The sequence below is a fragment of the Stenotrophomonas sp. T8 genome, from assembly GCF_051853085.1.
In the GTDB taxonomy this organism is placed as follows: Bacteria; Pseudomonadota; Gammaproteobacteria; order Xanthomonadales; family Xanthomonadaceae; genus Stenotrophomonas; species Stenotrophomonas sepilia.
Window position 1 is genome coordinate 794,712 of sequence record NZ_CP195329.1, and the last position, 54,927, is coordinate 849,638.

The following is a 54,927-nucleotide window of genomic DNA, read 5'->3' on the forward strand; positions in this document are numbered from 1 at the left end:
GCCTGCTGCTGGCGGCCGCGCGCGTGTTGCCGGCCACGCATATGCTGGCCGCCATCGTCGGCGACCTGCGCGCGATGCCGGTGACCATGCGCCGCCTGGCGTGGGTGCAGTTCTTCTCATGGTTCGCGCTTTTCGCCATGTGGATCTACACCACTGCTGCGGTGGCCGGTACCCACTTCGGTTCGACCGATCCACAGTCGGCGGCCTACAACGAAGGTGCCAACTGGGTTGGCGTGCTGTTTGGCGCCTACAACGGCTTCGCTGCGTTGGCGGCGGTGCTGATTCCACCGATGGTGCGTGCGATCGGCCTGCGCTGGAGCCACCTGGTCAACCTGTGGCTGGGCGCTGCCGGCCTGGTCTCGCTGATGTTCATCCGCGACCCGCACTGGCTGCTGCTGTCGATGGTGGGTGTGGGTTTTGCCTGGGCATCGATCCTGTCGTTGCCGTATGCACTGCTGTCCGACAGCGTGCCTGCGTCGAAGATGGGTGTGTACATGGGCATCTTCAATTTCTTCATCGTGATCCCGCAGCTGGTGGCGGCCAGTGCGCTTGGCTTTGCCCTGCGCGCATGGCTGGGTGGCCAGCCGATGCATGTGCTGGTGCTGGGCGGCTGCAGCCTGTTCGTCGCCGGCCTGTGCGTGCTGCGGGTTCCGTCCCGTCCGGAGGTGGTGTGATGCGTGGTGTCCTGGCTGTTGCCGTTTCCCTTGCCCTGTTCGCCGGCCAGGCCGTGGCCACGCCGCGCCCGGACTACGTCGGCACCACCGAACCGTTCGCCAGCGATGCGGTGTACTTCGTGGTCACCGACCGCTTCGTCAACGGTGATCCATCCAATGACCATCGCGACCAGGGTGGCGCGCACCGCACCTTCGACATCCCGGTGCCATGCCCGGACAAGGTGGACGGCAACATTGGCTACCTCGGCGGCGACTTCCGTGGCGTGCTCGACAATGCGCAGTACATCCGCAACCTGGGTTTCGGCGCGGTGTGGATCACGCCGATCATCGACAACCCCGACCAAGCTTTCACCGGCAGCAAGCCGATCAGCTGCACCAGCACGCTGACCGACCGCGGCAAGACCGGCTACCACGGCTACTGGGGCATCAACTTCTACAGACTCGATGAGCACCTGCCCAGCAGGGACCTGGACTTCGCCGGACTGACCAAGGGCCTGCACGGTGCCGGCCTGAAGGTGGTGCTGGACATCGTAGGCAACCACGGTTCGCCGGCCTGGACCATGCCGACACGGCAACCGCAGTTCGGTCAGATCTTCGACAAGGATGGAAAGTTGATCGCCGACCACCAGAACCTGCCGCCGCAGAAGCTGGACCCGGAGCACAACCCGCTGCACGCGTTCTACAACAACATCGGTCCGGTCGACAGCAAGGACGGCTCGATCTTCGACGGCAACCTGGCCGAGCTGTCCGACTTCAACCAGGACAATCCGGCGGTGATGGATTACCTGGTCGGCGCTTACCTGCAGTGGACCGCGCAGGGCGTGGACGCATTGCGCATCGACACCATCGGCTGGCTGCCGCACCCGTGGTGGCATGAATTCGTCAAGCGCATCCGCGCCGAGCATCCGGGCATGTTCATGTTCGGCGAAGCCTTCGACTACAACGCGGCGACCATTGCCGAGCACACCTGGCCGGCCAACGCCAATGTCAGCGTGCTCGACTTCCCGTTGCGCGGTGCTCTGGAGCAGACCTTCGGCACCGCCGGCAAGGGCTTCGAGACGCTGGCCGAGCCGCTGCACCTGAGCGGTGGCCCGTATGCCAATCCGTACGAGCTGATGAGCTTCTACGACAACCACGACATGCCGCGCCTGCAGGCCAGTGACAACGGCTTCATCGACGCGCACAACTGGCTGTTCACCGCGCGCGGCATTCCGGTGGTCTATTACGGCTCGGAGACCGGCTTCATGCGTGGCCGCGCCGAGCACGCAGGCAACCGTGCCTACTTCGGCCAGCCGAGTGTGGACGCTGCGCCGCAGAGCCCGATCTTCGCGCCGCTGCAGCGCATCGCCAAACTGCGTGAAGCGACCCCGGCACTGCAGCGTGGCTTGCAGGTGAACGAGCGCCTGCACGGCGACGAAGCGGTGTTCCTGCGCGTGCTGCAGCAGGAAGATCTGGCGCAGACGGCGCTGGTGCTGCTGAACAAGGGCGATGTGGCGCGCACCTTCGAGGTGGATCGCTACCTGCAGGCCGGCACGTGGCGTGACGCGCTGGATGGCGGCACGGTGAAGGTCGAGCGGCAGCTGAAGACTAACGTGCCGGCGCATGGGGTAAAGGTCTATGTGCTGGACGCCACCGTGCAGCAGCCGGCACTGCAGGCCGAACTGGACAAGGCGATGGCTGACCAGCGGGCACGGGACCAGCGCCTGGGGCGGTAGTGCCGGTCGCTGGCCGGCAACTCATGAATCCATGGTCCCTTCAGGTGCCGGCCAGCGGCCGGCACTACCGGGGGGACCACATCCGGCACAATAGGCACCCCTCACGCCGTGCCGCACCGCCATGACCGACCTCGCCCCGCAGACCCCGATCGAAACCCTGCTGAAGGCGGCGATGGACGGGGCGGTGCCGATCCGCGCCTTCATGGAGGCCTTCGTCGCCTCCGACGTGGTCCTGCTGACCGGCAGCCTAGTGACACCCGACGGCAGCGGTTTCGACCCGCTGCTGTTCGACAAGCAGGGCACGCTGCACGTGGCCGTGTTCACCGATCCATCGCGGGTGGGCATCTACAACCAGCAGGCCGAACACCAGATCCGCTGGCTGATGCTGGACGTGCTGCGCCGCGTGCCCGGCGGCTACGGCGTGGTGATCAACCCCGGCACCGCGCTGGGCTTCGAGATCTCGCCCAGCGGCGTCGGCGAGATCCTGAAGGACTTCGCCCAGGGTTGATTATCATGTAGAGCCGAGCCCATGCTCGGCTGCCGTTCGCGCCATGCCGGATCAGTCGAGCACGGCCCGACCCTACAGAACGCTTCCCTTCGGGTGCAGTACGTGGTTCCTTTTGGATAACACCAGGATCGAGGCTCTGCTGTGGAATTGAAGGAATTACCTGTCGGCTCACCGGCACGATCACGCCATTCCCGCTCCGCACTGATCTTCCTGATCGCAGCCATCGTTGCCGCGCTGGTGTCCGTGCCCCTGCTGCGCGCGGTGGGCATGGTGCAGTGGCCGGCCTTCGCCATTGCCTGGCTGATCAACCTGGGTTCGGCCTGGTATCTGGCCCAGTGGGCACGCGAGCAGGGCCGTTCGGCGTGGGCCTACGGATTGCCGGCGGTGCTCGGTACCGTCGCCTCGATCGTGGTCTATGTGCTGTTGGCGTTGCTGGGGCCGAAGGCCGGGGCACGCTGAACCTGCGCGCCTGTCGCGGGTAGTTTGCCGAGCACGGCTCGGCACTGGCACTAGGGTAAGACCAAGCCAAACAACAAGGGCGAGGCCAAGAGCGATCCCGCCCTGCGGCGCCTACCCGCGCAGCGACGATTCCCGCACCACCAGCTTCACCGGGATGCTCTGGCTCTCCACCGGCTGCCGGCCGATCAGCGTCAGCAGGCGCTCCACCAGCAGCTGGCCGGCCTGCTTGGTGTCCTGCTGCACCGTGGTCAGCGCCGGGGATACCGAAGCGGCCAGCGGGATATCGTCGAAGCCGGTCACCGCCACGTCCTGCGGTACCCGCAGCCCGGCCTCGCGCAGGGCGCGCATCGCACCGATGGCGATCAGGTCGCTGGCCGCGCAGATCGCATCGATCGGCTCGCCGCGCGCCAGCAGGGCCTGGCAGGCCTCCTGGCCGGAGGCCTCGGTGGTGATCGCATCGTGCTGCAGCGCCGGTTCGGCGGCCAGGCCGTGGTCCTGCAGGGCCGCGACATGGCCGCGGTAGCGCTCCTGGAATTCGGGGTAGTGGCTGGAGGCATGGCCAAGGAAGGCGATGCGGCGGCAGCCCTGCAGCAGCAGATGGGTGGTGATGTCATGCCCGCCCTGGAAGTTGTCGCTGCCGATCGAGACACCGGGCTGGCCGGGCAGGGCGGCGCCCCAGCGCACGAAGTGCGTGCCCTGTTCGACCAGCCGCTGCAGGCGGTCGCGCGATTCGTGGTAGTCACCGTAGCCGAGCAGGATGATGCCGTCGGCCTTGTTGCTGTCTTCGTAATCTGCCTGCCAGTCGGTGGACAGCTGCTGGAACGACACCAGCAGGTCCTGCCCGTGCAGGGCGCAGGCGCGGGTGATCGAGCCCAGCATCGAATGGAAGAACGGGTTGATCAGCGAATCGTCGTTGGTCGGGTCCTCGAAGAACAGCAGGGCCAGCGTGCCGGCATTGCGCAGGCGCAGGCTGGAGGCGTTCTTGTCGACCTTGTAGTTCAGCTCGCGGGCGATGCGCAGGATGCGCTCGCGGGTCTCGGCGTTGACCATCGGGCTACCACGCAGGGCCCGCGACACGGTCGGCTGGGAGACCCCGGCCAGGTGGGCGATGTCGAGGGAGGTGGCTTTGCCTTTGATCGTCATGGGCGGGCGGAGCGGGCAGGTGGAAGGTGCCCGGGCATGATGCCATGCGCAGACGCGAATGCCTCTCTGGACGTCGGTCGGGGCGAAGGTAAGTCATTGCCGGACAAGGAAATCAGCCTGATCCTTCGGTGCGGTCGGGGTCTCCTGACCGGGCGGACGGCGGCGGCAATGGTAAGATGCGTCGTTCTCGCATTCCCCAAAATTTCACCAGGGGCGGCCCAGCGTACTGCACCCCGCCCGGGGCTGTGCTATCACTGGCGGTCTGCCCCTGGACAACGGACGAAGGTACCTATGGCGCGCGGCATCAACAAAGTCATCCTGGTCGGCAATCTCGGCAACGACCCGGACGTGAAGTACACCCAGGGCGGCATGGCGATCACCCGCATCAGCCTGGCCACCACCAGCGTCCGCAAGGACAAGGATGGCAACCAGCAGGAGCGCACCGAATGGCACCGCGTGGTGTTCTTCGGCAAGCTCGGCGAGATCGCCGGCGAGTACCTGCGCAAGGGCAGCTCGGTCTACGTCGAAGGCAGCCTGCGTTACGACAAGTACACCGGCCAGGACGGCGTGGAGAAGTACTCCACCGATATCATCGCTGATGAAATGCAGATGCTGGGCGGCCGCGGTGAAGGCGGCGGCGGTGGTGGCGGCAACTACGGCGGCGATCGTCCGCAGCGCCAGCAGGCGCCGCGCCAGGAGTACGGCGGCGGTGGCGGCGGCCAGCGTGGTGGCCAGGGCGGTGGCTATGGCAACCAGGGCGGCAACCAGGGCGGCGGCTACGGCAACCAGGGTGGCAACCAGCGTCCGCAGCCGCAGCAGGCGCCGCCGATGGACGACTTCGCTGACGACGATATTCCGTTCTAAGCGCATCTTCGGTGCATCCCGACAAGGGCTCCTGGCATGCCTGCCTGGGGCCCATGTCGTTCTTGAGGCACTGCCGGGATCCTGTTGTCCGGCGGCGGCCGATGCGGACGTTCCTCGATGTTGTCACCGATTACCGAACACGCCCTGGTCCAGCAGGCAATCAATGAACGCACCCAGCAGGGCGGGGCGGTGCCGCCTGTTCGGGTAGTAGAGAAAAAGCCCGGGGCGCGAGACCGACCAATCCGCCAGTACCCGCACCAGCAATCCCTGGGCCAGCAGTTCCCCCACGCGATCCTGCTCGAAGTGATAGGCGATTCCGAGGCCGGCCAGTGCCGCCGCAATCCCGACGTCAGCGTGATTGGTGACGACAGGACCGTCCACGGCGACCTCCAGGTGGCGGCCTCGCTTCTTGAACTCCCATCGGTACTGCCTGCCGTCACTCTGCAGCCGCCAGTTGATGCAGGCGTGATCCTGCAGGTCCGCCGGAGTTCGCGGCGTTCCACGGCGTGCGAGGTAATCCGGTGACGCCACGGCCACCATGTTCAGGTCGGGAGTGAGGCGGATGGCCACCATATCCTTCTCGAGCTGCCCACCCACGCGGATGCCTGCATCAAACCGCCCACTGACGATGTCGCTGAGCGCGTCGTCGACCACGATGTCGACAACGACATCAGGGTAGGCCTGGTGGAAGCGGGCAAGCCGCGGGGCAATCAGTGTTCTTGCGGCGATGCCCAGCGTATTGATGCGCAGGGTCCCGTTGATCCGTCCGCTCGCTTCGCTGGTTTCAGCGACCGCTACCGCCAACTCCTGGAACAGCGGCGCGATGCGCGCGTACAGTCGTCCGCCACTTGCCGAGGGTGCCACGCTTCGTGTTGTGCGATTCAGAAGGCGGGTGCCGAGACGGCCTTCCAGTTGACGGATGGTCTGGCTCAGGGCCGAGGGCGATACCCCCAGATGTTCCGCCGCCCGCGCGAAGCTCTGACGTTCCACTACCGCCACGAAGGCCTTCAGTTCAGCGAACTCGGATCCGCGCATTATGTAAGATTCTTGACATAACCCATTCGGATTATAGGGCATTCACTTAACCGACCTGCGTGCACATCCTGAGCGCCTCACCACTGCAGGAGCCAGGAATGAATGCGTTGACTCTCCCAGAACCCATCGCCGCGTACTTCGCGGCCGAACATGACCCCGAAGTGCTGGCGCGTTGTTTTGCCGCCCAGGCTGTGCTGAAGGACGACGGGCACACCCTCGTCGGCGTCGACGCCATCAAAGCCTTCCTGGCCGAGGCATCCGCCAAATACAGCGCCACCAGCGTGCCGAGCGCCATCGAACGGCAGGGGAAACACCACGTTGTCCGTGCCATCGTGAGCGGCAACTTCCCCGGCAGTCCGATTCTGCTGAGCTACCGTTTCGAACTGGAACGGGGCCTGATCGCATCGCTGGAGATCACCGCATGAGCTTCGATCTTCAACTCGGTGGCCTGCGGGCCGTGGTGACCGGCGGCACGGCCGGTGTGGGGGCGGCCGTGGTCAGGACCCTTGCCGAGGCCGGGGCCAGGGTGATGACGTCGGCGCGCAGCCTGCCGGCACGCCCGGTGGAAGGAGTCGCCTACGTAGCCGCCGATCTGTCGACGGCCGAGGGCACCGGCATTTTCGCCCACGCCGTGCTGCAGGCATGGGGCGGCGCAGACATCCTGGTCAATGTGCTGGGGGGATCAAAGACACCTGGCGGCGGCTTCGCAGCGATCAGTGATGCGCACTGGCTTGCCGAGCTGAACCTGAATCTGATGCCGGCGGTCCGTCTGGATCGTGCCTTGCTGCCATCCATGCTCGCGCAGCGCGCTGGCGTGATCATCCACGTCAGTTCGATCCAGCGCATGCTGCCTCTGCCGGAGTCCACCACCGCGTATGCCGCCGCCAAAGCGGCACTCACGACCTACAGCAAGTCGCTTTCACGAGAGGTCACTCCCAAGGGTGTGCGGGTGTTGAGCGTAGCGCCGGGCTGGATCGAGACAGAAGCATCCCGGGAATTTGCAGAGCGGATCGCGGCAGAAGCGGGAACCGATTATGAAGGTGGCAAGAGGCTGGTCATGGACTGGCTCGGCGGGATCCCGGTGGGACGGCCCGCGGCACCGCAGGAGGTGGCCGATCTGATTGTGTTCCTGGCGTCTCCCCGGTCGGCGTCGATTGCCGGAACGGAGTATCGGATCGACGGCGGCACGATTTCGACGCTGTAGCCAACAGGCGTCGTCCTGCTTCCACCGCCAGAAGGAAAGCCTCGCTCACGCGGGGCTTTTGTTTTCCAGGTCGGCTGCGGAGTTGTGCCTCGCAGCATTGATTTTCGTGCACTGCGACTTGCAAACACACAAATTCCTCCCCTATGGTGCAATCGATTGCATTGCAGTGAATCCTCAGTGTTTGATGTCGGTTGGGAGGCCGGCAGGTGGATGTCCATCCATTCGATCAGACCGGCCCCGGCGATGGGCATCACGCGACGCGACGCGCTACGTCTTGCGGTTGCCGGCGGCATTGGCCTGGGGGCTGCAGGTGTGCTCCCTGCATTCGCCGCCGATGCCCCCCTCAAAGGAAACCTGAAGCAGGCCGTCGCCCGTTGGACCTTCCCGCAGCTGTCGGTTGCCCAGCTCTGCGCGACGGTGAAGGACATCGGTTTCGCCGCGATCGACCTGGTCGGTCCCGAAGACTGGCCCACGCTGAAGGCCCACGGCGTCTACAGCTCGATGTGCAACGGCGCGGAGCTGGGCCTGACCAAGGGTTTCGCCGGCCGCGAGTTCCACGACCAGCTGGTGGAGCGCTACACGCGGCACATCGACCTGGTCGCCGATGCCGGCTACCGCAACCTCATCTGCTTCTCCGGCAACCGCAATGGCATGGACCCCCACGACGGCATGGCCAATGCCGAGGCCGGCCTCAAGCGCGTCCTCGGGCATGCCGAGAAGCGCGGCGTCGTGCTGGTGATGGAACTGCTGAACTCCAGGGTCGATCATCGCGACTACCTGTGCGACCACTCCGCATGGGGCGTGGAGCTGTGCCAGCGGCTCGGCTCGGACAATTTCGGCCTGCTCTACGACATCTACCACATGCAGATCATGGAGGGCGACATCATCGCCACCATCGGAAAACACCATGCCTGTTTCAAGCACTACCACACCGCAGGCGTGCCCGGCCGGAACGAGATCGGAGACCAGCAGGAGCTCAACTATCCGGCCATCTGCCGCGCGATCCGCGACACCGGTTTCAAGGGGTATCTGGCGCAGGAGTTCATGCCTGCCGCGCCCGATCCCGTTGCTTCATTGCGCGAGGCGATCCGCCTCTGCGACGTCTGAAACGATATCCACCCAGGTGAGAGACCCATGGCAGATAATCACTACGACGCCATTGTTGTTGGCTCGGGAATCAGTGGCGGCTGGGCAGCGAAGGAGCTGACCGAGAAGGGCCTGAAGGTCCTGATGCTGGAACGCGGGCGCAACATCGAGCACGTCAAGGACTACGTCAATGCGATGAAGGAAGCGTGGGACTTCCCGCATCGCAACCGGCCGACGCAGGCGATGAAGGCCGCTTTTCCGGTGCTGATGCGCGACTACGGCCTCGCCGAGAACCTGGAAGGAATGTGGGCCAACGAGCAGGACTCACCCTACATCGAAACCAAGCGTTTCGACTGGTTCCGCGGCTACCACGTCGGTGGCCGTTCGCTGTTGTGGGGCCGTCAGAGCTACCGCTTCTCCGACCTGGATTTCGAGGCGAACCTCAAGGAGGGCATCGCCACCGATTGGCCGATCCGCTATGCCGACATCGCGCCGTGGTACGACCATGTGGAAAAGTTCGCCGGCATCGCCGGCACGCGCGAGGGACTGGACGTGCTGCCGGATGGTGAGTTCCTGCCGCCTATCCCGTTGAACATCGTCGAGAAGGACGTGGCCGCGCGGATCAAGAAGGCCTTTGGCGGCACGCGGCACATGATCCACTCGCGCACGGCCAACATCACCCAGCCGATGCCCGAGCAGGGGCGCGTGAACTGCCAGTATCGCAACAAGTGCATTCTGGGCTGTCCCTTCGGTGCCTACTTCTCGACCCAGGCGGCGACGCTGCCAGCGGCGATGAAAACCGGCAACCTGACCCTGCGCCCGTTCTCGATCGTCAAGGAAGTGCTCTACGACAAGGATCGCAAGCGCGCGCGTGGCGTGGAGGTGATCGACGCCGAGACCGGGCAGACCTACCAGTACACGGCCAAGGTCATCTTCCTCAACGCATCGTCCTTCAACTCGACCTGGCTGCTGATGAACTCGGCCACCGATGTCTGGGAGGGGGGGCTGGGTTCTTCGTCGGGCGAGCTGGGGCACAACGTGATGGACCATCATTTCGGTGCAGGCGCCTCGGGCCGGGTCGAGGGCTACGAAGACAAGTACTACTTCGGCCGCCGTCCCTGCGGCTTCTACATTCCGCGGTTCCGCAATGTCGCCGCCGACAAGCGTGGCTACCTGCGCGGATTCGGCTACCAAGGCGGTGCCAGCCGCACCGGCTGGTCGCGCGAGATCGCCGAGCTGAACATCGGTGCCGACCTGAAGGAAGCGCTGACCGTGCCCGGTGACTGGCGCATCGGCATGACCGGGTTCGGTGAGATGCTGCCGCACCACGACAACACGATCCGCCTGGACCGCGAGCGCAAGGACAAGTGGGGGCTGCCGGTGCTGGCGATGGACGTGTCCATGCGCGCCAACGAACTGGCGATGCGCAAGGACATGGCCGCCGATGCCGCCGAGATGCTGGAGGCGGCCGGGGTCAAGGACGTGAAGATGCACGACAACGACTACGCCCCGGGCAAGGGCATCCATGAGATGGGGACTGCGCGTATGGGACGGGACCGGAAGAGCTCGGTATTGAACGCGCACAACCAGGTCTGGGATGCCCCCAATGTGTACGTCACCGACGGTGCCTGCATGACCTCCAGCGCCTGCGTGAATCCGTCGCTGACCTACATGGCGCTGACCGCGCGCGCGGCCGACCACGCGGTACGCGAACTGAAAGCGGGGAACCTGTGATGGATCGCCGCGAACTGCTGAAGATGATCGTCGCCGCCACCGGTGCGGCCATGGTCGGCCTGCCTGCGCTGGTGCAGGGCAAAGCGCCAGCGGCCGGGGCGATGGCCGCGTTCTCCGATGCCGAAATCAGCACGCTGGACGAGATCGCCGAGACCATCCTACCGCGGACCCGGACACCCGGGGCGAAGGACGCGGGCGCCGGTGCGTTCATGGCGACGTTCGTCAGCGACTGCTACACCGCCAGGCAGCAGGCGGTGTTCCGCGCCGGGCTGGCGGACATCGACAAGCGCGCCGGTGGCCGCTTCGTGTCGCTCACGGCGGAGGCGCGCACCGGATTGCTGCGTACACTGGATGCCGAAGCCAAGGCGCGCAATGCAGACGTGACCGAAACTGGAACGCCCGAAGAGGGCGAAGCCATGCCGCATTACTTCACGATGATCAAGCAGCTGGCCATCTTCGGCTTCTTCACCTCCAAGGTCGGTGCGACCGGGGTGCTGCAGTACGTCGCCGTGCCGGGGCGCTACGACGGTGACCTCGCCTATGTCCCCGGCACACCTGCCTGGGGGACCAGCTGATGGACACCAACCTGATGATCCGCCCTGCGTTGATCACCGCCGGCCTGCTGGCCGCTGCATCTGCGTTCGCACAGGACAGTGCCGACGCTGTGCGTGACCCGAAGAAGACGGAAGTGTGGACCCCTGTGCCCGCGACCGTGGCAACGCCACCCGGCAAGGCACCGTCCGATGCGATCGTGCTGTTCGATGGCAAGGATCTCTCCGCGTGGGAATCGGAGCAGGGTGGCCGCGTGCCCTGGAAGGTTGCCGGAGGCGCCATGACGGTTGTTCCGGGCAGCAAGGGCATCCGTACCCGGCAACCCTTCTGCGATGTCCAACTGCATGTCGAATGGCGTACGCCCACCGAAACGAAGGGCTTCGACGGCCAGAACCGGGGCAACAGCGGGATCTTCCTGCAGGGACTGTATGAGTTGCAGGTACTCGACAGCTACCACAACCCGACCTACGCCAATGGCCAGGCGGGTTCGATCTACAAGCAGGCCATGCCACGGGTGAACGCCTCGCGCGCACCGGGCCAGTGGCAGGTCTACGACATCCTCTGGAAGGCCCCGCGCTTCTCGCCGGGCGGCGGCCTGACGTCGCCCGCACGGATCACCGTGCTGCACAACGGCGTGCTGGTACAGGACGACACCGTGCTGGCGGGCAGGACCGAATACATCGGTGCGCCTTCGTACGCACCGCATGGGTGCGCGCCGCTGTATCTGCAGGAACATGACTCCAAGGTCAGCTACCGCAACATCTGGGTGCGCGAGCTGTAGCGCCCACCCGCTACTTCGCCAGGTAGCTGGCGATGTCATCGATCTCCTGCTGTGACAGCTGCGGGAAGGGGGGCATCAGACCGCCGCCCTTCCTGATCCTGTCCTTGACCTGGGCGGGCTGCAGCCGCTTGCCGACATCGGTGAGCGCCGGGAACGTCGGCGGTACACCGGTGCGTTCAGCACCGTGGCAGGCGGTGCAGTGCTGGGCGTAGAGTTTCGCGCCGGCGGCCGGGTCGTCCTTGGCCCACGCTGCCGTCGCAACGTTCATGCCGCCCAGGGCCACGGCCACTGCCAGGATCATTTTCATGTGGGGCTCCTTGATGCGTCAGCGGTGGGCACGGGTGGGCAGGTTGGTGGTCAGGTGTTCACGCAGGTAGTCCGCGCCGGCCTGGATGACCTTGGCCGGGTCGCGTGGCTGGTCGTGTTCGACGATGTACCACTGCACGCCAGCGGTGGCGGCGGCCGGCAGGATCGCGTCCCAGTCCAGCACGCCCTGGCCGACCGCAGCGAATCCACCTTCGTCTTCGGCCTCGCCCTTGGGCGCATTGTCCTTGGCGTGTACCGCAAATATGTGGCCGCGGAACTTGCCAAGCATCACGGCCGGGTCCAGGCCCGCGCGCGCGACCCAGGCCAGGTCCAGTTCGGTCTGCAGCTCGGGGCCGGCGGCGTCGAACAGCAGCTCCAGTCCGGTCCTGCCATTGAAGTCGACCAGCTCGAAGTCGTGGTTGTGATAGGCCAGCTGCATCCCCTTGCCGCGCATCTGCTTGGCAATCCGGCCCAGCTCCCGGCCCAACGCGGTCCAGCCGGCGGCATCGCGCGGACGGTCCTTCTGGTCCAGATAGGGCACCACCAGCGTGCTGTTGCCAATCGAGCGGTTGAAGGCCACCACGGCATCCAGGTTGTCGCGCAGCTCGGCCAGCTGAACGTGCGACGAAACCGCTTTGATCGAGTAACGGTCCAGCAACTGTTTCAGCTCCGCAGCGCTTGCATTCTGCGTACCGACGGTCTCCACCGCACGCACGCCCGCGTCGTGGACGATCTTCAGCTGTTGGTCAAGCGGGCCGGCGTTGCGCAGCGTGTACATCTGCACGGCGATGGGCTTCTGCGCACCGGCTGTGTTTCCTGCGAAGGCGGGCAGGACTGCGAGCAGCAGCAGGACGAGGGTTGCAGTTCTACGGACAGGGATGTTCATGAACAGATCCTCCCGGGATTCAACCGATGGTGGTCCAGGTGCGTGACCTGGCCGATGCAATGACACGATCAACGATCCGCGCCGAGCGCAGGCCGTCTTCGAAGGTGGGCAGGCCCTGCGGCCGCTCGCCTTCAATGGCGCGATAGGTGTCGGCCACGAACGCTTCGAAGCACTGCCCGTAGCCCTGTGCGTGCCCCGCTGGCAGCGGCGACAACCGGCGTTGTTCGGCACTGCCGGCGCCCGGGCCGCGCACGAAGATTTCCTCGCGCTGCTCGGGCAGGCCGATCCACAGCCGCTCGGCATCCTCCTGGTTGAACGCCACGCTGGCGTTGGCGCCGTCGATCTCGAACCAGAGCCGGTTGTGGCGTCCGGCCGAGACCTGGCTGACCGTCAATGACGCCAGCGTGCCCGCGCCGGTCCTGAACATCGCTGCGGCCACGTCCTCGCTCTCGACCGCTTGCTTTGCGCCGTCTGTCGCCGGCGTGCTGAAACTCTGGGAGGTGGTTGCGCTGCGCTCGGCGATCACTGTGGCAAACGCCGCGTTCACTTCGGCGAAGCACTCGCCGCTGACCCATTCAACCAGGTCGCACCAATGCGACCCGATGTCAGCGAACACGCGCGATGTGCCACCCAGTGCAGGGTCAACCCGCCAGTTGTTGCTGGCCGGGTCCAGCAGCCAGTCCTGCAGGTAGCTGCCATGGATCAGGTGCAGTGGCCCCAGATCGCCCTGCGCGATGCGTGCGCGTGCCTCGCGGACCACCGGGTGGTAGCGGTAGACGAAGGGGACGGTGGCGACCAGTCCGGTCGAGGCGGCCAGCGCCGCCAGCGCCTGCGCATCGTCCAGCGTCGTCGCCAACGGCTTCTCGCAGATCACGTGCTTGCCGGCGTCCAGTGCGGCCTGCGCCATCGCGCGGTGCAGGTGGTTGGGCGTGCAGATGTGCACGACCTGTACCTGGGGATCAGCGACGACGTCCTCGATATCGCGATAGGCGCGCGGGACATTCCACGCATGCGCCACCTCGCGCGCGCGCTGCGGCGACGAGGCGGCCACGCCGCGCACCTCGGCGCCAGCCAGCAGTGCCGCGCGGCGATGCACCGCGCCGATCATGCCGGTACCAACGATGGCGATTCCAAGCAGGGGCATCGGCCGGTCTCCTCAGGGTGTGGACGACGCGGCCGCCGCTACCGGGCGGTCGCGGAACAGCAGCAGGAAGGCGATCAGCACCACCAGTGCAACGCCGGCCGGGAACAGCCAGATCTGCTGCCAATCGGGGCCGGCCTCGGTGGTGAAGTGCTCCACTACCGCGCCGGACAGGAAGGTGCCGATCAGCATGCCCACGCCATAGGTGGCCAGGGTGATGAAGCCCTGCGCGCTGCTGCGCGCGGCGGGGCCGGCGTGGGCATCGGTGTAGATCTGGCCGGTGACGAAGAAGAAGTCGTAGCAGATGCCATGCAGTACGATGCCGATCACAAGCAGGGAGAAGCCACTGCCCGCATCGCCGAAGGCGAACAGCGCGTAGCGCACGACCCAGGCTGCCATGCCGACCGCCAGCATGGTCTTCACCCCCAGCCGCACGAACAGGAACGGCATGGCCAGCATCAGCAGCACTTCGGACACCTGGCCCAGCGACTGCAGGCCGGCCGCGCCCTGCACGCCCAGGTCGTTGAGATACGGATTGGTGAAGTTGTAGTAGAACGACAACGGGATGCAGATGGCGATGGAAGCCAGGAAGAACACCAGGTAGGCGCGCGACTTCAGCAACCGCAGTGAATCCAGCCCCAGGATCTGTCCCAGCCCGGCATCGCGCTGCTGCGCCAGTGGCGGCGTGTGCGGCAGGGTGAACGCATACAGGCCCAGCACCAGCGATGCCAATGCGGCCATGCGGAAGGTCAGTTCAAGCCGATGCGCCTGTTCCCAGCCCAGCCAGCCGATCAGCACGCCTGCAACGATCCAGCCGACGCTGCCGGCCACGCGTACCAGCGGGAACTGCTTCTCCGGCGATTGCATGTGCCGCATGGCGACGCTGTTGGCCAGTGCCAGCGTCGGCATGAACAGGAGCATGTAGCCCATGACGCACGCGGAAAACACGCTGAAACTGGTGGCGGTGGACGCCAGCCACATCAGCACCGCGCCGGCCAGGTGCAGCACCGCCAGGATGCGCTGCGCCGCGAAATAGCGGTCTGCGATCAGGCCGACCAGGAACGGTGCCACGATGGCACCGATGGACTGGCTGAGAAACGCCGTTGCCACCTGGCTTGCGCTGGCCTGCAGCGGGCCCTGTACCAGGTAGGTGCCCAGGGTGACGAACCACGCCCCCCAGATGAAGAACTGCAGAAACATCATCGCGCCCAGGCGCGACATGGCGTGCGTCATGGCTTGCCCTCCCGGGGCGGTCGTGGCTCAGATTCCCAGCATGCGGCGCAGTGATCCAGCGTCCGTGGCGCTCCCGGCAAAGTCGTCGAAGGCGCGTTCGGTTACATGGATGATGTGATCGCGGATGAAGGCGGCACCCTCGCGCGCGCCGTCCTCCGGGTGTTTCAGGCAGCACTCCCACTCCAGCACCGCCCAGCCGGGGAAGTCGTACTGGGCGAACTTCGAGAAGATCGCCTTGAAGTCGATCTGGCCGTCACCGGGTGAGCGGAACCGGCCCGGACGATCGATCCAGTCCTGGTAGCCGCCATACACGCCGCTGCGCACGCTGGGGCGATACTCCGCGTCCTTGACGTGGAAGATGCCGATGCGGGCGTGGTAACGGTCGATGAAACCGAGGTAATCCATCTGCTGCAGCAGCAGGTGGCTGGGGTCGTACAGGATCTTCGCGCGGGGATGATGGTCGACCTCATCGAGGAAGCGCTCGAATGTCGCACCGTCATGCAGGTCCTCGCCCGGGTGGATCTCGAAGCACAGGTCCACGCCGCAGGCATCGAACACATCCAGGATCGGGCGCCAGCGGCGGCCGAGTTCGGCGAAGGCTTCTTCCACCAGGCCCGGCGGGCGCTGCGGCCACGGATAGAAGTAGGGCCAGGCCAGCGCACCGGAGAACGTGGCGTGCGCGGTCAGCCCCAGGCGCTGGCTGGCCTGCGCGGCGAGCCGCAGCTGCTCCACGGCCCAAGCCTGGCGCGCGGGCGGGTTGCCGCGCACGTCGGCGGGGGCGAATCCGTCGAACAGGCTGTCGTAGGCGGGATGGACCGCGACCAGCTGCCCCTGCAGATGCGTCGACAGTTCGGTGATCTGCAGGCCGTGCCCGGCCAGCATGCCGGCAACATCGTCGCAGTACGCCTGGCTGCGCGCCGCCTCGGCCAGATCGAACAGGTGGGGCGCGGAGGTGGGAACTTGTACGCCAGAATAGCCCAGACCCGCGGCCCACCCGGCCAGCGTGTCCAGCCGATCAAAAGGAGCTGTGTCGCCGATGAACTGCGCCAGGAACAGCGCTGGACCCTTGAGCGTCTTCAACGTGATTCGCCCTCGATGCAATCGATTGCATTATCCTAGCAGGGGCGCACGCAGGACCTGTTGTGCACTGCACAGCGGACAGGAGAACTAACGCCATGGCCACCATCTACGACATCGCTAGGCACGTCGGCGTCTCCGCAGGCACGGTGTCACGGGCGCTTTCCCGGCCGGACAAGGTGCTGCCGGCCACCCGTGCGCGCATCGAGCAGGCCGCCGCCGCATTGGGCTATGTGCCCAACACGGTGGCCCGCACGCTCAAGACCCAGCGCAGCGGCAAGATCCTGGTCACCGTCCCGGACATCGCCAATCCGTTCTTCGCACAGATCCTGCAGGGTGCGGAGGAGGCCGCGCAGGCGGTCGGCTACGCGGTTCTGCTGGGCGATACCCAGCATCAACCCGATCGTGAGGAGCGCTACGCACAGATGCTCCGGCGCAACGAGGCCGACGGCATGATCGTGCTGGGCCATCGCCTGCCACCGACCGCGCGCGAAATCGTCGAGCAGCGCGGCGCAGCTGCGCCGGTGGTCAATGGATGCGAGTTCGACCCCGCACTGGGCATCCCCAGCGTCCATATCGACAACGCGGCCGCCGCACGCGCGGTGATGGAGCACCTGTACGGCCTGGGGCACGAACGGATCGCCGTGGTCGGCGGGCCACCTGACAACCCCCTGCACCAGCAGCGGCTGGAAGGGGTCCGGGCCGCCGGCAAGGCGCGGGGTCGCCTGCGCCAGCTGAGCATCGTGCCCGGGGACTTTTCCGTTGAGTCCGGGTATGCGGCGGTGATGGCGCTGCTGGACGGCACGCCCGTGCCGACCGCGGTGTTCTGCTTCAGCGACCAGATGGCACTGGGGGCACTGGCGGCCTGTCGCGACCGGGGCATCCGCGTTCCGGAAGCGCTCTCCATCGTCGGCTTCGACGACCTGGCCTCTTCGCGTTATCTCACCCCGCCGCTGACGACCATCCGGCAGCCGATGCGTGAAATCGGCGAGCGCGCGGTCAACCTGCTGCTCGCCATCATCGAACAGATCGATGTACCGCTTCAGCAGACGCTGGAGTTCAGCTTCATGCTGCGCGGTTCGACAGCGGCGCCTGAGCGGTAGCGCAGGCAAGGCAGGGCAGTCGGAGCAGGGCGGCCGGCCCGCGCGTCGTGCCGCGACCTTGATCCCGAATTGACGCAAAGCTGTCAGACTCATCGCAGGCAGCCCGGCAAGGGCCGTGGCAGCAGGTGCGATCGCGCAAGGGGGGGGCAATGCCATTCTTCACCGATTCGGCGGAAGGCGCGGTCGAAGGCATTGGCGCGGCACGTCGCATCGGCTGGATGCGTTTCGTCGGCAATGGACTGGGGGCAATCCCCATCGCTTCGATCATCCTCGAGCGCCACGATGGGCCGCTGGCGTGGGTCCTGCTGCTGCTCAACGCGCTGGCGTGGCCTGCGCTGGCATTGATGCTGACCCAGCGCTCCGGCCAGCCCGCGCTCGTCCAGTTCCGCTGCATGGTGGCCGACTCCTTTTTCGGTGGTGGCTGGATCGCCTTCATGGCGTTGAGCGCGGTGCCCAGTGCACTGTTCGCCGCACTGCTGGTGGCCGACAAGATCGCTGCCGGTGGCGTTCGCCTGGCGATGCGCGCCACGCTGGCCCTGATGCTGGGCTTCGCGCTCACCTGGTGGGCGCTCGGCTTCCCTTACCAGCCGGTCACCTCGCAGCGCACGATCGTGCTGAGTGTCCCGTTCCTGTTCGTGTATGGCATCGGCCTGAGCATTCTCAGCTGGCAGCTGGCGCGCCGGGTCAAATCGCAGAACCGCCAGCTGCAACGTCTCAGCCGGATGGACCCGCTGGTCGAACTGGCCAATCGTGGCTTCCTGATCCTGCGTGCGCAGCAGGCGCTGGACCGGGCACAGGGCCAGGGCGGGTTTGCCTGCCTGCTGATGCTCGATGTGGACGACTTCAAGCGCATCAATGACTCGCATGGCCACCGCGCCGGTGACGAGGTGCTGCGGCATATCGCGGCGACATTGCGCACCGTTGCCCGGCCCGGTGATACGCCCGCGCGGCTCGGGGGCGATGAGTTCGTCGTGCTGCTGCGCGACTGCACGCCTGTTGACGCGATGCACGTGGCCGAGCGGGTGCGCCTGCACCTGCTCGAGGCCGCGCGGCAGGCCACGCCGGGTGTGGAATTCAGCGTCAGTATCGGCATTGCGGCCACGCCGCGTGGCGGCAGTGTCGAGGACTGGTTGGCACTGGCCGACCGCGCGCTGTACCACGCCAAGCGCCAGGGCAAGAACACCGCCAGCTATGGCGAGTGAGCGCGCGTGGGGACGGCACGGCTGCCGCCGAACGAGGATGAAATGCCCATTCATCCTGCACGCGGAATCAGCACGCCAATCCTCTACCATGGGCCACCCCGCCCGGACGCGCTCCCATGCAAGACGCTCTCGTTGCCCAGCCCAAGCCCCCCATCCCAAGGATCGCGGCGTGGCTGATGATGCTGCTGGGCATGTGGCTGGCGCTGAAACTGGGCCTGGTGGTCACCCTTCTGTCCGGCCTGCTGGTGTTCCAGCTGACCCACCTGCTGGCTTCCACCGTGGAAGGCAGGCTGCCGCCGGGACGCGCACGGGCGATCGCCGTGATCGTGCTGTCGGCGATCATCATCAGTGCGCTGGTGCTGGCCGGGATCGGCGTGGCCTCGTTCTTCCGCAACGAGACCGGCGGCCCGGACGCATTGCTGGCGCGCCTGATGGAGATCCTCAACACCTCGCGGCATCAGGTACCGGCGCTGCTGCAACCCTACATCCCCGAGGACATGCCGGCGCTGCGCGCGGCGCTGAACGACTGGGCCGCCGAGCATCAGCGCCAGCTGGGCGTGGCCGGTACCTCGGTGGTCCAGGTGGGTGTGCGCGTGCTGATCGGCATGGTGCTGGGTGCGATGATCGCACTGTATGACGAACTGCCGCTGCCGAAGATGGGTCCGCTGGCGCAGGAGCTGATCGGGCGCACCAGCCGCCTGGCCACCGCGTTCCGCCAGGTGGTGTTCGCGCAGGTGAAGATCTCGCTGCTGAACACCGTGTTCACCGCGATCTTCCTGCTGGGCGTGCTGCCGTTGTTCGGCGTGCACCTGCCGCTGTCCAAGACCCTGGTGCTGATCACCTTCCTGGCCGGCCTGCTGCCGGTGGTGGGCAACATCATCTCCAACACGATCATCACCATCGTCGCACTGTCGGTCTCGTTCTACGTGGCGGTGGCGGCGCTGCTGTACCTGATCGTGATCCACAAGCTGGAGTACTTCCTCAACGCGCGCATTGTCGGTGGCGAAATCCAGGCGCGTGCCTGGGAGCTGCTGCTGGCCATGCTGGTGATGGAGGCGGCCTTCGGCCTGCCGGGCCTGGTCGCCGCGCCGGTGTTCTATGCCTACGTGAAGCGCGAACTGGTCGACCAGCGCTGGATCTGACGCGGCGGGGCATGACGTATTTGTCCCGATTCGAGTGTCCGCGCGGCCTTGTCGGTGCGTTCGCGGCGGGCACGGTGTACCGACGGCCACGGTTGGCCCGCTAGCGGCTTGGCGCCTGTGCAGGCGGCCGCTACAGTGTTCCGCACGACAGGGGAAATGTGCATGGCCCGCAAGGCGTCGCCCATCGGATTGCGGACCTGGGTCTGGATCCTGGCCGGGCTGTTCGTAGTCTGTACGCTGCCGCTGATGGCCATCGCACTGGTGCAGGGCACGCTGCGCTTCACCGCTGCCGAGGACAACCTGGTCAGCCTGCGCCGACTGCAGCAGACCTTCGACCTGGCCAACCGGGTGTCGGCCGAGCGCGGCCCAGCCAACAGCCTGCTGGGAGTCAATACGGCCGATGCGGCCGAACAGGCGCGGCTGGCCGCGCAGCTGGCGGTTGCGCGCAAGCGGGTCGACACCGCCCTGCTGCAACTGGACACCGTGTTCAAGGCCGATCCGGGCGTGGTCGACGAACATGGGCTGCTGGCCGACGCGCAACGTCGCCTGCAGTCGGCGCGGGCCGCGGTGGACCAGGTGGCGGCACAGCCGCACGAAGTGCGCCGGGTGGAAGACGTGGAGCGCGCGATCAGCAGCATGTTCGCCGTGGTCGATCGCCTGCACGTGCTGACCTCGGCGCAGATCAGCGTGCTGGTCAGTGCCGACCGCGAAGCGGCGATCCCGGCGATGCAGGGCCAGGTGCTGATCGACCTGCGCGAGCATGGCGGCCGCCTGGCCTCGAACGTGATGGCGCCGGTGGCGGTACCGGGGGCCTGGCGTGACGAACAGGTGCGGGCGGCCTTGCAGACCGAAGGCCGCCTGCTGGAACTGTGGCGGCTGGCAGGCAGCCATGAAGCCGTGTTCCGCAGCGATCCGACGCTGTCCTGGCATTGGGACATGGCACGCCGCCAGTTCTTCGGCGAATCGCTGCCGATGATCGAACAGCTGATCGAAGATGGACGGCGTGGCGTGCCCCCGCCGTGGACCGCCGCCGAGTTCACCACGCGCTACGTACCGACCCTGCGGTCGCTGGAAGCGCTGCGTGACGGTTACCTGAGCGTGTCCATCGCCCGTTTCGAGCGCACCCGCAACCGCGAAGCGACGCGCCTGGTGGTGCTGGTGGCGACCGTGCTTGGCACGCTGGTGGTGCTCGGCGTGGCGCTGCGCATTGCCCATCTGCAGATCCTGCGGCCGCTGCTGCAGGCACAGAAGCAGGTGATCCAGATCGCCTCGGAAGCGCCCGGCCCGGAACAGCACGTGACCCACCCGCTGGCCGAGATGCAGCGCCTGTTCGATGCCATCGAAGTGCTGCGCGAGAAGTCGCGCGAGCGCTCGGCGTTGACCAGCGAGCTGCGCCAGCTGGCCGGCACCGATGAACTGACCGGGTTGTTGAACCGGCGCGCGCTGGACCAGAGGGTGCAGCAGCGCCATGCCGACGGTGGCACCAGCGCGGTGGTGATCCTGCTTGACATCGATCGCTTCAAGGCCATCAACGATGGCCATGGGCATGCTGCTGGCGACCAGGTGCTGGTGCAGGTGGCACAGCTGCTGCAGCGCCACCTGCGCCGCAGCGACAGCATCGCCCGCTACGGTGGCGAGGAATTCCTGGTGCTGCTCGCCGACGGCGATCTGGCCGGCGGCCGCCAGTTGGCCGAGTCGCTGCGCGTGGCCATGCGGCAGCTGGACATCGCACTGGCCGGAGGCAACGTACTGCGGGTCACTGCCAGCTTCGGCGTAGCCGAGGGGGGCACCGATGCGCTGGGCTGGCGCACCCTGCTGCGTGCCGCCGACGCGGCCATGTACCAGGCCAAGGCGCAGGGCCGCGACCGCGTGCGGGTGGCCGGCGGCGGCCGCAACGCACGTTGAGGATACGCATCAACCGATGCGCGCATGCACGCGCCGCAGCGTGCGCGCGATCATCCGCCTCGCGATGGGACGCGGCACCGAGAGACCGCGCCAGCGCAGCGCACCCACCCGGAAGGTGGCGCTGGCGGTGGCCAGTACCTTGCCGGCCGGGTCAGTCAGCCAGCCACGGGTGAAGGCGATGCTGCCCTTGCTGTGCTCGACTTCGCCCCAGCCGATGATCCGCCCCGGCCGTGCCGGGTTGACGAAACTGGTCTTGGATTCCACCGTGACCGCGATGCGGTTGGCTGGCAGGGTGGCGTAGATCGCCGGCCCCATGCAGTCGTCCAGCATCGCTGACAGGAATCCGCCCTGCACGTTGCCCATCGGATTGGTGAGCACCGTCCCGGCGTCGAACTCGACCTGGATGCGACGCAGTGCATCGTCATAGCCGACGAAGCGCCAGCCGAGCAGGGTGCCGGCCTGGGAACGTGGAAGATTACCGTTGACCACGCTGTAGAAGATCGATTCGGGGTTCATGGCGGAGCCTCGTGGGGAGGGGGCAAGGGAACTCACCGGGACAGTGACAGCACGGCCAGCGCGAGGCCGAGGAGCGACAGCAGCACCACGACCGCGCCGGTGGATACCGGGGTACGCGCACCGGTGCGTCGCCGCACGCCGAAGGCGACCAGCACCGGGGGCGCGGTGGCGACCAGGCAGAACAACTGGAACGCCAGCAGCTGTGGCAGCGCGAAGTGACCACCGAAGAAGATCAACCAGGCCAGCATCACGCCGGCACCGGCCAGTGCGATCCACCCGGCGCCGACCACGCGGATGAGTGCCATCAGCAGCACCTGCATGCGCGGTTCGATCTCCGCCCACGACATGCCCACGGCCTGCGCGTGGTAGGGCATGAAGTCGGAACGTTTCAGATAGGCCGCAGCAAACAGCGAGACAATGAAGAACGCCAACAGGTAGCAGCCGAACGCGAGCCAGGCGAACAGATCCATGTGGAGGCCGTGCGGTTGGGGGAGGAGTCGCCGCGTGCACGCCGGCTGCCATGCCGGTCGTGCCACGGGGTTGCGCGATTCTCGGGCACGCCCCTGTTAGCTGGGTGTAGTGCTCCGCAGGGGCGTTCCTCTATCTGCCTTTAACGTAAGCATGGTGGTGTGGAGTGCGTCACGCATGGACCATGCGCCGTATCTCGTTTCCCGTGAAGAGGCCGCAAGTGCTCATGCACTTTCCGGTCACCGCTCTGCGCAGACGCTGGGCGTCCCTCCGATCAAGGACCGCGCCGTGACCCAGCTCACCCTCCCAGAACTTGCCAAGAAAATGGCCGGCATCGATTTCACGATGCTGCAGACCCGCGCCGGTGGAGAAATTGCCGGTCGCCCCATGAGCAACAACGGTGACGTGGACTATGACGGTGACAGCTGGTTCTTCACCATGGAAGACACCGACATGGTGCGCGAGATCGAGGCTGACCCCACCGTCGCACTGGGTTTCTCCGGCAGCAAGTCGCTGCTGGGCAAGCCGCCGCTGTTCGTGCACGTGCAGGGAAGGGCGGCGCTGGTGCGCGATCGGGCCACGATGCGCGAGCACTGGGTGAAGGACCTGGAACGGTGGTTCGAACAGGGAGTGGATACACCGGGACTGGTACTGATCCATGTGCGCGCCAGCCGTATCCACTACTGGGATGGCGAGGACGAGGGCGAAATCACAACCTGATCCCGGCGCGGGGAGGCCGGCGGCAACGCGGCCGTTGCGCGCCGCGCCCGGGCTTTGCCATCCTCCCTGCTGTTTTCCGTACCGTGGAGTTCCAATGCGCCCTGCCTCCTGGCTGATCCTGGCCCTGCTGCCTGCCCTGGCGGCGGCGCAGCCTGCACGTGCACCGAAGGCCAGCGCACAGGCGCAGGACCCTTTCAGTGAGTTGTTCGATACCGCCTGCATGCAGCACATCGGCGCACCGGCGCGGTTGCAGTCGTTGATGGAATCCAACGGGCTGTCACCGCTGCAGCCTGCCGAGGCGGCAACGTTGCTGCAGGGGCAGTCGGGCGTGGCCTGGATGGTGCCGCTGGCCAGCGGCCGCTATGCGGTCAGCTGGGCTGACGATGGCACGTGTACGGTCTACGCCGAAAAGGCCGACGCGGCGGTCGTGCAGAAGGGCTTTGCCCGGTTGGTGCAGGCGGCGCCGACGCCGTTGCAGGCGCGCTCGCTGCCAGGCCGTGGGCCGTTGTCGGCGGACCAGGTGGCGATCCAGTACGGCTGGGCCACGCCCGGGCAGGCCAAGCTGCAGGTGCGTTTCCGGCTGGTCACGCGGCAGGCGGCCGAGGCCGGCGTGCAGGCGATGGCCTCGGTGACGCCGGGCGAAGCGATGCTGGAGCAGGCTGCACCCAGCCGGTAACGCTGGCCCCGCGCCGCGCAGGCTGCCCAGGCCCGCGATTCAGCCTTTCACGCAGGTTGTGATATATCGTTTATCGATAAATCCATCCCGGGGGCGGCGAGGCCGCCCCAATGCCGGAGGCCGCTTGACCGCTCGTCCCGCCCGCGCCAGACCCGCGCGAGGCTTGTTCACCCTGGCCCAGGCCGCCGTCCAGGCCGTCCGGGCGATGTGCTGGCTGGGCATCCTGGCCGCACTGCTGGCCGTGCCGCTGGTCGCGCACGACCGTCGCTGGCTGCTCGACAGCGTCCACGATGGCGCTGCCGCTGCTGCACACGGCAACGCGCTGTTCCTGCACTTCTGCCTGGGGCTGGCTGCGATCGTCGCGCTGCTGGTGCTGTGCCTGCTGTTCCTGCGCCATCTGCTGCGGCTGCTGAAATCGGCGGCGCGCGAAAGGCCGTTCACCCACGCCAATGCGCAGCGCCTGCAACGGATGGCGTGGCTGATGCTGGCGATGGAGCTGCTGTCGATCCTGATCGGCGCCTACGCGGCCTGGATGGGCCCGGACTTCAGCTGGATGGAGGTGGGCGGCGGCATGTCGATCACCGGGCTGGTGGCGGTGATGATGCTGTTCGTGCTCGCACGCGTCTTCGCCGTGGGCGCGGCGATGCGCGATGACCTCGACGGTGTCATCTGATGGCAATCGTCATCACCCTGGACCGCGTGCTGCAGGAACGGGGCATGACCCTGTCCGAGCTGGCCGGGCGCATCGACATCACCCTGGCGAACCTGTCGATCCTGAAGACCGGCAAGGCGCGCGCCATCCGCTTTTCCACGCTGGATGCGATCTGCCGGGAGCTGCAATGCACGCCTGGCGACCTGCTCGGGTACGACCCGTCGCACACGCAGGACGCAGACTGAGTGTTTGTTCTTCTCCCTTACCTACTGACGAAACGGACCTGAAATGGAATGGTTGGCTGACCCCTCGATATGGATGGGCCTTGCAACCCTGGTCGTGCTTGAGATCGTGCTCGGCATCGACAACCTGGTGTTCATCGCGATCCTTGCCGACAAGCTTCCGCCGCACCAGCGCGACCGCGCGCGGGTGATCGGCCTGGCACTGGCCCTGCTGATGCGGCTGGTGCTGCTGGCGGCGCTGGCCTGGATCATGAAACTGACCGAGCCGCTGCTTACGCTGTTCGAGCACAGCTTTTCCGGGCGTGACCTGATCCTGCTGGGCGGTGGCCTGTTCCTGCTGTTCAAGGGCACCATGGAGCTGCACGAACGGCTGGAAGGCCGCGCGCACCACGAAGATGGCAAGAAGGTCTATGCCAGCTTCGCCATGGTGGTGGCGCAGATCGTGGTGCTCGATGCGGTGTTCTCGCTGGATTCGGTGATCACTGCGGTCGGCATGGTCGACAACCTGGGCGTGATGTATGCCGCCGTGACCATCGCAATGGCGCTGATGTTGCTGGCGAGCAAGCCATTGACCCGCTTCGTCAACAAGCATCCCACCGTGGTGGTGCTGTGCCTGGGCTTCCTGCTGATGATCGGCTTCAGCCTGGTGGCCGAAGGCCTGGGCTACAAGATCCCGAAGGGCTATCTGTACGCGGCGATCGCCTTCTCGATCCTGGTGGAAGCCTTCAACCAGTGGGTGCGTTTCAACCGTGAGCGCAACGAGCGTCGCCAGCCGTTCCGGCAGCGCACCGCTGATGCGGTGCTGCGCATGCTCGGCGCGCGCCCGGCCAATGGCCACGACGATGAAGGCCTGGACGCGCAGGTGGACGCCGAAGAGCGCCTGCAGCCTGCCGAACACGAAATGATCCGCAGCGTGCTGGGCCTGGCCGACCGGCCGGTGTCGAGCGTAATGACCGTGCGCGCCGATGTGCAGTGGATCGACCTGGCGCGTGGGCAGGAGGACGTCGTGGCGCGCCTGGTGGCGTCGCCGCACACCCGCCTGCTGGTGGGTGAGGGTGACCTGGACAGCCTGCTTGGCGTGGTGCAGAGCCGCGATCTGCTGGCCGACCTGCTGCAGGGCAGGCCGCTGCAGCTGGAAGGCAACCTGCGCGAGCCGCAGTACGTGCTGTCCAGCGCCAGTGCGCTGCAGGCGCTGGAACTGATCCGCCAGCATCCGGTACCGCTGGCGGTGGCGGTGGATGAGTACGGCAGCGTGGAGGGCCTGGTGACCGCCAACGATCTGCTGGCGGCGATTGCCGGCGATCTGGTCGATACCCAGGACGAGCGCTATGGCGTGGTCGCGCAGGGCGAGGAGCAGTGGGAGGCCGACGGTGCACTGACTCTGGACGACCTGCAGCGGCTGACCGGCGTATCGCTGCCACGCAGTGCCGACTACATGACCATCTCCGGGCTGGTGCTGGAGCAGCTGGGCCGGCTGCCGGACATCGGCGATGCGGTGGAGGTGGCGGGCGTGCGCATCACCGTGCTGGCGATGGAGAAGCGCCGTATCGCCCGCCTGCGGGTGCAGCGCCTCGACGGAATGGCTTGACGCCCCTGTTGTTGTAGCGCCGAGCCCATGCTCGGCTGCAGATTGAAATACCGGGCATGGGCTCGGTGCTACACAACACCGCCTGCAGCCGTCACCATGGCGGCCCACTTTCTTTCCAGGATGGTTGCAGTGCTGAGTACGATCGGTTTGTTGATGGGCCTGTATGTGGCCTGGCGCCTGTTCTGGCCACAGCGCATGCCCACTTGGCTGAAGGTCGTGCTGTCGCTGCTGCTGGTGGGCGTAGCCGTGCAGCTGCGTATCGTCGCCACCTTCTGGGGCACCATGGCGTCGCCGGAAATTCCGAAACTGGCCATCGCCACGCTGGTCACCGGCTCCACGGCGGTGCTGCTGTTGGCGTTGCTGATGCTGGCGATGGATGTGGGCCTGCTCGCGTCCCGCCTGCTGCGCTGGCCACGTGCGGTAGCCGCATTGCACACGCGGCGCTTGCGGCCGGCGGCCGGCGTGCTGGCCCTGCTGGTCAGTGGTTATGGTGTCAGTCAGGGCATGGCAGTGCCCCAGCCCCGGCAGATCGAGGTGAGCGTTGCCGGGCTGCCAGCGGCGTTCGACGGCTATCGCGTGCTGCAGCTGACCGACATCCATGCCAGCCGCCTGTTGACCGGCGACTGGGTGCGCAGGGTGGTGGATGAGAGCAACGCATTGGCGCCGGATCTGATCGTGATCACCGGCGATCTGATCGACGGCAGTGTCGAGGCCCGTCGTGACGACGCGCGTCCTCTGGCCGATCTGCGGGCGCCGGACGGTGTCGTCGCCATTACCGGCAACCACGAGTATTACGCGCAGTACCAGGCATGGATGCAGGCGTTCCGCGCGCTGCACATGCAGGTGCTGGAGAACAGCCACCTGCAGGTACGACGCGGTGATGCAGCGCTGACCATTGCCGGGGTCACCGATCCGGTGGCCGCACGCTACGGCCTGCCGCTGCCGGATCTGGACGCCGCCTTGGCCGGCGCCGATCCCTCTGCGCCGGTGATCCTGCTTGACCACCGCCCGCGCAACGCGCGAGAGGCGGCGGCGCGCGGCGTGAAGCTGCAATTGTCCGGGCACACTCACGGTGGGCAGATCATCGGCATGGACCAACTGGTGAAGCGGGCCAATGGTGGCTTCGTCTCCGGTCGCTACGACGTGGACGGGATGACCCTTTACGTGAGCAATGGTGCGGGTCTCTGGGCCGGTTTCCCGGCACGCATCGGCGTGCCGTCGGAGATCACCCTGGTGACATTGCGCCGCGCGCCGTGACCTGAAGTGGGGCAGATCCCTTTCCGCAGGGGATTCGATGCCGATCGTGCTGGGATCCCTCTGTAGAGCCGAGCCCATGCTCGGCTGAACCAGAGGCAGCCGAGCATGGGCTCGGCTCTACAAGTAACCGCCTCCTTGAGAACTCCGCAGCGGTGGCCGCGCACGCGCGCTTCGGCGCAGTGACTGCGCCCGCTTGGTGATCCAGCGCACCACGAAGGCGGTGAACAGCAGTGCCGACGGCACCGCATACCAGAAGTTGCCTGGCACGCGCTTGAAGTACGAGTAGGTGAACACCGCCGCGATGATCCACATGCCGGACAGGTGCAGGCGACGCCAAGCAGTGGGGCCCATGCGGCGGGCGATCCCCCGATGCGAGGTGATGGCCAGCGCCAGGATGGCGATGTAGCCCACCGTGCCCGGAAGATTGGCCAGCGCGGATCGTGCTGGCCAGAACGCCGGGTTGAGGATGCCGAAACTGGTGATGGCGATGGCATGCAGCAGGTGCGAGAACGCGAAGGACAAACCGACGGTGCGCCGTTCGCGCAGCAGGAACCGGGTGAACGGGCCGGGCAGAAGACTGGCGAACGACGATGCGGTGAACGCCGCCAGGAACAGCAGGAACGATGTGCGTGCAGTGATCCGGATCGCCGCACGGCTGCCTTCGGCTGCATCGGGATACAGGGCGAAGGCCGCCAGCGCGAATGCGATCAGGACCACGGCGATGGCCACGAACAGGCGCCAGCCGTGCAGGAAGGAAGTGTTGGAAGCAGCCATGGTGAGACCTCGAAGCAGGAATGGGGAGCACCGGCCGCTGGCCGGGCACCGAGTGGGTAGTGCCGACCGCTGGCCGGCAACCTCAGGAAGCAGGCAATGCAACCAGCACGCCTGCCATGCACAGCTCGCCCAGAACGGGCACGCAGGCCACGCGCAATGCGTCCGTTGCCACGCCATGCGTTTCGGACAGCGTCTGTAGTGCCTCATCCACCGGCGCGCCGTCGTCACCGAAGGCTGATAGCAGCGCGTAGGCCAGCGGTGACAGTTGCTCGACCTGCAGGCTGAAATCGGCGCGGCGCTGGATCACCAGCAGCGTGGGCGCTGCGCCCAACGCCGGCTCCAGGGCCTCGTCCTCATGCACCGGCCACTGGTAGCCCAGCACCCGCACCAGCGGCGAAACCGCCAGCACATCGCTGCCTTCGGGAACGCGGTGCAGGGACCGCCCGGCGTCACGTGCTTCAATGTGCAGCGACTGCTGCGAGCTCTCGTAGTGCGCCAGTTCCGCTGTCCAGGCCGGGAGTGCCAGCGTGTCCTGTACTGCCAGCCAGGTCGCGAACTCGCCGGCGATCTGTGGGAACAACGGGGTCTGGCAGGCGTGGCGGGCGTAGTAGTGCTCCACCGTGTCGCGCCAGCGTGGCGTGCCCAACTGCTGTTGCAGGCGCGGCAGGCTGCCGGCCAGCAGGGTGTCCAGGCTGTCGATGCACAGGCGGCGGTATACCGCCAGCCTGCCCGCCTCGACGCCGTCGGGTGCGGCCATTGCTGGGTCCCGCACATGATCGGCCCAGCGCCGTTGCAGGGTAGCCAGCGACTCAGCCATGGGCCACCTCGGGTGAACGTGCCTCGACCTGCGCTTGGCGGATCTGTGCAACCTCGGTCAGCAACTCCGCCAGCGGCGGAAAGTTGAAGTCGCGTTCGAGCAGCGTCGGGCGCACGCCGACCCGCGCATAGGCCTCGCGCAACAGCGCCCAGACCACGCCTTTCACCGGGGCACCGTGGGTATCGATCTTGAAGCCATCGTCTTCATCGAAATGGCCGGCCACATGCAGCGAGGCGACACGGTGGGACGGCACGCAGGCCAGGAATTCGAAGGCGTCGTAACCGTTGTTGCAGGCGTTGACGAAGACGTTGTTGACGTCCAGCAGCAGGTCGCAGTCGGCTTCGGCGAGCACGGCGTTGATGAAGTCGATCTCGCTCATGTCCGCGCCGGCAACGGCGTAGTAGGAGATGTTCTCCACGGCGATGCGCCGGCCCAGCATGTCCTGCACCTGGGCGATGCGACTGGCGACATGGTGTACGGCTTCGGCGGTGAACGGCAGCGGCAGCAGGTCGTAGACATGTCCGCCGGCGGCGCAGTAGCTCAGGTGTTCGCTGTACAGCTGCACCTGGTGCAGGTCGAGGAAGGCACGGGTCTGTGCCAGCAGGGTGCGGTCCAGCGGATCAGGACCTCCCAGCGACAGCGACAGGCCGTGGCAGGTCAGGGGATGGCGCTCGCTGAGCTGGCGCAGCGCGGCGCCGTGTGCACCGCCGACGCCGATCCAGTTGTCAGGGGAGACTTCGAGGAAGTCGATGGCACTGGCCGGCATTGCCAGCAGTTCGTCGATCAGGCCACGGCGCAGGCCAAGGCCGGCGGCATTGAAGGGCAGGGACATGGCGGATGCTCCAGAGAGAGGGCGCCGCCTTGAAGGCAGCGCCGGTTGGACGTCGATCAATCGGCAACGCGGGAGAACAGGCCCTTCGGCATCGGCTTGCCGTTGGCGGTGTAGACGCTGCGCAGGTAGTCGTGCGCTTCCTGTTCGCTGATGTAACCGTCGTGGTCGGTGTCGATGCGGTCGAACTCGGCGGCACGCTTGGCGGCCACCGCGTTGAACTCGGCACGCGAGACCTTGCCGTCGTGGTCACGGTCGGTGCGGGCAAACGAGGCATCGCCGCACTTGCCTTCGCCACACTGGCCTTCGGCCACCTTGGCCTTGCCGGCGGGCTTGCCGGTGGTGGCCTTGTTGGCCCCGCACTTGCCTTCGCCGCACTTGCCTTCGGCGGCGGCGCTCATGGCGACGGCGCTGATCGCCAGCGGTTGGATCGCTGCGGCCTGGCCGGCCAGCAGCAGGCCACCGGCCAGGGCGATGCCGATGGCACCAATGCGCGGCAGGCGGGAGGAGGGGGTGTTCTTGGTCGAGACGGACATGGTAGTGACTCCTTGGGGATGGCACGCCAGGCGTGCGGGATGGACGTCGCCTGAAGGCGACGGAAACGAAAGGAGGAAGCGCGGGAAGGGGCGAAGCAGGTCAGGCGGTGCGACGACGGCGCAGCGCGTAGCCCAGCAGCAGCACGCCACCAAGCAGGGCGCCGCCGAAGCCGATGCCGGGCAACAGCGCGGCAACCGGCAGCAACAGGGCGATCAGGCTGACGCCCCAGCCCAGGCCGTCATCGCCGACGGGGGCATGCTGTGGGCCGACCAGCAGCCGGTCCACGCTGAGCGCGCCACCGCCGTTGAGGATCAATGGCAGCAGCATGGCCAGGAACAGCAGCGGCAGCTTGAAGTTGCCGTAGCCCTGGTCGGTGATCGCATAGCCCTGCCAGAGTTCACCCAAGCCGCTCCACTGGTCGGGCCAGTGCACGGCGGCGATGGCGACCACCGTCAACACCCAGAAGACGTAGGCCACCGAGCGCGTGGCCAGGCCGAGCAGCAGCATCACCGCACCCACCAGTTCCAGCCAGGTGGCCAGCTGCCAGTTCAACGATGCGGGCAGGGTGGAGAACGGGAACGGGAAGCGACCTTCCAGCTCGGCGAACCAGTTCTGGCCGCCCAGCTTCTCGCGGCCGGACTCAAAGAACTCCCAGGCCAGCAGCGTGCGAAGCGCCAATGGCGAGAGCCAGCGGCCGACGGCGTCCAGGCGGGGGGTATACACGGAAGAGGCGGTGCTGATCATGGTGGTTTCCTGCGGGCCAGTGGTCGATGGAGGCCATTCCAGGCGGCGCAGGTATCGGCAACGTGTGCCGTTGCCCGGGGTTTTGTCAGCGACTGTGGCCGCAGCCGGGGTTTCGTACAGTCGGATACAAAGACGATGCGTGGATGCACATCGATGCGTTGCGCGCACGCGTGCGTGGAACGGTATCCACCCAGTAGCGCCCGGCCAGGCCGGCGCCAGAATGTATCCCACTGTAGAAACCCGCCTGCGCCCTACAGTCCGTTACAACTCCGCGCCGCGAAGAAACAGCGCCGATACACCGGCAGGCGGAAATGACCACTCCCAACACCGGAGTGTCACCCGTGATCCGTATCTCCTCGCTTGCCGCCGCTCTCGCCCTGGCCGGAGCTGCCGCCCCGGCCTTCGCCACCCAGGCCGATACCGCTGCACCGCCCACCGTCATCCTGGTGCACGGTGCCTTCGCCGACGGCTCCAGCTGGAGCAAGGTCATCACCACGCTGCACGACTGGAAGCTGCCGGCGGTGGCGGTGCAGAACCCGCTCACGTCGTTGGCCGACGATGTGGCCGCCACCCGCCGCGCGATTGCCGCCGCGCCCGGCAAGGTGGTGCTGGTCGGCCACAGCTGGGGTGGCACGGTCATCACCGAAGCGGGCAATGACCCGAAGGTGCAGGCGCTGGTGTACGTGGCGGCCTTCGCACCGGATGCAGGGCAGTCTTCGGCGCAACAGGGCGAAGGCTTCCCGGTCGGGCCGGGCCTGGCCCGGCTGCAGGAGAGGGATGGCTACCTGACGTTGCCGGCCGATGCCATCGCCCAGGACTTCGCGCCGGACGTAATGAAAAAGTCGGCAGCACTGCTGTACAGCACGCAGGTCCCGTTGAAGGCCAGCGCGCTGGGCGAGGTGGTGAACATGGCGGCCTGGCGCAGCAAGCCGAGCTGGTACGTGCTCAGCCGTGATGACCGCATGCTGTCGCCACAGCTGCAGGCCGCGACCGCACGTCGCATCGGTGCACAGGTGCAATCGATCGGGAGCAGCCATGTGTCGCTGCTTTCGCATCCGGCGCAGGTAGCCGACAGCATCCTGGAGGCGGCAGGGGTGAAGCCCGCTGAACTGCCGTTGGCCGAGCAGGGGGGCTGAACGATGACCGCACTGCGAGGGTACGCACTGCCGTTGCTGCTGGGCCTGCTCGGCGGAGCAGCGTTGTTGCTGGCCTGGCCCAACCCGGAGGCCGATGCGCAGCCGGCACAGGCCCTTCCCGCTGCCGGGTTCGACGGTGGCGGGCCCTGGCACAACAGCCCACCGCTCACACTGAAGCAGTTGCGGGGGCAGGTGGTGCTGGTCGAGTTCTGGACCTATACCTGCAGCAACTGCCTCAACGTGGCGCCGTATGTCCACCAGTGGAATGCCAGGTACGCGTCGCAGGGCCTGAAGGTGATCGGCGTGCATACGCCGGAGTTCGCCCATGAAGGGCTGCCCGGCAACGTGCGCAGGGCCATCGCACGGTTGGACATCACCTGGCCGGTGGTGCAGGACAACCAGTACCGGATCTGGAACGCCTGGGGCAACCGCTTCTGGCCCGCACTGTACCTGCTCGACCGGCAGGGGCGGGTGGTCTACCGCCATTACGGCGAGGGCGACTACGCACGTACCGAAAGCGAGATCCAGCGCCTGCTGGCCAGCCCTTGAGCCGCGCTACCATGGCCGCGCAGCGCGGCCCTGACCTCCGTCTTCATCGAGAACGCAATGAACCATGTACCGCACATCCTGGTCGTCGACGATGACAGCGAGATCCGCCAGATGCTGGCCGACTACCTGCTGCGCAACGGTTTGCGTGTCAGCCAGGCCGACGGTGGCCGGGCCATGCGCGCGCTGATGGATACCCATGCGGTGGATCTGGTGGTGCTGGACGTGATGATGCCAGGCGAGGACGGCCTGAGCCTGTGCCGCAACCTGCGCGCCGGCAAGCATCGCGCGGTGCCGGTCGTGCTGCTGACCGCCCGCGATGACGAAACCGATCGCATCATCGGCCTGGAAATGGGCGCTGACGACTACGTGACCAAGCCCTTTTCTTCGCGCGAGCTGCTGGCACGCATCAATGCGGTGATCCGTCGCACGCAGATGCTGCCGCCGAACCTGCAGGTGAGCGAGGCCGGGCGCCAGCTCGCCTTCGGCGAGTGGCGCCTGGATACCACCGCGCGCCACTTGCTGGACGCACAGGGGACCGCGTATCCGCTCAGCGGCGCCGAGTTCCGCCTGTTGCGCGTGTTCCTCGACCACGCCAATCGGGTGCTCAGCCGCGACCAGCTGCTCAGCCTCACCCAGGGCCGCGATGCAGAACTGTTCGATCGCTCGATTGACCTGCTGGTCAGCCGCGTGCGCCAGCGACTGGGTGACGACGCGCGCGAGCCGACTTACATCAAGACCGTGCGCAGCGAAGGCTATGTGTTCAGCGTGCCGGTGCAGTTGCTGGGGCCGGACGAATGAGCACCGGCGCACGCCGTCCACGCTGGCCGCGCACGCTGTCGGCGCGGCTGCTGCTGGTCCTGCTGGGCGGACTCACCCTGGCCCACGCGCTGTCCTTCGGCTTGCTCTTTTTCGAACGCTACCAGTCCACCCGCAGCATGATGCTGCGCAACCTCGACGAGGATGTGGCGGTGAGTGTCGCACTGCTGGAGCACCTGCCCGCAGACCAGCGCGATGCCTGGGTACCACGGTTGGAACGACGCACTTACCGCTACCTGTTGCGTCCAGCCGCGCCCGGGCCGGGGCTGCAGACCGATCGTGCGCGCCAGGTCACGGCGATCATCGACGACAGCCTGCGGCACCGCTATCGGTTGCAGGCGCGCCAGGTGGCTCGCCTGCCGGAGCGGTTTGAGGTGGAACTGCGCCTGCACGACGGCACACCCTTGACCATTGAAGTCACCCCGTCGGGCCTGCCGCTGGCACGTTGGCTGCCCGCCGTGCTGCTGGTGCAGCTGGCGCTGCTGCTGGTGTGCGCGTGGCTGGCCGTGCGCCTGGCCCTGCGCCCGCTGCAGCAGCTGTCGCATGCGGTGGAGCATCTGCAGCCGGGCAAGGACGGGCCTGCACTGCCTGAAGATGGTCCTGCGGAAGTAAGCGGCGCGGCGGCCGCACTCAATGCACTGCAGGCACGCATTCGTGGCCATGTCAGTGAACGCCTGCAGATCCTGGCCGCGATCTCGCATGACCTGCAGACCCCCATCACGCGCATGAAGCTTCGGGTGGAGACCTTGCCGGAAGACGCTACCCAGCAGCGCCTGCTGAATGATCTCGATCACCTTGGGCAACTGGTGCGCGAGGGCGTCGCCTATGCGCGCAGCAGCCACGTCGCCGCTGGCGCGCCGGTGTCGATGGACCTGGGCGCGTTCCTCGCCAGTGTGGTCGGCGACTACGAGGACATGGGCAAGCCGGTCACTGGCGGTGCGCCCGCTGGGCTGGTCGTACAGACCTGGCCGCAGCCGCTGCGCCGGGTGGTCGGCAATCTGGTCGACAACGCATTGCGCTACGCCGGCGCCGCCGAGATCGAGGCGGGTCGCGATGAGGCCGGAAGGGTGTGGATCAGCATTTCCGACCGTGGCCCCGGTATTCCCGAGGGCCAGCTGCAGGCAGTGCTGGCGCCGTTCCACCGGCTGGAAAGCTCGCGCAACCGCGATACCGGCGGGACCGGCCTGGGCCTGGCCATCGCGGTGCAGCTGGCGCAGTCGCTGGGCGGCTCGCTGCGCTTGCACAACCGCGAGGGTGGCGGGCTGCGGGCGGAGCTGCAGCTGCCGGGCTGAGTTGCCCGGCCTTGTGTTCCAGCAAGGATGCTTCTGCTTCGGCCTTGGCGGTGAGCGCTTCAGCGGTCATGAAACCCAGTGCATGCACGCAGCCGACAGCCGATGACCGGCATTTCACCCGGTCCATGCCACGCTGCGCGGAACCTGCCCAACCGGGATAGAGGCTGTTGAAGGCGAATACGCAATGACCGCGGCGCGGCAGCGCTCGATGTGGGTGGCCGGCCTGTCCACGGTGGTGGAGTGGTACGACTTTACCCTGTACCTGTACTTCGCCACGGTGCTGTCGCGGGTGTTCTTCGGCGGTGGCGAGCAGGCGTTGCTGGTCACCTTGGCCGGATTCGCGGTGTCCTACCTGATGCGTCCGCTGGGCGCGCTGTGCTTTGGTCACCTGGGTGACCGGCTCGGCCGACGCTGGATGTTGCTCGCGTCGATGGCGTTGATGGCAGCGGCAATGCTGGCCACTGCGCTGCTGCCGACCGCGGCCACCGCAGGCGCCACGGCCGGCGTGCTGCTGCTGGTGCTGCGCTGCGTGATGGCGTTCTCGGTGGGCGGCGAATATACCGGCGTGGTGGCGTACCTGCTGGAAAGCGCACCGGCGCGCCGACGCGGCCTGGTTACGTCATTGGCCTCGGCCGCCAGCGAAGTGGGCGCCCTGCTGGCGGTGGCGATCTCTGCACTTACCGTCGCGCTGCTGCCCACACCGCAGCTGGACAGCTGGGGCTGGCGGATTCCGTTCCTCGTCGGCGCTGCGCTTGCGCTGGTGATCCTGATTGCGCGTTCGGGCATGCACGAGTCGCCGGAGTTCGAGCGCCAGCGCCGCGAAGGCAGCATTCCCGCCACACCACTGCGGCATGTGCTGCAGCATCATCCGTTGGCGGTGGCGCGCACGTTCGCGATTTCGGCGCTGGGATCGATCACTTACTACGTGGGCATCACCTATGTGCCTGCATTCCTGCACGCGCAGGGCCACGATGAGGGTGACGCACTGTGGCTGTCGACGATCGCGGCGGTGGCAGTGATCGCGATCACGCCCCTGTGTGGCGCATTGTCGGACCGGGTCGGACGACGTCCGGTGTTGTTGGGCCTGACCGTGCTGGCAGCGCTGCTGCCGCTGTCCCTGTTTGCGTGGATGGCACAGGCGACGGCGCTGGGCATCGTGCTGGCGGCGGTGCTGCTGGCCTGCGTGGCCGGCGGTGTAAGCGCGGTGGCGGCCCCGGCCACGGCTGAGCAGTTCCCAGGCGAAGGCCGGGTCAGCGGCCTGGCACTGGGAGTAACAATGGCCACTGCCTTCTTCGGCGGGGCAACGCCATGGCTGGCGCAATGGTGGGTGGAGCGCAGCGGCTGGGCGGCGGCGCCGGGCGCGATGATCGCGCTGGTGGCGGTGCTGGTGCTGCCGGTGCTGTGGACCCTGCCCGAGACGGTCCCGGGCAGGGCCAGACGCTAGCCGGTCAGACCTTCAGGGTCTGCTCGATGTCGGCCAGTACCGCGGCCGCATCCACACCGATGGCGATCGACTGCACCACGTGGCCGTCCCACACGCTGGGGCCGAATGCCAGGCCTTCCGGCTTGGGAATGGTCATGCCGCGGGCAACGCCGTCGGTGGCCACACGCACGCTGGCGCGCTCGAACTGGAACAGTTCCGGGCGGGTCAGCGCGATGCATGCGCAGCAGTCGTGCACGACCATGCCCTTGTGGCCGGCCTGCAGGTAGAAGTCGACGTAATCCTGCGACAGCGCACGGACCAGCTCGGCGTCGGCACCGCCGATGGCGGCCAGCTTATCCAGGCCGTCACGGTCCATTTCCACGCGGGTGGTCACGTCCAGGCCGATCGCGGTGACCGGCCAGCTGGCGGTGAACACCACGTCGGCCGCTTCGGCATCGCCCCAGATGTTGGCCTCGGCGGCCGGGGTGATGTTGCCGTTGACGTGGAAGGCGCCGCCCATGATCACCACGCCGCGTACCAGGCCGGCGATGTCCGGGGCCTGCTGCAGGGCCAGGGCCAGGTTGGTCATGCGGCCGACCGCGACCAGGGTCACTTCGCCCGGATGGGCGCGGACCAGATCGATGATCAGCTGATGGGCCGGGCGGGCATCGGCGGTCACGTCCAGGCTGGCCGGCACCGGGTGGTTGCCCAGGCCGTTGTGGCCGTGGATGTGCACCGGCCAGGCTTCCGGGGTGGCTTCCGGCTGCAGCGGGCCATCGGCACCGCGCGCGACCGGGGCGGCGAAGCCCCAGGCCTGCTTCAGGTACAGCGCGTTGTGCGTGGTCGACTCCACCGAGGCATTGCCGAAGGTGGTAGTGACGCCGATCAGGTCGATCTGGGCGTGCTTGTGCAGGTACAGCAGGGCCAAGGCGTCGTCGACGCCCGGGTCGGTATCGAAAATGACTTTCAGCATGTTGTTGTTCTTCTTCTTCCGTGTGGTGCGAGGGGCGCCGGCGGCCAGGGGCAGGCCGGCACGCCCCCACATTGTCCCATCTTCATGACAGGCAGGGCCATTGCCGGGGTGGCAGGCCATAATGCCCCCAGTCCAGGCATGGTGTCGCCGAATGCTGATCGTTGCCCTTCTGCTGGTCCTGCTGGTGCTGGGCTTGAACGTGGTGGCTACCGTGCTGATCGTCAGGCGTGATGGGCTGTCGGCGGGTGGCCGGACGGTGCAGCTGCTGATGGTCTGGCTGCTGCCGCTGGTCGGCGCCATCCTGTGCATGGCGGTGGCTACGGCCGATGGCTCCGGGATCCGGGGCGACAACAGTTTCGGCGGTGGCTACGATCATCCGGGCGGCCAATCCGGCGACAGCTACAGCCATCACAGCCACAGCAGCTCCGACTGCGCCAGCGACGGTGGCAGCGGTGACGGCGGCAGCTGCGGTGGTGGCGATTGACGAGATGTTCCAGGATGCCGGCCAGCGGCCGGCACTACCAGGGCGTGACCTCGGCTGGGTAGTGCCGGCCGCTGGCCGGCAACCTCATCCGCTCAACCGCCGCCTTTGGTCGGCAAGGGCGCTGGCACGTTCAACAGCCCGCCCGCTGCCACATAGGCGGCCAATGCCTGGCCCTGGCTGAGCAGATGGCGCTCCATGGTGCGTTCGGCAGCCTGCGCATCGCGGCGGCGGAAGCACTCCATCAACTCGCGGTGTTCGGCCAGCGACTGCGCCGTGCGGCCCGGGGTCAGCAGCTGGCGGCCGCGATGCATCTTCAGGATGCGGTGCAGGTCGTGGGTGATGCGGATCAGCCACGGATTGCCCGCGTAATGCTGCACGGTTTCGTGGATCAGGTAGTTGTTGCGATAGTACTCGGCAATGTTGCCCTCGGCCGCCGCCGCTTCCATCGCCGCATGCAGGGCCTCCAGTTGTTGCACACCGGCATCGTCGATGTGCTGCACCGCCTCATGCGCGCAACGGCCTTCCAGCATGGCCATTACCGGGAACAGCTGGTTGAGGTCTTCCAGCGTCAACCGGGTGACCCGGCTGCCACGACCTGCGTCGATCTGTACCAGGCCTTCGGCGGCCAGCAGCTTCAACGCCTCGCGCAGCGGCGTGCGGCTGATGCCCAGTTCTTCGCACAGCGCGGGCTCGTCGATCCACTCGCCCGGCGGCAGCCGATAGTCGTAGATGCGCTCGCGCACGTGGTCGGCCACCTCTTCATACAGAGGTGCGCGCTTCTTCGGTGACCGCGGGGCAGGGGCAATGGCCATGGAGGAAGTGTACCGCCAGGTAGTGCCGGCCGCTGGCCGGCAACCCATGATCGCTGGATGGCTTCATGGGATTGCCGGCCAGCGGCCGGCACTACCGTTGGGTAGTTACATCCAGCCCGGCACCACGAATACCAGCCAGGCCAGCAGCGGTCCAAGCGCCACCACCAGTCCGCTGTAGACCAGGAAGCGGCGGAACAGGGTCTCGCGTTCCTCCTTGGCTGCCGAGGCCACCACCAGTGCGCCATTGGTGGAGAACGGGCTGACATCGACGATGGTGGACGACACCGCCAGCGCGCAGATCACGCCGGCGGCGCTGAGGTGACCCTGCATCAGGAACGGCACCGCCAGCGGAATCGTGGCGCCCAGCACTGCGGCCGACGAGGCGAATGCGGAGACGATGCCGCCGACGTAGCAGACCAGCAGCGCGCCGAGCAGCGGAATGCCGATGTCGGACACGCCATTGCCGATGAAGTCCACCGCGCCGGCATGTTCCAGCACGCCGATGTAGGTCACCACGCCACAGATCAGCAGCACAGTGGACCAGCTGATGCCATCGACCGCGCCCTTCTGGCTTTGTGGCGACAGCAGCGCCAGCGCCACCGCGACGGTGATCGAGACCAGGCCGACGTTGAGGTTGTAGATCAGCGCGGCCACGCCCAGGCCGAGCAGGCCGATCAGGGTGAACAACCGTTCGCGGGTCAGGCCCACCGCATCCAGTGCCGCCGGATCATTGCTGAGCGTGCCGCCGCCTGCTGCGACCAGCGCGCCATGGCCTTCGATCGCGAACTGGCGCGACGACGCCTGCGGGCCACCGGCCATCGCCAGTTCGGCATTGCCGATCGTTCCTGCCGCGGTGATCGAGCCGCGACGCAGCAGGGCGATGCCACCGAAGGCGAAGAAGCAGATCGTCGCCATCATGAAGTTGAAGCCCAGGCTGGTCAGGAACACTGCCATCTCGGTCACTTCCAGCCCAGCCTTCTGCACCACGCCGTTGGTGATGCTGCCGTACACGCTGATGGGCGAGAAGCCGCCGGCCTGCGCACCATGGATGACCAGCAGGCCCATCATCAGCGGGTTGATGTTGTACTGCTTGGCAAAGCGCAGCGCGACCGGGCCGATGATCGCGACCGCCGCCGGGCCCAGCGCACCGAACGCGGTGAGCACCGCGGTGATCACGAACATCACCCACGGAATGGCCACGATATGGCCACGCACCACTTTCACCGCCCAGTGCACCAGCAGGTCGATGGTGCCGTTCTTCTGCGCGATGGCGAACAGGTAGGTGATGCCGACCAGGGTCAGGAACAGATCGCCGGGAAAGCCGGCCAAAACCTCCTTGCCGCCCATGTCGACCCACAGCCCGCCGATGATGAAGGCCAGCGCAAAGGCGACCGCGCCCATGTTGATCGGCATCGCCGTGGCGACGATGAACATGATCACCAGGCCGATGATCGTTGCGATTTGTGGACTCATGCGCCCTCCCAGACACGTGGCTCACGTACAGCGCGGATGGAGACCCGCCATCCCGGGTTAAGGCGACGTACTGCGTGATGCGTGATACGTACTGCTGGAACCCGTTACTGCAGCCGCTCCAGCGCACTGCGGACCCACGCCGCGGCGCCTTCCAGGCTCTGGAACTCTTCCACCGCGCGCACTTCGCAGCACGGATAGGACGGCGCGACCATGCGCGCCAGTGCGTTGCCCGGGCCCAGCTGCAGGAACACCCGCGCGCCGCGCTCGAAGGCCTGGCGCATCACCTGCGCCCATTCGATGCTCTGCGCCAGCTGCGCCGACAGCGTGTGCACCACCGTGGCACGATCACGCACAGGCCGCGCATCGATGCCGGCCAGCAGCGGCAGGCGTGGGGCTTGCAGCGGCGAGGCATCGAGTGCGGCAGCGAACGGTGCGACCGCCGCCGCCAGCAACGGCGTGTGGGCAGGCACGTGCACCGCCAGCGGACGGATGCCGGCACCCTGCGCCCGTGCGGCACCGGCCAGCCGCTGCAATGCGGCGTGCGTGCCGCCCACGATGAAATGGTCCTGCCCATTGGCGATGGCCACGTACGCACCGTGCAGATCGCACAGTGGCTGCAGTACATGGCGCTCCAGGCCAAGTACCGCCTGCAGGCCTGCATCGGCGGGGCTGGCGCCGTCCATCAACTGCGCGCGCTGCGCCGCCAGGGCAAGGCAGGTGGCCGCATCGAAGCTGCCGGCGATGGCATGCGCAGCCAACTCGCCGATGCTGTAGCCGGCGGCCAGCGTCGGCGTTGGCACGTTGTCGCGCAGCCCCTGCCACTGAGCCAGAGTGGCCGCGCACAGCAGCGGTTGCGCCTGCGCATTGTCGAAACGGTCGTCGGCCACCGCGGCGGAAAACACATCGCGGCCGAGCACCGTGCTGGCCCGATCAAGGGTGTGGCGCGCGGCCGGAAGATCGCGCACGCGGTCGAACATCGCTGCGTGCTGCGCGCCTTGGCCGGGGCAGAGCAGGGCCAGGCTCATGCGCGCTCCTGCAGCAGCAGGAACCCGCTGCAGGCCAACAGGTCTGCGCTGCCGCCTGGGCTCAGCCGGCGCGCGACGAAGCCATCACCGATGCGACGCAGATGTGTCCGCCAGTCCGGCGCGAAGGTGCCGCCCGCGTCCAGGAAGGTGCGGGCCTGCCGCTGGGCCCAGCGCAGGCCGTCGGTGCCGCCACGGTGCAGCAGGTTGAGGTCATCCACGCACGCGATCAGCTGCATCAGGGTCTGGCACATCGCGGCCTCGCGTGGCAGGCCGTTGGCCACTGCGTGGCGCAGGGCAGGCAGTGCCACTTCGCGCAGCAGCGGATAGCCGGCGGCCGCTTGTTCGCGCACACCCTGCACGCCGTGCCGTGCGCGCGCGCGCTGGCCAGGGCTGTTCGCATCCAGAGGTGCGTCGGCGAGCTCGGCAGACCAGCGGCGCACTTCCTGGCAGACCTGCTCACCCGTGGCGGCATGGCCCAGGCGGGAGCGACAGGCCGCGGCGGCCGCCACCAGCAGGCCGAGACTGAAGACCGCGCCACGATGGGTATTGACGCCGGCGGTTGCGCGCAGCATCGCGATTTCGGCTGCGATGCCACATCGGCGCAAGGCGTCGAAGTCCGCCCCGGCTGCACCGAGGCAGGCCACGGCGGTGAAATAGTGGCGCAGCGCGAACAGGCTGCGCAGGAATGTGCCGGCGTCCATGTCGTGATGGCTGCCGCTGTCGAATGGCGTGACCAGTCCGGGCTTGGGCGCCAGCGCCAGCTCCGCATGCAGGCTGGCGACGGCGAGGCGCCCCAGGCGCGCGCTGTCCACGGCAGCTGCCGGCCTGACTGCCGATTGCACGACGGCGGTCATGCGCTCACCCCGGCGGAGGCGAACATCGCATCGCGTAGTTCCAGTGCGGCACCATCGAGGCGCTTGACCAGTACCTCGCGGCTGCGTCCGGCGTACTCCCGCCAGTTCACGGCGGCGTCGCCGCCCAGGCACAGCTCGCCATCGACCCGCCGGTCGTGTTCGGCTTCCCATGCCTGTAGCCGTGCAGCCAGGGCATCGGCCTGCGCGGTGGTGTCGATCGGCCACAGCAGATCGACGTCCGAGCGCGCGTGCACATAGCGCAGGCCAGTAAGGTGCTGCCACGCGAAGGCACCGAATACGCGCGCCTCAGCGATGTTCTGCAGCACTTCAAGGGGCCGCCGCCAGTCCTGCGGAACGTCGCCTTTCAGCACCGCCTGGAGTGCCGGCGGCGGTGTGGTGCGCAGCACATCGTGTGCTGGCACGCGCAGGCCCAGGCGCAGTTTGCCCTCGGCGGGCGGCAGCGGCACGCCGAGACGCAGGCGTGGATCGGCATCGTCGGCGGCACGCCGCGCGACGATGGCCGGCCGGCCCTGTGCAAACCAGTCGGCCAAGCGCGACTCATGCGCGGCGATGTCCGCCTGCCAGCCGGCGTGCGCTGACAGCCAGACCAGCGTATGTCGGGGCAGCCGCTCAGGCATCGCCCTGGCTCACGGCTTCAGCCACGCGTGCGGCAAGCATGCGCCCGCCACGTTCGGCTCCGCGCACTGCGCGGCGGTCGCCATGGGCGGGCGTGCGCAGGGCCTGCAGAAGGTGCTGGGCAAGATTGCCCTCCCACAACGATTCCACCGCACCCATCGCCACGTAGTTCTCCACGCCCGGTGCGAACACCGGTGAGGTCTGGCTCAGCGCCTGCAGTTTATCCAGCGGCTGCTTGGTCACCCGGGCCATCGCGCGCAGGTCCATCACCCGCACCTGCGCATCCGGCAGGGCATGGATGTGGTCGGCCATCAGCCCGAACGAGAGGAAGCCGCCACTGACGGATTCACCGTAGACCAGCGTGACCAGTCGGGCGCCACGTCGACGCGCGAGATCCAGCGTCTGCGCCAGGTGCGCGAAACAGCCGTTGATGCCGAGCAGTTCGTCGCGGCGTGCCAGGCGCTGGCCGGCGGTGTCGACCAGCATCACGATCGGTTGCTGCGGATGCGCGGCGGTGCTGGCCAGCACCGTCTCGGCCAGTGCCAGTGCGTGGTCCACGCCCACCTCGAGCTTGTTGGCGGTGCCGATCACAGTCACATCGCCGTTGTCGGTGGTGGCGCTGCCGGTCAGCACCGAATCGCTCACCGCAATGGCGTGCCCATGCGGAAACAGGGCATCGAGCAGTGTCTGCAACGGCATGCTCATGGCAGGCTCCGGTCGCCGGTGGCGGTGAGGAATTCATCGGTGTCGAGCAGTGGCAGGCGTTCGGGGTGGGCAATGCCCAGCCGCGCCCAGATCTCCAGGCCATCGCGGCAATCGCCCCAGGCCCGCACGCGCGCCTTCAAGGCCGCATGGCGTTCCTGCAATGCGGCCAGTGCAGCATCCGGGTCAGTGCTGCCCGCATCGGGGTGCAGCGCGTCGCGTGCGGCCAGCGCGAATGCTTCAAGGGCATCGGGCACCAGCACCTGCGCCTGGTCGATCAGGTACCGGTGCTTGCCACCGGTCACACGCCAGACCAGCGCGCGATCGCGTGAGTCGAACTCTTCCACGCCGCGAACGGTTTCGATCACCTCCGGTCCGGACAGCGACATCCGGCCTTCCTCGGACATGATGACCGTGGTGCAGCAGCGGGCAACGATGCCCATGCCACCGAAGGCGCCGTTGCCGCTGCCGATCAGCGCGATCACCGGCACGCCCGCTGCACGCGCGTCCAGGGTGGCGCGCATGATCTCGGAGATCGCAATCAGGCCCGCATTGGCTTCGTGCAGCCGCACGCCGCCGGTATCGAGCAGCAGCAGCACGCCGTCAGGGCGGGTGTGCGCCGCACGGCGCAGCAGCCCGGTCAGCTTGGCGCCATGCACTTCGCCCACGCCGCCGCCCATGAATTCACCCTGTTGTGCGGCCAGCAGCACGTGTTTGCCCTGCAGCCTGGCCTCGCCGACGACGATGCCATCGTCGAACGCGGCCGGCTGGTCGAGCTGGGCCAGGTGCGGACTCATCATCCGTCGCGCCGGGCCGAGGAACTCGTGGAACGAGCCGGCGTCGACCAGCCCAGCGATGCGCTCGCGCGCATCGGCTTCGTAATAGCTGTGGCGCTGTACGTGGTTCATGGCGCGCCTCCGGCCAGCAGGGTTTCCACAGCCTGGTCCAGGCGCAGGCTGACCACGGCCGGGGTCGCACCGGCGTCGTTGATCGAGACGCGCACATCGCGCAGCGGATGACGCTGTGCGAAGTCGTTGATCACCGCCTGCCAGATGCTGCCGAAGCCCTGCGCGGCGGTGATGACGCGCACCGTCATCGCGCCCTGCTGCGCCGCCGGTTCCAGCAGGATTTCCAGGTTGCCCGACGCCAGCACGCCCACCAGCACCGCATCGCGCGCGAACGGCACGTCGGTGCGGCCTTCGAATCGATAGTCGAGGGTTTCCATGCTCAGCCCCTTACCAGTTGCGGAAGCGCTTGGGCGGGTCGTACAGACCGCCGGACCAGCGCACCAGGTCCTTCACCGAACGCGCCGCCAGCAGGTCACGGCTGGCATCGCGCACGGAGATGCCGAGGTCACCGGGACGGCGGATCACGCCGCGGTCGCGCAGGTTCTCCACCATCGCGCGGTCGCGCCCGATGCCCACGGCGGTATAGCCGGCCACGCCACGGATCGCCTGTTCGCGCTCCTCGGGGGTGCGGCACAGCAGCAGGTTGGCGATGCCTTCCTCGGTCAGCACATGGCTGACGTCGTCGCCGTAGATCATCACCGGCGGCAGCGGCATGTTCGCGCGTTCGGCCAGTTCCCAGGCGTCGAGGCGGTCAACGAATGCCGGGGCCATGTGCTCGCGGAAGGTTTCCACCATCTGCACCACCAGTTTGCGCCCGCGTGGCATCTCGCCCGGGCGTGCGGCCTGCTGGCCGGCCTTGATCCAGGCCTCGCTGGCATGGCGGCGGCCGCGCGCGTCCGAGCCCATGTTCGGTGCGCCGCCGAAGCCGGCGATGCGGTCGCGGGTGGCAGTGGAACTGTTGCCCTGCAGGTCGATCTGCAGGGTGGAACCGATGAACATGTCGCAGGCATACAGGCCTGCGGTCTGCGAGAACGCGCGGTTGGAACGCATCGAGCCGTCGGCGCCGGTGAAAAACACATCGCCCCGCGCGGCAATGTATTTCTCCATGCCCAGTTCCGAACCGAACGAATGCACCGATCTGACGAAGCCCGATTCGATCGCCGGAATCAGTGCCGGGTGTGGGTTCAACGCCCAGTGCTGGCAGATCTTTCCCTTCAGACCGAGCGATTCGGCGTAGGTGGGGAGCAGCAGTTCGATGGCGGCCGTATCGAAGCCGATGCCGTGATTCAAACGATTCACGCCGTACTCGGCGTAGATGCCCTTGATGGCCATCATTGCCATCAGTACCTGGATTTCGGAGATCTGCGCAGGGTCGCGGGTGAACAGCGGCTCGATATGGTTCGGCTTCGGCGCCTGCACCACGAAGTTGACCCAGTCCGCAGGAACATCGACGCGGGGGAGGCTGTCAACGATCTCGTTGACCTGGGCGATGACGATGCCGCCACCGAAGGCGGTGGCTTCGACGATCACCGGAGTGTCTTCCGTATTCGGCCCGGTATAGAGGTTGCCGTGGCGGTCGGCGGCCTGCGCGGCGACCAGCGCTACGCGCGGCGTAAGGTCGATGAAGTAGCGGCCGAACAGTTCCAGGTAGGTGTGGATGGCACCGATCTGGATGCGCCCTTCGGCCACCAGGTTGGCCAGTCGCACCGATTGCGGGCCGGAGAACGAGAAATCCAGTTTCGAGGCGATGCCACGCTCGAATACGTCCAGGTGCGAGGGCAGTGAGAGGACCGACTGCACCATGTGCAGGTCATGCACGCGGGCGGGGTCGAGGTCGGCCAGCGCCTGGGCGAGGAAATCGGCCTGCTTCTGGTTGTTGCCCTCCAGGCAGACCTTGTCGCCTGGCTCCAGCACTGCGTGCAGCAACTCGCCGACGTCGCTGCTGGCGACCTCGCGTCCCCGGGCCCACGGCGCGGCACGTTCCAGGCGGGCCTGGCGACTGCGTTCCAACGTATCCCAGCTCGGGTTCATTGACCGGCTTCCGACGGGTGTTGAGATAATTACGGCATAATTACGAAGTGGGTACAACCTGCAGTGCAGCAAAAAGAAGGGCCCGCGCGGAGGCGGGCCCATTCAGGGTGTGGGGTGTGGGGTGTGCCGACCAACGGTCGGCACCCACCGGTTCGCAGGTGGCTCAGAACTTCCAGCGCAGGCTGGCCGATACGAAGCGCGGCTCGCCGTAGTTGTTGTAGTCCAGGTTGGCCCAGTAAGTCTTGTCCAGCGCGTTGCGCACGCTCAGCGTTGCAGTCCAGCTGTTGCTGATGCGGTAGTTGGCATTGAATTGCACCAGCATGTACGCCGGCTGGTTCACGGTCACCGTGCCGCCCAGCGGGTAGGCGATGTTGTAGCCCTGCACCTTGCTCTGCCACTGCAGGCCACCGCCGATGCTCAGGCGTTCCAGCGCACCGCGCAGCTGCAGTTGCGTGTTGAGCTGCAGCAGGTCCTTGGGCGGGTTGGCGTACAGCAGGTCGGTGGCGGCGCGGGTGACCTTGACGTGGGTGTAGCCGGCATTGACCGTCCAGCCCGGCAGGATTTCGCCGTTGATATCCATCTCCCAGCCACGCGCCTTGGTACCGTTGACGCCGATGTAGGCCGAGCTGCCGTCGCTGAGCGAACCCTCCGGCACGCCCATGTCACGCACCGCGTAGTTGTCCTGCTTGGCCTCGAACACAGCGGCATTTGCGGTCAGGCGGCCATCGAACCACTGCGTCTTGATGCCCGCTTCCAGGTTCGAGCCCTGCACCGGCGCCAGCAGGTTCTCGTTGCGGTCCTTGTAGTTCTGCGGATTGAAGATCTCGGTGTAGCTGGCATAGGCCGACACGTTCGGGGTGATCTCGTAGACCAGGCCCACGTACGGAGTGACTTCATCACTCACCTTGTACGCACCGCTGGTGCCGGTATAGGCGCCGGCGGCGTTGTAGGAGCGGGTGAGGGTTTCCCACCGGCTCAGGCGTGCACCGGCGATCAGCGACAGCGGATCGGCCAGGTGCAGGCGGGTGGCCAGATAGACGCCACTCTGCGTGGTCTTGGCCACGCGGCGCGCGCCGGTGCGGCGGTAGGTCACCTCGGAGATATCGCCGTTCCAGCTGTAGACGTTGGGGATGTAGTAGCAGCGCTCGCGTGCACCCGTGGCGCTGACACACGTTGCCCAGTCGCTCGGGAAGTTCAGCGCCACGGTGTTCGTGGTCCCTTCCAGATCCGACCACTGGGCACCGACCGTGAGGTCGTGGTCGCGGCCGAACAGCGGGAAGCTGCCGGTCAGGTAAGCATCGACATTGCGGCGGGTGTCTTTCGAATCACCGGCGGCCGCACGCAGGAAGATGCCCGAGCCGGTCACCGGGTCCGGGTTGCCGGTGCCGTACAGGCGCACGTTCTGCACGTTGCCGCGGGTGTAGGCGGTGTTGATCTTCAGCAGCCAGTTGTCGCCGAAGCGCTGTTCCAGGTTGGCGAAGGCGGTGTTGCTCTCGCGCTTCCAGTAGCTCCACTTCGGCGACAGGTTGGTCGAGCGCGGCAGATGGGCGAAATTGCCCTGGCTGTCGAAGAACGGCACGGTGCCCCAGGTCGAACCGGTCGGGTTGTTGTCCTGGGTCTGGTAGCCGAGGGTGAGGGTGGTGCTGTCGGTGACATCGCCTTCCAGCACCGCCATGCCGGCCATCTTGTTCTCGTCGTAACGGTCGTAATACAGGCCACGATCGGTGTAGGCGGCGACCACGCGGCTGCGGAAACGGCCGTCATCGGTCAGCGGCGCGGTGACATCGGCTTCCATGCGGCGGTAGTCCCAGCTGCCGGCGCTGACCGCGAACGACGCGTCGAATTCCTTGCCGGGGCGCTTGCGCAGCAGGTTGACCGTGGCCGACGGCACGCCGGCGCCGCTGAGCAGGCCGTTGGCACCGCGGATCACTTCGATGCGGTCGTAGAAGGCGGTGTCGTATTCCTGGTTGGTGGAGCCGCTGTAGGTGGGAATGCCGTCGACCTGGAAGTCGGTGATGGCGAAGCCACGCGCGTAGTACAGCGGGCGCTGCGTGTCATAGAAGGACACGCTGACGCCGGTCACGTTGCGCATCACATCGTTGATGCTGAACAGTGATTCGTCCTGCAGGCGCTGCAGGCTGATCGCGGTGGCCGACTGCGGGGTTTCCTGCAGGGTGATCGGCAGGCGCGTGGTACTGGCCGGCGGAGCGGACCGCTCGGCCCGGACGCTGACCCGGTCCAGGGTCTTGGCATCGGCGGCGGCATCGGTGGCGGCGAACGCGGCGGGCGTGACCAGCAGGGTCAGCGACGAAAGCAGGGCAGCCGGCAGCAGCGCGCGGCGGGGCAGGCGGTTACGGACAGGCAGGGGCATGGTGGGCTCGAGGCTTGGAAACGGGGAAGGGCGGCAACAGTCGTCCAGCACCCGGGGCGGCGGCTTCGGGCACGGTCAGGTCCTTCTGGAGAGGCGCGATCACTGCGCAGGACGCAAATGTAAATAATTCTTAACAAGATTACAATTCGCGTCATTGCGTAGAGGCTTTCCGGCATCCAGCAGGCTTCCTGTTGAGCCGAGCCCATGCTCGGCTGTTGGCAGCCGCGAAGAGCAGCCGAGCGCAGGCTCGGCTCTACAGGCGGTGGCCCGCCCAGACGAGAACGGCCACCCGAAGGTGGCCGTCCGTCTGCATCGAAGGAACGCGCGGGCTTACAGCGCCTGCAGTTCCTCATTGGCATTGCGCTTTTCCTTCGCCGGAGCCGGAGCCGCAGCGGCCGGAGCCGGCACCGCCGCGTTCGCATCCACCGGCACCTCCAGGTACGGCAGGTGCAGGGTCTGGCTGGTCAGCGTACGGATCTCGTTCACCAGCGCCGGGCTGTCGTTGAGCTTGCGCCCATACGACGGCACGATCTCGCGCAGGCGGGTTTCCCAACCGGCCTTCATCTGGTCCGGGAAGGCCTTGGCCATCAGGTCCAGCATGATCGGCGGCGAGGTCGACGCGCCCGGCGACGCGCCGAGCAGTGCGGCGATGGTGTGGTCCTTGTCGGTCACGATCTCGGTACCGAACTGCAGCACCGGGCCCTTCAGCGGATCGCGCTTGATGATCTGCACGCGCTGGCCGGCGGTGACCAGCTTCCAGTCACCCGGCTTGGCATTGGGGAAGTACTTGACCAGTTCGGCCTGGCGGTCGGCATCGTTCAGGCGCGCCTGGCCCATCAGGTACTGCACCAGGTCCAGGTTGTCCTTGCCCACTTCCAGCATCGGGCCAACGTTGTTGTGGGTCACCGAGGAATACAGGTCCCACCACGAGCCGTGCTTGAGGAACTTGGTGCTGTACAGCGCAAACGGCCCGAACAGGACCACCGGTTTGCCGTCCAGCTTGCGCGCATCCAGGTGCGGCACCGACATCGGCGGCGAACCGGTCTCGGCCATGCCGTAGGCTTTCACGCCATGGCGCGAGGTCACGTCCTGGCCCTGGAAGGCGAGGAACTGGCCACCGACCGGGAAGCCGGCATAGTCCTTCGACTCCGGAATGCCGGACATCTGCAGCAGCTTCAGCGCGGCGCCGCCGGCACCGATGAACACGAAGCGGGTGTGGGTGGTGGTTTCGGTGCCAGCCTTGAGATCCTTCACCGTGACGTTCCAGCTCTTGTCGGCGTTCTGTCGCAGCGCGGTCACTTCATGGTTCAGGTGCAGGCTGAAGTTCGGGCTGCGCTGCAGGCCGGCGGTCAGCTGGCGGGTGATCACACCGAAGTTGACGTCGGTACCGAGCGGCATCCAGGTCGCGGCCACCTTCTGCTTCGGGTCGCGGCCTTCCATCAGCAGCGGCGCCCACTGCTTGATCTGTGCCGGATCTTCCGAGTACTGCATGCCGTAGAACAGCGGGTTCTTCACCAGCGCCTGCTGGCGCTTGTGCAGGTAGGCGATGTTGTCATCGCCCCAGACGAAGCTCATGTGCGGCGTCGGGTTGATGAAGTCGCTGGGCTGGCTCAGCCGGCCTTCCTTCACCTGGTGCGACCAGAACTGGCGCGAGACCTCGAACGATTCGGCGATGCCGACCGCGCGCTTGGTCTCGATGCTGCCATCGGGCAGTTCCGGGGTGTAGTTCAGTTCGGCGAACGCCGAATGGCCGGTGCCGGCGTTGTTCCAGCCGTCGGAGCTTTCACCGGCGACGCCGTCGAGGCGTTCGTAGACCTGGATGTTCCAGTCCGGCTGCAGTTCCTGCAGGTAGGTGGCCAGGGTAATGCTCATGATGCCGGCGCCGACCAGCACCACATCGACGGGCTTGTCGTTGCTGGCGGCGGGCACCGAGCGCTGGGTCAGCGGCCAGTACAGGAACAGCGCGGCGGCCAGCAACAGCAGCACGAGCAGGGCGAGAAGAGCCTTGCCAAATTTCTTCATGGGGGCGGGATCGTTGGCGGAGGGGAAGGGGTCAGGATGCGCGTGGGGCAGGGAAAGGGCGTGAAGAAACAACGCCTTGCCGCATCCAGGTGCGATTCTAACCGGATCCGGTCCGTTTTTGATGCAACGCAGCATCCGGTCGGCGGTCCTCTACCATAGCGCCAAGCCATGCCCGGCGACGCGGCCGTCCCTGCGGATGCCGATGCCGCCCGGCCGCGGGGCGTCGAAGGCGTTTCCCGGGAGTGCAGGCAGCCGGGTCAGTCACTGCCGACGGTGAAGTATTCCACGGCGAAATAGCCGATCTGGTACGCCAGCGTTGCCAGCACCAGGCGCAGCTGTGTGCGTTGGCTGCGCAGTCGCCAGCCGAGCACCGCCACCGCCAGCATCAACACGGCATGCAACGGGTACGCGGCTCCCAGCAGCTTCCAGCGGCTGCTGCCCTTGATGGCGGTATCGACCAGGTCGAGCAGGGTCAGTGCAGCAATCACGCTGAAGATCCAGCGCCGGCGCTGCATGAGATAGTTCCCGTAGCTGCCGTATTCGCGCAGGTCGTCGGGAAACAGCAGCGCGCACAGCAGGAACCAGGTCGCGCAGTACACGATCACGAACAGGTAGGTTTCAAACGTCCAGCGGTGCACCTCGATGAGGCGGAACTCCCACCACCAGAAGGTCACCAGCGATATCAGCGTCCACGCCACCCAGCCCAGGTGCAGGGCCGAGCAGCCGCGGCGCTGCGGATGCTCGATGATCTGCGCCAGGCCCTTGAGCACGGTGGTAATCGACAGGCCGAGGATGATGCCCATCACCACCCGGATGTGCAGGAACAGCGGATCGGTCTGCATCGCGGCGCTCCGTGTCGGGTGCTGCGATGCTGGCACAACCGGGCGCCCCGGAACGGACCCCGGTCACGCGCCGAAAAAGGGGACGCCGGGGATCAAGTCGTATCAGGCCATACGGCCTGCACGGCGGAAGCGACTTGATCCCTCCACGCCCTTGTCGCTGTGCAGCTCAGCGCTTGCGCCGGATCAGCGCCGAGGACGCATCCAGCACCGCGCGGGTCAGAAGAGCCATGGTCTGCACGTCGCCTTTCCAGTGTTGCCAGTACAGCGGCACGTCTTCCCACGCGCGCTGGCGCACGTAGACCAGGCGGCCTGCGTCCAGGTGGCGCTTGACCAGCGGCAGCGGGTTCATGGTCCAGCCCAGTCCGCCGAGGTTGGCCTGCACGAAGGCCCGGGTGGAGGGAATCCACCAGGTCGGTGCGGTGCTGGGCAGGTCGTCGCCGGCCATGCGCCGGGCGAAGCGCGACTGCATTTCGTCCTTGCGGTTGAACACCAGCACCGGGGCCTGCGCCAGCGCCTGCGCGGTCACGCCCTTGGCGAAGTGGCGTTCGCGGAATTCGGGGGTGCAGGTCGCTGCATAGCGGATGCTGCCCAGCGCATGGATCTGGCAGCCCTGCACCGGCTCGTCCAGGGTGGTCACCGCGCCCAGCACCGTGCCCTGGCGCAGCAGCTCCACCGTGTGGTCCTGGTCTTCCACACGCAGGTCCAAGGTGGTGCCGGTGCTCTGCGCGAACTGGTGGGCCGCCTGCGGAAACCAGGTTTCCAGGCTGTCGTGGTTCACCGCCACCGGGATGCTGGCCTGGGGCAGATCCTCATCGGCCAGGCCCATCCGGTGCAGCGCATCGTGTTCGAGCAGGGCGGTCTGCTCGGCCAGCTGCACCAGCAGCTGCCCCTCGGCGGTGGCGGTGGCCGGCGTGCCGCGCTTGACCAGCAGGCGGCCGATCCGGTCCTCCAGTGCCTTGACCCGCTGCGAGATGGCCGAGGGCGTGACATTCAGCGACTGCGCGGCGCGGTCGAAGCTGCCTTCGCGGATCACCGCGGCCAGGGCGCGCAGCTGGGCATGATCGATACGCATCGAATTAAGCTCCGCTAATGTTGATTTAGGAAGTTTAGCTCGTCTTTTTCATGTTGCGGCGCGACAATAGCGCCCGTTCCGGTGCTGTCCGCCTTCGCGAGGCACCGTCCCCCCAAGCAATACAAGGCAGTGAATCCCATGTTCTCGGTCATCTCCGCCAGCACCGGCCTCGGTGCCTGGTTCTCTGGTGCAGCCACCGGCATCGGCCTGTTCGCCGTGGTCGGCGCCCAGAGCGCCTTCATTCTGCGCCAGGGCATCCTGCGCAAGCACATCGTGCCGGTGGTCGCCACCTGCGCGGCCATCGATGCCATCTTCATCTTCGCCAGCGTGGCCGGCCTGCGCACGCTCACCTCGGCGCTGCCGTGGCTGACCAGCGCCGTGCTGTGGACCGGCGTCGCCTTCCTGGCCTGGTATGCGATGAAGTCGGCACGCCGTGCAATCGCGGGGGGCGGTGGCATGGGCGAGGCTGACAGCGACGACGGCAGCCGCCGCGCGGTGCTGATGGCCGCGGTCGGCTTCTCGCTGATCAATCCGCACTTCTGGCTGGACATGATGGTGATCGGCTCGATCGCCGAGAACTTCGGTAACGCCCGCATGGCCTTCGCCGCCGGCGTGGTCACCGCCAGCTGCCTGTGGCTGACCGCGCAGGGCCTCGGCGCACGCCTGCTGGCGCCGCTGTTCACCAAGCCCAGCACCTGGCGCGTGCTCGACGGCACCATCGCCGTGATCCTCAGCATCCTGGCCCTCATGTTGGCGGTGCGCGGGGTCCACTGACCCGGCGCACGCCCCCCGAACCCACGTCCTGACTCTCTCTCCAAGGTAGTGGCAACGACGGCACCGGCAACGGTGCCGTCGTCTTTTCCGGCTCTGGCGGGAAAGGCATGGCCCTGCCTAGAATCGGCCACCAGGACAAGGTGTCCACAGGAGCAGGGGAAGGATGCACAAGACGATTCTGGCGGTCGCACTGGCCGTCATCGGGGGCGTTGCCGCAGGCAGCGCGGGGGCGGTGGATCTGACGCAGTACCTGCGCCGGGAGACCTTCACCGACATCAAGATTTCGCCGGGGGGCGAGTACGTAGCGGCAACGGTGCCGAGGGAAGACAGCACCGCGATCGCGATCCTGCGGTTGAAGGACAAGCAGCTGGTCGGCAGTTTCTGGCCACCCAGCCGCAACCACGCGCAGGAATTCGACTGGGTCAGCAACGAACGCCTGTTGATCGGCCTGGCCCAGAAGTGGGGCTCGCTCGACCAACCCAATCCCACCGGCGAACTCTATGCCGTCGACGCCAACGGCAACCGTGGCGAGCTGCTGGTCGGCTATCGCGTCGAAAGCAAGGGCCCGGGGACCCGCATCCAGCCGAAGAAAGTCGAAGCAGTGGCCGCCTTCCTGGCCGACGACCTGCCGGGCGACGAGCGCAACGTGCTGGTGACCGTATGGCCGCTGGCCGAGGACCCGTTCACCCGCGTCGATCGCATGGATGTGACCACCGGCCGCCGTGCGCGGGTGGCATCTTCGCCGGTACGGCGCGGCGAATTCACCACCGATGGCGCCGGCGAGGTCCGCTTCGTGCACGGCTCGGGCAGCGACAACATCAACAAGCTGTATTTCCGCGAACGCAGCGGCGACACCTGGAAGCTGATCAACGACGAGGCGGTCAGCAAGCGCATCGAAACCGCCCTCGGCTTCTCGGCCGATGACAGCCTGGCCTACCTCAACGTCGAGCAGGCCCAGGGCCCGGATGCGATCGTCAGCTGGAACCCGCAGACCGGCGAGCGTGCCACGCTGCTGCGCGACGAGGTGGTCAATCCGTATCGCATCATCCATCGGCCCGGCACCCACGTGCCGGTGGGCGCGCTGTATCTGGGCGATACGCCGCGTACCCGGTTCTTCGACGAGAAGTCGCCGGAGGCGCGCCTGTACCGCAGCCTGGAAGCCGCCTTCGGAGGGCCCGTCTACATCACCTCCAGCACCCGCGATGGCCGTGTCGTGCTGGTG

57 protein-coding genes (2 of these 57 running past the window's edge) are annotated in these 54,927 nt (G+C 67.0%); 29 read left to right on the forward strand and 28 right to left on the reverse strand.

Annotation, left to right across the window (positions count from 1 at the left end; all coding sequences use genetic code 11):
* The 4 genes from ACSDHM_RS03765 to ACSDHM_RS03780 form a co-directional block, all read left to right on the forward strand.
* Positions 1-674, forward strand: the 3' portion of a protein-coding gene (locus tag ACSDHM_RS03765; RefSeq protein ID WP_439426670.1) for an MFS transporter. Its footprint begins 814 nt before the window's first position; only the last 674 of its 1,488 coding nucleotides appear in the window; the start codon falls outside the window, past its left edge; its stop codon occupies positions 672-674.
* Entirely contained in the window at positions 674-2,389 is a 1,716-nt protein-coding gene (locus ACSDHM_RS03770; protein ID WP_072168642.1) for an alpha-amylase family glycosyl hydrolase, read from the forward strand. Before ACSDHM_RS03765 ends, ACSDHM_RS03770 begins: the two co-directional genes overlap by 1 nt.
* Before the next feature lie 121 nt (positions 2,390-2,510).
* Positions 2,511-2,897: an SseB family protein gene (locus ACSDHM_RS03775; protein WP_111201189.1), complete on the forward strand. Its 387-nt coding sequence runs from the start codon at positions 2,511-2,513 to the stop codon at positions 2,895-2,897.
* Between the two features lie 141 nt (positions 2,898-3,038).
* Complete coding sequence (locus ACSDHM_RS03780) at positions 3,039-3,356, forward strand: hypothetical protein (protein WP_088496556.1); 318 nt, start codon at positions 3,039-3,041, stop codon at positions 3,354-3,356.
* A gap of 111 nt (positions 3,357-3,467) precedes the next feature.
* Here the strand turns inward: ACSDHM_RS03780 and ACSDHM_RS03785 are convergent, their stop codons facing one another.
* Complete coding sequence (locus ACSDHM_RS03785) at positions 3,468-4,499, reverse strand: LacI family DNA-binding transcriptional regulator (protein WP_088496557.1); 1,032 nt, start codon at positions 4,497-4,499, stop codon at positions 3,468-3,470.
* 291 nt (positions 4,500-4,790) lie between these two features.
* Here ACSDHM_RS03785 and ACSDHM_RS03790 point away from each other — a divergent pair, with 291 nt between their 5' ends.
* Complete coding sequence (locus tag ACSDHM_RS03790) at positions 4,791-5,363, forward strand: single-stranded DNA-binding protein (protein WP_043034165.1); 573 nt, start codon at positions 4,791-4,793, stop codon at positions 5,361-5,363.
* Between the two features lie 123 nt (positions 5,364-5,486).
* Here ACSDHM_RS03790 and ACSDHM_RS03795 read toward each other — a convergent pair whose 3' ends face one another.
* Entirely contained in the window at positions 5,487-6,398 is a 912-nt protein-coding gene (locus ACSDHM_RS03795) for a LysR family transcriptional regulator (RefSeq protein WP_072168646.1), read from the reverse strand.
* A 98-nt stretch (positions 6,399-6,496) separates the two neighbouring features.
* On the opposite strand from ACSDHM_RS03795, the gene ACSDHM_RS03800 reads away from it, so the two are divergent.
* The 6 genes from ACSDHM_RS03800 (at position 6,497) to ACSDHM_RS03825 (ending at position 11,755) form a co-directional block, all read left to right on the forward strand.
* Positions 6,497-6,823, forward strand: coding sequence for a nuclear transport factor 2 family protein (locus ACSDHM_RS03800; RefSeq protein ID WP_072168647.1), 327 nt, complete (start codon positions 6,497-6,499; stop codon positions 6,821-6,823).
* A complete protein-coding gene (locus tag ACSDHM_RS03805) occupies positions 6,820-7,602 on the forward strand; it encodes an SDR family oxidoreductase (protein WP_061479191.1) in 783 nt (260 codons plus the stop codon). The genes ACSDHM_RS03800 and ACSDHM_RS03805 overlap by 4 nt, the downstream gene beginning before the upstream one ends.
* A 210-nt stretch (positions 7,603-7,812) precedes the next feature.
* Entirely contained in the window at positions 7,813-8,709 is an 897-nt protein-coding gene (locus ACSDHM_RS03810) for a hydroxypyruvate isomerase family protein (protein WP_439426966.1), read from the forward strand.
* Positions 8,710-8,736: 27 nt separating this feature from the next.
* Entirely contained in the window at positions 8,737-10,422 is a 1,686-nt protein-coding gene (locus ACSDHM_RS03815) for a GMC oxidoreductase (RefSeq protein ID WP_134972169.1), read from the forward strand.
* Entirely contained in the window at positions 10,422-10,997 is a 576-nt protein-coding gene (locus ACSDHM_RS03820) for a gluconate 2-dehydrogenase subunit 3 family protein (protein WP_088496559.1), read from the forward strand. Before ACSDHM_RS03815 ends, ACSDHM_RS03820 begins: the two co-directional genes overlap by 1 nt.
* Positions 10,997-11,755, forward strand: coding sequence for a 3-keto-disaccharide hydrolase (locus ACSDHM_RS03825; protein WP_072168651.1), 759 nt, complete (start codon positions 10,997-10,999; stop codon positions 11,753-11,755). Before ACSDHM_RS03820 ends, ACSDHM_RS03825 begins: the two co-directional genes overlap by 1 nt.
* A 10-nt stretch (positions 11,756-11,765) precedes the next feature.
* Here the strand turns inward: ACSDHM_RS03825 and ACSDHM_RS03830 are convergent, their stop codons facing one another.
* Genes ACSDHM_RS03830 through ACSDHM_RS03850 form a run of 5 tightly spaced genes read right to left on the reverse strand, consistent with a single transcriptional unit; the run spans position 11,766 to position 16,401 of the window.
* Complete coding sequence (locus ACSDHM_RS03830) at positions 11,766-12,062, reverse strand: c-type cytochrome (protein WP_005415640.1); 297 nt, start codon at positions 12,060-12,062, stop codon at positions 11,766-11,768.
* A gap of 18 nt (positions 12,063-12,080) precedes the next feature.
* Positions 12,081-12,947: a sugar phosphate isomerase/epimerase family protein gene (locus ACSDHM_RS03835; protein ID WP_088496560.1), complete on the reverse strand. Its 867-nt coding sequence runs from the start codon at positions 12,945-12,947 to the stop codon at positions 12,081-12,083.
* Between the two features lie 19 nt (positions 12,948-12,966).
* On the reverse strand, positions 12,967-14,091 hold the full coding sequence (locus ACSDHM_RS03840) for a Gfo/Idh/MocA family protein (RefSeq protein ID WP_188241195.1): 1,125 nt from the start codon (positions 14,089-14,091) through the stop codon (positions 12,967-12,969).
* A gap of 12 nt (positions 14,092-14,103) precedes the next feature.
* The gene (locus ACSDHM_RS03845) at positions 14,104-15,321 is read right to left on the reverse strand and encodes a nucleoside permease (protein WP_072168654.1); all 1,218 of its coding nucleotides are present in this window, start codon (positions 15,319-15,321) and stop codon (positions 14,104-14,106) included.
* A 27-nt stretch (positions 15,322-15,348) separates the two neighbouring features.
* Entirely contained in the window at positions 15,349-16,401 is a 1,053-nt protein-coding gene (locus ACSDHM_RS03850; RefSeq protein WP_227836617.1) for a sugar phosphate isomerase/epimerase family protein, read from the reverse strand.
* 95 nt (positions 16,402-16,496) lie between these two features.
* Here ACSDHM_RS03850 and ACSDHM_RS03855 point away from each other — a divergent pair, with 95 nt between their 5' ends.
* The 4 genes from ACSDHM_RS03855 to ACSDHM_RS03870 all read left to right on the forward strand — a co-directional run bounded on the left by ACSDHM_RS03855 (position 16,497) and on the right by ACSDHM_RS03870 (position 21,750).
* Positions 16,497-17,501 carry a LacI family DNA-binding transcriptional regulator gene (locus ACSDHM_RS03855; RefSeq protein WP_439426671.1) on the forward strand — a complete coding sequence of 335 codons (1,005 nt, stop codon included), beginning with the start codon at positions 16,497-16,499 and terminating at the stop codon, positions 17,499-17,501.
* 149 nt (positions 17,502-17,650) lie between these two features.
* Positions 17,651-18,703, forward strand: a complete 1,053-nt coding sequence (locus tag ACSDHM_RS03860; RefSeq protein WP_151355112.1) for a sensor domain-containing diguanylate cyclase — start codon at positions 17,651-17,653, stop codon at positions 18,701-18,703.
* Positions 18,704-18,819: 116 nt separating this feature from the next.
* Entirely contained in the window at positions 18,820-19,845 is a 1,026-nt protein-coding gene (locus tag ACSDHM_RS03865; RefSeq protein ID WP_072168658.1) for an AI-2E family transporter, read from the forward strand.
* Between the two features lie 162 nt (positions 19,846-20,007).
* Positions 20,008-21,750 carry a GGDEF domain-containing protein gene (locus ACSDHM_RS03870; protein ID WP_111007909.1) on the forward strand — a complete coding sequence of 581 codons (1,743 nt, stop codon included), beginning with the start codon at positions 20,008-20,010 and terminating at the stop codon, positions 21,748-21,750.
* Positions 21,751-21,759: 9 nt separating this feature from the next.
* On the opposite strand, the gene ACSDHM_RS03875 is transcribed toward ACSDHM_RS03870, so the two are convergent.
* Entirely contained in the window at positions 21,760-22,266 is a 507-nt protein-coding gene (locus ACSDHM_RS03875) for a PaaI family thioesterase (RefSeq protein ID WP_088496565.1), read from the reverse strand.
* A gap of 32 nt (positions 22,267-22,298) precedes the next feature.
* Entirely contained in the window at positions 22,299-22,736 is a 438-nt protein-coding gene (locus ACSDHM_RS03880; protein ID WP_088496566.1) for a hypothetical protein, read from the reverse strand.
* Positions 22,737-23,022: 286 nt separating this feature from the next.
* Here ACSDHM_RS03880 and ACSDHM_RS03885 point away from each other — a divergent pair, with 286 nt between their 5' ends.
* The 6 genes from ACSDHM_RS03885 to ACSDHM_RS03910 all read left to right on the forward strand — a co-directional run bounded on the left by ACSDHM_RS03885 (position 23,023) and on the right by ACSDHM_RS03910 (position 27,869).
* Positions 23,023-23,454 carry a pyridoxamine 5'-phosphate oxidase family protein gene (locus ACSDHM_RS03885; RefSeq protein ID WP_072168661.1) on the forward strand — a complete coding sequence of 144 codons (432 nt, stop codon included), beginning with the start codon at positions 23,023-23,025 and terminating at the stop codon, positions 23,452-23,454.
* Between the two features lie 94 nt (positions 23,455-23,548).
* Positions 23,549-24,130, forward strand: coding sequence for an NMCC_0638 family (lipo)protein (locus ACSDHM_RS03890; RefSeq protein ID WP_005415652.1), 582 nt, complete (start codon positions 23,549-23,551; stop codon positions 24,128-24,130).
* A gap of 205 nt (positions 24,131-24,335) precedes the next feature.
* The gene (locus ACSDHM_RS03895) at positions 24,336-24,803 is read left to right on the forward strand and encodes a DUF2975 domain-containing protein (protein ID WP_088496571.1); all 468 of its coding nucleotides are present in this window, start codon (positions 24,336-24,338) and stop codon (positions 24,801-24,803) included.
* The gene (locus tag ACSDHM_RS03900; protein WP_061479178.1) at positions 24,803-25,027 is read left to right on the forward strand and encodes a helix-turn-helix domain-containing protein; all 225 of its coding nucleotides are present in this window, start codon (positions 24,803-24,805) and stop codon (positions 25,025-25,027) included. Before ACSDHM_RS03895 ends, ACSDHM_RS03900 begins: the two co-directional genes overlap by 1 nt.
* A gap of 43 nt (positions 25,028-25,070) precedes the next feature.
* Entirely contained in the window at positions 25,071-26,612 is a 1,542-nt protein-coding gene (locus tag ACSDHM_RS03905; protein WP_088496567.1) for a TerC family protein, read from the forward strand.
* Positions 26,613-26,732: 120 nt separating this feature from the next.
* Positions 26,733-27,869 carry a metallophosphoesterase gene (locus tag ACSDHM_RS03910; RefSeq protein ID WP_439426967.1) on the forward strand — a complete coding sequence of 379 codons (1,137 nt, stop codon included), beginning with the start codon at positions 26,733-26,735 and terminating at the stop codon, positions 27,867-27,869.
* A 117-nt stretch (positions 27,870-27,986) separates the two neighbouring features.
* Here ACSDHM_RS03910 and ACSDHM_RS03915 read toward each other — a convergent pair whose 3' ends face one another.
* From ACSDHM_RS03915 to ACSDHM_RS03935, 5 genes are all read right to left on the reverse strand, one after another.
* A complete protein-coding gene (locus ACSDHM_RS03915) occupies positions 27,987-28,643 on the reverse strand; it encodes a ferric reductase-like transmembrane domain-containing protein (RefSeq protein ID WP_088496741.1) in 657 nt (218 codons plus the stop codon).
* Between the two features lie 82 nt (positions 28,644-28,725).
* Positions 28,726-29,460, reverse strand: coding sequence for an HvfC family RiPP maturation protein (locus ACSDHM_RS03920; protein WP_227836620.1), 735 nt, complete (start codon positions 29,458-29,460; stop codon positions 28,726-28,728).
* Complete coding sequence (locus ACSDHM_RS03925; RefSeq protein WP_088496743.1) at positions 29,453-30,292, reverse strand: HvfB family MNIO-type RiPP peptide maturase; 840 nt, start codon at positions 30,290-30,292, stop codon at positions 29,453-29,455. The genes ACSDHM_RS03920 and ACSDHM_RS03925 overlap by 8 nt, the downstream gene beginning before the upstream one ends.
* Before the next feature lie 56 nt (positions 30,293-30,348).
* Entirely contained in the window at positions 30,349-30,825 is a 477-nt protein-coding gene (locus ACSDHM_RS03930; RefSeq protein WP_069139051.1) for an HvfA family oxazolone/thioamide-modified RiPP metallophore, read from the reverse strand.
* A 100-nt stretch (positions 30,826-30,925) separates the two neighbouring features.
* Positions 30,926-31,570, reverse strand: coding sequence for an HvfX family Cu-binding RiPP maturation protein (locus ACSDHM_RS03935; protein WP_072168667.1), 645 nt, complete (start codon positions 31,568-31,570; stop codon positions 30,926-30,928).
* 341 nt (positions 31,571-31,911) lie between these two features.
* Here ACSDHM_RS03935 and ACSDHM_RS03940 point away from each other — a divergent pair, with 341 nt between their 5' ends.
* The 5 genes from ACSDHM_RS03940 (at position 31,912) to ACSDHM_RS03960 (ending at position 36,807) form a co-directional block, all read left to right on the forward strand.
* A complete protein-coding gene (locus ACSDHM_RS03940; RefSeq protein WP_439426672.1) occupies positions 31,912-32,706 on the forward strand; it encodes an alpha/beta fold hydrolase in 795 nt (264 codons plus the stop codon).
* 3 nt (positions 32,707-32,709) lie between these two features.
* The gene (locus tag ACSDHM_RS03945) at positions 32,710-33,255 is read left to right on the forward strand and encodes a redoxin family protein (protein ID WP_072168669.1); all 546 of its coding nucleotides are present in this window, start codon (positions 32,710-32,712) and stop codon (positions 33,253-33,255) included.
* A 57-nt stretch (positions 33,256-33,312) separates the two neighbouring features.
* The gene (locus tag ACSDHM_RS03950; protein ID WP_111201165.1) at positions 33,313-34,053 is read left to right on the forward strand and encodes a response regulator; all 741 of its coding nucleotides are present in this window, start codon (positions 33,313-33,315) and stop codon (positions 34,051-34,053) included.
* Positions 34,050-35,363: a sensor histidine kinase gene (locus tag ACSDHM_RS03955; RefSeq protein ID WP_439426673.1), complete on the forward strand. Its 1,314-nt coding sequence runs from the start codon at positions 34,050-34,052 to the stop codon at positions 35,361-35,363. The genes ACSDHM_RS03950 and ACSDHM_RS03955 overlap by 4 nt, the downstream gene beginning before the upstream one ends.
* Before the next feature lie 184 nt (positions 35,364-35,547).
* Complete coding sequence (locus ACSDHM_RS03960) at positions 35,548-36,807, forward strand: MFS transporter (RefSeq protein ID WP_439426674.1); 1,260 nt, start codon at positions 35,548-35,550, stop codon at positions 36,805-36,807.
* Positions 36,808-36,811: 4 nt separating this feature from the next.
* Here ACSDHM_RS03960 and ACSDHM_RS03965 read toward each other — a convergent pair whose 3' ends face one another.
* Positions 36,812-37,759: a nucleoside hydrolase gene (locus ACSDHM_RS03965; protein WP_134968082.1), complete on the reverse strand. Its 948-nt coding sequence runs from the start codon at positions 37,757-37,759 to the stop codon at positions 36,812-36,814.
* A gap of 151 nt (positions 37,760-37,910) precedes the next feature.
* Here ACSDHM_RS03965 and ACSDHM_RS03970 point away from each other — a divergent pair, with 151 nt between their 5' ends.
* On the forward strand, positions 37,911-38,243 hold the full coding sequence (locus ACSDHM_RS03970; protein WP_439426675.1) for a hypothetical protein: 333 nt from the start codon (positions 37,911-37,913) through the stop codon (positions 38,241-38,243).
* A gap of 92 nt (positions 38,244-38,335) precedes the next feature.
* Here the strand turns inward: ACSDHM_RS03970 and ACSDHM_RS03975 are convergent, their stop codons facing one another.
* From ACSDHM_RS03975 to ACSDHM_RS04035, 13 genes are all read right to left on the reverse strand, one after another.
* Positions 38,336-39,055, reverse strand: a complete 720-nt coding sequence (locus tag ACSDHM_RS03975; protein ID WP_353080151.1) for a GntR family transcriptional regulator — start codon at positions 39,053-39,055, stop codon at positions 38,336-38,338.
* A 105-nt stretch (positions 39,056-39,160) separates the two neighbouring features.
* Complete coding sequence (locus tag ACSDHM_RS03980; RefSeq protein WP_069139059.1) at positions 39,161-40,528, reverse strand: SLC13 family permease; 1,368 nt, start codon at positions 40,526-40,528, stop codon at positions 39,161-39,163.
* A gap of 104 nt (positions 40,529-40,632) precedes the next feature.
* Positions 40,633-41,553 (reverse strand): malonate decarboxylase subunit epsilon, encoded by a 921-nt coding sequence (gene mdcH, locus ACSDHM_RS03985; protein WP_088496419.1) that lies wholly within the window; start codon positions 41,551-41,553, stop codon positions 40,633-40,635.
* Positions 41,550-42,407, reverse strand: a complete 858-nt coding sequence (gene mdcB / locus ACSDHM_RS03990; RefSeq protein WP_188241187.1) for a triphosphoribosyl-dephospho-CoA synthase MdcB — start codon at positions 42,405-42,407, stop codon at positions 41,550-41,552. The genes mdcH and mdcB overlap by 4 nt, the downstream gene beginning before the upstream one ends.
* Positions 42,404-43,045 carry a malonate decarboxylase holo-[acyl-carrier-protein] synthase gene (gene mdcG / locus ACSDHM_RS03995; RefSeq protein ID WP_188241186.1) on the reverse strand — a complete coding sequence of 214 codons (642 nt, stop codon included), beginning with the start codon at positions 43,043-43,045 and terminating at the stop codon, positions 42,404-42,406. The genes mdcB and mdcG overlap by 4 nt, the downstream gene beginning before the upstream one ends.
* Complete coding sequence (gene mdcE / locus ACSDHM_RS04000; protein WP_065178163.1) at positions 43,038-43,742, reverse strand: biotin-independent malonate decarboxylase subunit gamma; 705 nt, start codon at positions 43,740-43,742, stop codon at positions 43,038-43,040. Before mdcE ends, mdcG begins: the two co-directional genes overlap by 8 nt.
* A 2-nt stretch (positions 43,743-43,744) precedes the next feature.
* Positions 43,745-44,653 carry a biotin-independent malonate decarboxylase subunit beta gene (locus ACSDHM_RS04005; RefSeq protein ID WP_111201158.1) on the reverse strand — a complete coding sequence of 303 codons (909 nt, stop codon included), beginning with the start codon at positions 44,651-44,653 and terminating at the stop codon, positions 43,745-43,747.
* Entirely contained in the window at positions 44,650-44,970 is a 321-nt protein-coding gene (mdcC, locus tag ACSDHM_RS04010; RefSeq protein ID WP_065178127.1) for a malonate decarboxylase acyl carrier protein, read from the reverse strand. Before mdcC ends, ACSDHM_RS04005 begins: the two co-directional genes overlap by 4 nt.
* A gap of 10 nt (positions 44,971-44,980) precedes the next feature.
* Positions 44,981-46,624, reverse strand: a complete 1,644-nt coding sequence (gene mdcA, locus ACSDHM_RS04015) for a malonate decarboxylase subunit alpha (protein WP_065185999.1) — start codon at positions 46,622-46,624, stop codon at positions 44,981-44,983.
* Between the two features lie 163 nt (positions 46,625-46,787).
* Entirely contained in the window at positions 46,788-48,995 is a 2,208-nt protein-coding gene (locus tag ACSDHM_RS04020; RefSeq protein ID WP_439426676.1) for a TonB-dependent siderophore receptor, read from the reverse strand.
* Positions 48,996-49,325: 330 nt separating this feature from the next.
* Complete coding sequence (gene mqo, locus ACSDHM_RS04025) at positions 49,326-51,017, reverse strand: malate dehydrogenase (quinone) (RefSeq protein WP_072168682.1); 1,692 nt, start codon at positions 51,015-51,017, stop codon at positions 49,326-49,328.
* Positions 51,018-51,274: 257 nt separating this feature from the next.
* Positions 51,275-51,859, reverse strand: coding sequence for a hypothetical protein (locus ACSDHM_RS04030; protein ID WP_072168683.1), 585 nt, complete (start codon positions 51,857-51,859; stop codon positions 51,275-51,277).
* A gap of 166 nt (positions 51,860-52,025) precedes the next feature.
* Positions 52,026-52,931, reverse strand: a complete 906-nt coding sequence (locus ACSDHM_RS04035; RefSeq protein ID WP_072168684.1) for a LysR family transcriptional regulator ArgP — start codon at positions 52,929-52,931, stop codon at positions 52,026-52,028.
* A 138-nt stretch (positions 52,932-53,069) separates the two neighbouring features.
* Between ACSDHM_RS04035 and ACSDHM_RS04040 the strand changes: the two genes are divergently transcribed.
* Positions 53,070-53,705 (forward strand): LysE/ArgO family amino acid transporter, encoded by a 636-nt coding sequence (locus tag ACSDHM_RS04040; protein ID WP_072168685.1) that lies wholly within the window; start codon positions 53,070-53,072, stop codon positions 53,703-53,705.
* Between the two features lie 163 nt (positions 53,706-53,868).
* Positions 53,869-54,927: the 5' portion of an alpha/beta hydrolase family protein gene (locus ACSDHM_RS04045; RefSeq protein WP_151354644.1), read on the forward strand. 930 nt of this gene lie beyond the right edge of the window; 1,059 of the gene's 1,989 nt are visible here — the first part of the coding sequence; its start codon is at positions 53,869-53,871; the stop codon falls past the right edge of the window.

Excerpts from the sequence above, each read along its gene's own strand:
- mdcA (WP_065185999.1), bottom strand. The coding sequence starts at position 46,624 with ATGAACCCGAGCTGGGATACGTTGGAACGCAGTCGCCAGGCCCGCCTG.
- ACSDHM_RS03800 (WP_072168647.1), top strand. The coding sequence starts at position 6,497 with ATGAATGCGTTGACTCTCCCAGAACCCATCGCCGCGTACTTCGCGGCC.
- mdcE (WP_065178163.1), bottom strand. The coding sequence starts at position 43,742 with ATGCCGTTGCAGACACTGCTCGATGCCCTGTTTCCGCATGGGCACGCC.
- ACSDHM_RS04040 (WP_072168685.1), top strand. The coding sequence starts at position 53,070 with ATGTTCTCGGTCATCTCCGCCAGCACCGGCCTCGGTGCCTGGTTCTCT.
- ACSDHM_RS04030 (WP_072168683.1), bottom strand. The coding sequence starts at position 51,859 with ATGCAGACCGATCCGCTGTTCCTGCACATCCGGGTGGTGATGGGCATC.
- ACSDHM_RS03905 (WP_088496567.1), top strand. The coding sequence starts at position 25,071 with ATGGAATGGTTGGCTGACCCCTCGATATGGATGGGCCTTGCAACCCTG.
- ACSDHM_RS03890 (WP_005415652.1), top strand. The coding sequence starts at position 23,549 with ATGCGCCCTGCCTCCTGGCTGATCCTGGCCCTGCTGCCTGCCCTGGCG.
- ACSDHM_RS03975 (WP_353080151.1), bottom strand. The coding sequence starts at position 39,055 with ATGGCCATTGCCCCTGCCCCGCGGTCACCGAAGAAGCGCGCACCTCTG.
- ACSDHM_RS03895 (WP_088496571.1), top strand. The coding sequence starts at position 24,336 with ATGTGCTGGCTGGGCATCCTGGCCGCACTGCTGGCCGTGCCGCTGGTC.
- ACSDHM_RS03965 (WP_134968082.1), bottom strand. The coding sequence starts at position 37,759 with ATGCTGAAAGTCATTTTCGATACCGACCCGGGCGTCGACGACGCCTTG.
- ACSDHM_RS03810 (WP_439426966.1), top strand. The coding sequence starts at position 7,813 with ATGTCCATCCATTCGATCAGACCGGCCCCGGCGATGGGCATCACGCGA.
- ACSDHM_RS03770 (WP_072168642.1), top strand. The coding sequence starts at position 674 with ATGCGTGGTGTCCTGGCTGTTGCCGTTTCCCTTGCCCTGTTCGCCGGC.
- ACSDHM_RS03900 (WP_061479178.1), top strand. The coding sequence starts at position 24,803 with ATGGCAATCGTCATCACCCTGGACCGCGTGCTGCAGGAACGGGGCATG.
- ACSDHM_RS03960 (WP_439426674.1), top strand. The coding sequence starts at position 35,548 with ATGACCGCGGCGCGGCAGCGCTCGATGTGGGTGGCCGGCCTGTCCACG.
- ACSDHM_RS03790 (WP_043034165.1), top strand. The coding sequence starts at position 4,791 with ATGGCGCGCGGCATCAACAAAGTCATCCTGGTCGGCAATCTCGGCAAC.
- ACSDHM_RS03820 (WP_088496559.1), top strand. The coding sequence starts at position 10,422 with ATGGATCGCCGCGAACTGCTGAAGATGATCGTCGCCGCCACCGGTGCG.
- ACSDHM_RS03785 (WP_088496557.1), bottom strand. The coding sequence starts at position 4,499 with ATGACGATCAAAGGCAAAGCCACCTCCCTCGACATCGCCCACCTGGCC.
- ACSDHM_RS03945 (WP_072168669.1), top strand. The coding sequence starts at position 32,710 with ATGACCGCACTGCGAGGGTACGCACTGCCGTTGCTGCTGGGCCTGCTC.
- mqo (WP_072168682.1), bottom strand. The coding sequence starts at position 51,017 with ATGAAGAAATTTGGCAAGGCTCTTCTCGCCCTGCTCGTGCTGCTGTTG.
- mdcG (WP_188241186.1), bottom strand. The coding sequence starts at position 43,045 with ATGCCTGAGCGGCTGCCCCGACATACGCTGGTCTGGCTGTCAGCGCAC.
- ACSDHM_RS03835 (WP_088496560.1), bottom strand. The coding sequence starts at position 12,947 with ATGAACATCCCTGTCCGTAGAACTGCAACCCTCGTCCTGCTGCTGCTC.
- ACSDHM_RS03970 (WP_439426675.1), top strand. The coding sequence starts at position 37,911 with ATGCTGATCGTTGCCCTTCTGCTGGTCCTGCTGGTGCTGGGCTTGAAC.
- ACSDHM_RS03845 (WP_072168654.1), bottom strand. The coding sequence starts at position 15,321 with ATGACGCACGCCATGTCGCGCCTGGGCGCGATGATGTTTCTGCAGTTC.
- ACSDHM_RS03855 (WP_439426671.1), top strand. The coding sequence starts at position 16,497 with ATGGCCACCATCTACGACATCGCTAGGCACGTCGGCGTCTCCGCAGGC.
- ACSDHM_RS03775 (WP_111201189.1), top strand. The coding sequence starts at position 2,511 with ATGACCGACCTCGCCCCGCAGACCCCGATCGAAACCCTGCTGAAGGCG.
- ACSDHM_RS03830 (WP_005415640.1), bottom strand. The coding sequence starts at position 12,062 with ATGAAAATGATCCTGGCAGTGGCCGTGGCCCTGGGCGGCATGAACGTT.
- ACSDHM_RS03935 (WP_072168667.1), bottom strand. The coding sequence starts at position 31,570 with ATGATCAGCACCGCCTCTTCCGTGTATACCCCCCGCCTGGACGCCGTC.
- ACSDHM_RS03955 (WP_439426673.1), top strand. The coding sequence starts at position 34,050 with ATGAGCACCGGCGCACGCCGTCCACGCTGGCCGCGCACGCTGTCGGCG.
- ACSDHM_RS03805 (WP_061479191.1), top strand. The coding sequence starts at position 6,820 with ATGAGCTTCGATCTTCAACTCGGTGGCCTGCGGGCCGTGGTGACCGGC.
- ACSDHM_RS03915 (WP_088496741.1), bottom strand. The coding sequence starts at position 28,643 with ATGGCTGCTTCCAACACTTCCTTCCTGCACGGCTGGCGCCTGTTCGTG.
- ACSDHM_RS03815 (WP_134972169.1), top strand. The coding sequence starts at position 8,737 with ATGGCAGATAATCACTACGACGCCATTGTTGTTGGCTCGGGAATCAGT.
- ACSDHM_RS03925 (WP_088496743.1), bottom strand. The coding sequence starts at position 30,292 with ATGTCCCTGCCCTTCAATGCCGCCGGCCTTGGCCTGCGCCGTGGCCTG.
- ACSDHM_RS03860 (WP_151355112.1), top strand. The coding sequence starts at position 17,651 with ATGCCATTCTTCACCGATTCGGCGGAAGGCGCGGTCGAAGGCATTGGC.
- ACSDHM_RS03980 (WP_069139059.1), bottom strand. The coding sequence starts at position 40,528 with ATGAGTCCACAAATCGCAACGATCATCGGCCTGGTGATCATGTTCATC.
- ACSDHM_RS03795 (WP_072168646.1), bottom strand. The coding sequence starts at position 6,398 with ATGCGCGGATCCGAGTTCGCTGAACTGAAGGCCTTCGTGGCGGTAGTG.
- ACSDHM_RS03865 (WP_072168658.1), top strand. The coding sequence starts at position 18,820 with ATGCAAGACGCTCTCGTTGCCCAGCCCAAGCCCCCCATCCCAAGGATC.
- mdcH (WP_088496419.1), bottom strand. The coding sequence starts at position 41,553 with ATGAGCCTGGCCCTGCTCTGCCCCGGCCAAGGCGCGCAGCACGCAGCG.
- ACSDHM_RS03825 (WP_072168651.1), top strand. The coding sequence starts at position 10,997 with ATGGACACCAACCTGATGATCCGCCCTGCGTTGATCACCGCCGGCCTG.
- ACSDHM_RS03840 (WP_188241195.1), bottom strand. The coding sequence starts at position 14,091 with ATGCCCCTGCTTGGAATCGCCATCGTTGGTACCGGCATGATCGGCGCG.
- ACSDHM_RS04005 (WP_111201158.1), bottom strand. The coding sequence starts at position 44,653 with ATGAACCACGTACAGCGCCACAGCTATTACGAAGCCGATGCGCGCGAG.
- mdcC (WP_065178127.1), bottom strand. The coding sequence starts at position 44,970 with ATGGAAACCCTCGACTATCGATTCGAAGGCCGCACCGACGTGCCGTTC.
- ACSDHM_RS03875 (WP_088496565.1), bottom strand. The coding sequence starts at position 22,266 with ATGAACCCCGAATCGATCTTCTACAGCGTGGTCAACGGTAATCTTCCA.
- ACSDHM_RS03870 (WP_111007909.1), top strand. The coding sequence starts at position 20,008 with ATGGCCCGCAAGGCGTCGCCCATCGGATTGCGGACCTGGGTCTGGATC.
- ACSDHM_RS03880 (WP_088496566.1), bottom strand. The coding sequence starts at position 22,736 with ATGGATCTGTTCGCCTGGCTCGCGTTCGGCTGCTACCTGTTGGCGTTC.
- ACSDHM_RS04035 (WP_072168684.1), bottom strand. The coding sequence starts at position 52,931 with ATGCGTATCGATCATGCCCAGCTGCGCGCCCTGGCCGCGGTGATCCGC.
- ACSDHM_RS03920 (WP_227836620.1), bottom strand. The coding sequence starts at position 29,460 with ATGGCTGAGTCGCTGGCTACCCTGCAACGGCGCTGGGCCGATCATGTG.
- mdcB (WP_188241187.1), bottom strand. The coding sequence starts at position 42,407 with ATGACCGCCGTCGTGCAATCGGCAGTCAGGCCGGCAGCTGCCGTGGAC.
- ACSDHM_RS03930 (WP_069139051.1), bottom strand. The coding sequence starts at position 30,825 with ATGTCCGTCTCGACCAAGAACACCCCCTCCTCCCGCCTGCCGCGCATT.
- ACSDHM_RS03910 (WP_439426967.1), top strand. The coding sequence starts at position 26,733 with ATGGTTGCAGTGCTGAGTACGATCGGTTTGTTGATGGGCCTGTATGTG.
- ACSDHM_RS04020 (WP_439426676.1), bottom strand. The coding sequence starts at position 48,995 with ATGCCCCTGCCTGTCCGTAACCGCCTGCCCCGCCGCGCGCTGCTGCCG.
- ACSDHM_RS03950 (WP_111201165.1), top strand. The coding sequence starts at position 33,313 with ATGAACCATGTACCGCACATCCTGGTCGTCGACGATGACAGCGAGATC.